Annotated in this window: 51 protein-coding genes, 2 tRNA genes and 1 pseudogene (1 of these 54 running past the window's edge); 24 read left to right on the top strand and 30 right to left on the bottom strand. The window is 42.0% G+C overall.

Annotated elements, in window-relative coordinates; translation table 11 throughout:
• From V7K40_RS00270 to V7K40_RS00260, 3 genes are all read left to right on the top strand, one after another.
• Positions 1-916 carry the 3' portion of a tetratricopeptide repeat protein gene (locus V7K40_RS00270; RefSeq protein ID WP_334955863.1) on the top strand. It extends 68 nt beyond the left edge of the window, so only the last 916 of its 984 coding nucleotides appear in the window; the start codon falls outside the window, past its left edge; it ends in the stop codon at positions 914-916.
• Between the two features lie 165 nt (positions 917-1,081).
• Positions 1,082-1,306, top strand: a complete 225-nt coding sequence (locus V7K40_RS00265; RefSeq protein WP_334923538.1) for a hypothetical protein — start codon at positions 1,082-1,084, stop codon at positions 1,304-1,306.
• Positions 1,307-1,542: 236 nt separating this feature from the next.
• Entirely contained in the window at positions 1,543-2,490 is a 948-nt protein-coding gene (locus V7K40_RS00260; protein ID WP_334955834.1) for an aldo/keto reductase, read from the top strand.
• A gap of 10 nt (positions 2,491-2,500) precedes the next feature.
• Here V7K40_RS00260 and V7K40_RS00255 read toward each other — a convergent pair whose 3' ends face one another.
• The 3 genes from V7K40_RS00255 to rimO form a co-directional block, all read right to left on the bottom strand.
• A complete protein-coding gene (locus V7K40_RS00255; RefSeq protein WP_334955833.1) occupies positions 2,501-3,079 on the bottom strand; it encodes a Uma2 family endonuclease in 579 nt (192 codons plus the stop codon).
• A 222-nt stretch (positions 3,080-3,301) separates the two neighbouring features.
• The gene (locus tag V7K40_RS00250; protein WP_334955832.1) at positions 3,302-4,837 is read right to left on the bottom strand and encodes a DEAD/DEAH box helicase; all 1,536 of its coding nucleotides are present in this window, start codon (positions 4,835-4,837) and stop codon (positions 3,302-3,304) included.
• A 161-nt stretch (positions 4,838-4,998) separates the two neighbouring features.
• Positions 4,999-6,318, bottom strand: coding sequence for a 30S ribosomal protein S12 methylthiotransferase RimO (gene rimO, locus V7K40_RS00245; protein ID WP_334955831.1), 1,320 nt, complete (start codon positions 6,316-6,318; stop codon positions 4,999-5,001).
• Between the two features lie 672 nt (positions 6,319-6,990).
• On the opposite strand from rimO, the gene V7K40_RS00240 reads away from it, so the two are divergent.
• The 3 genes from V7K40_RS00240 (at position 6,991) to V7K40_RS00230 (ending at position 11,615) form a co-directional block, all read left to right on the top strand.
• Positions 6,991-7,839, top strand: a complete 849-nt coding sequence (locus tag V7K40_RS00240) for a BtpA/SgcQ family protein (RefSeq protein WP_334955830.1) — start codon at positions 6,991-6,993, stop codon at positions 7,837-7,839.
• A gap of 149 nt (positions 7,840-7,988) precedes the next feature.
• Positions 7,989-8,978 carry a vitamin K epoxide reductase family protein gene (locus V7K40_RS00235; RefSeq protein ID WP_334955829.1) on the top strand — a complete coding sequence of 330 codons (990 nt, stop codon included), beginning with the start codon at positions 7,989-7,991 and terminating at the stop codon, positions 8,976-8,978.
• A gap of 441 nt (positions 8,979-9,419) precedes the next feature.
• Positions 9,420-11,615: a CHASE2 domain-containing protein gene (locus tag V7K40_RS00230; protein ID WP_334955828.1), complete on the top strand. Its 2,196-nt coding sequence runs from the start codon at positions 9,420-9,422 to the stop codon at positions 11,613-11,615.
• Between the two features lie 1,110 nt (positions 11,616-12,725).
• Here the strand turns inward: V7K40_RS00230 and nadB are convergent.
• The 4 genes from nadB to V7K40_RS00210 all read right to left on the bottom strand — a co-directional run bounded on the left by nadB (position 12,726) and on the right by V7K40_RS00210 (position 16,245).
• A complete protein-coding gene (gene nadB / locus V7K40_RS00225; RefSeq protein ID WP_334955827.1) occupies positions 12,726-14,402 on the bottom strand; it encodes an L-aspartate oxidase in 1,677 nt (558 codons plus the stop codon).
• Positions 14,403-14,541: 139 nt separating this feature from the next.
• The gene (gene psbU, locus V7K40_RS00220; RefSeq protein ID WP_334955826.1) at positions 14,542-14,970 is read right to left on the bottom strand and encodes a photosystem II complex extrinsic protein PsbU; all 429 of its coding nucleotides are present in this window, start codon (positions 14,968-14,970) and stop codon (positions 14,542-14,544) included.
• Positions 14,971-15,107: 137 nt separating this feature from the next.
• Positions 15,108-15,299: a hypothetical protein gene (locus V7K40_RS00215; RefSeq protein ID WP_334955825.1), complete on the bottom strand. Its 192-nt coding sequence runs from the start codon at positions 15,297-15,299 to the stop codon at positions 15,108-15,110.
• Positions 15,300-15,465: 166 nt separating this feature from the next.
• Positions 15,466-16,245, bottom strand: a complete 780-nt coding sequence (locus V7K40_RS00210) for a DUF3120 domain-containing protein (RefSeq protein ID WP_334955824.1) — start codon at positions 16,243-16,245, stop codon at positions 15,466-15,468.
• 183 nt (positions 16,246-16,428) lie between these two features.
• On the opposite strand from V7K40_RS00210, the gene V7K40_RS00205 reads away from it, so the two are divergent.
• From V7K40_RS00205 to V7K40_RS00185, 5 genes are all read left to right on the top strand, one after another.
• Positions 16,429-17,346: an undecaprenyl-diphosphate phosphatase gene (locus tag V7K40_RS00205; protein WP_334955823.1), complete on the top strand. Its 918-nt coding sequence runs from the start codon at positions 16,429-16,431 to the stop codon at positions 17,344-17,346.
• A gap of 162 nt (positions 17,347-17,508) precedes the next feature.
• The gene (locus V7K40_RS00200) at positions 17,509-18,849 is read left to right on the top strand and encodes a TIGR03279 family radical SAM protein (RefSeq protein WP_334955822.1); all 1,341 of its coding nucleotides are present in this window, start codon (positions 17,509-17,511) and stop codon (positions 18,847-18,849) included.
• A gap of 97 nt (positions 18,850-18,946) precedes the next feature.
• Entirely contained in the window at positions 18,947-21,781 is a 2,835-nt protein-coding gene (locus V7K40_RS00195; RefSeq protein WP_334955821.1) for a family 10 glycosylhydrolase, read from the top strand.
• 193 nt (positions 21,782-21,974) lie between these two features.
• Positions 21,975-23,318 (top strand): sorbosone dehydrogenase family protein, encoded by a 1,344-nt coding sequence (locus V7K40_RS00190; protein ID WP_334955862.1) that lies wholly within the window; start codon positions 21,975-21,977, stop codon positions 23,316-23,318.
• A 170-nt stretch (positions 23,319-23,488) separates the two neighbouring features.
• A complete protein-coding gene (locus tag V7K40_RS00185) occupies positions 23,489-23,896 on the top strand; it encodes a phosphomannose isomerase type II C-terminal cupin domain (protein WP_334955820.1) in 408 nt (135 codons plus the stop codon).
• 116 nt (positions 23,897-24,012) lie between these two features.
• On the opposite strand, the gene V7K40_RS00180 is transcribed toward V7K40_RS00185, so the two are convergent.
• The 9 genes from V7K40_RS00180 to V7K40_RS00140 form a co-directional block, all read right to left on the bottom strand.
• On the bottom strand, positions 24,013-24,771 hold the full coding sequence (locus V7K40_RS00180) for a HEAT repeat domain-containing protein (protein WP_334725331.1): 759 nt from the start codon (positions 24,769-24,771) through the stop codon (positions 24,013-24,015).
• A 174-nt stretch (positions 24,772-24,945) separates the two neighbouring features.
• Positions 24,946-25,500 (bottom strand): GNAT family N-acetyltransferase, encoded by a 555-nt coding sequence (locus V7K40_RS00175; protein ID WP_334955819.1) that lies wholly within the window; start codon positions 25,498-25,500, stop codon positions 24,946-24,948.
• A 121-nt stretch (positions 25,501-25,621) separates the two neighbouring features.
• The gene (locus V7K40_RS00170) at positions 25,622-25,813 is read right to left on the bottom strand and encodes a hypothetical protein (protein ID WP_334955818.1); all 192 of its coding nucleotides are present in this window, start codon (positions 25,811-25,813) and stop codon (positions 25,622-25,624) included.
• Between the two features lie 105 nt (positions 25,814-25,918).
• The gene (locus V7K40_RS00165; RefSeq protein ID WP_334955817.1) at positions 25,919-26,326 is read right to left on the bottom strand and encodes an ABC transporter permease; all 408 of its coding nucleotides are present in this window, start codon (positions 26,324-26,326) and stop codon (positions 25,919-25,921) included.
• Positions 26,311-27,612: an AmpG family muropeptide MFS transporter gene (locus V7K40_RS00160; RefSeq protein ID WP_334955816.1), complete on the bottom strand. Its 1,302-nt coding sequence runs from the start codon at positions 27,610-27,612 to the stop codon at positions 26,311-26,313. The genes V7K40_RS00165 and V7K40_RS00160 overlap by 16 nt, the downstream gene beginning before the upstream one ends.
• A 143-nt stretch (positions 27,613-27,755) precedes the next feature.
• The gene (locus V7K40_RS00155; RefSeq protein ID WP_334955815.1) at positions 27,756-29,213 is read right to left on the bottom strand and encodes a DNA phosphorothioation-associated putative methyltransferase; all 1,458 of its coding nucleotides are present in this window, start codon (positions 29,211-29,213) and stop codon (positions 27,756-27,758) included.
• 51 nt (positions 29,214-29,264) lie between these two features.
• A complete protein-coding gene (gene dndE, locus V7K40_RS00150) occupies positions 29,265-29,651 on the bottom strand; it encodes a DNA sulfur modification protein DndE (protein WP_334955814.1) in 387 nt (128 codons plus the stop codon).
• Between the two features lie 63 nt (positions 29,652-29,714).
• On the bottom strand, positions 29,715-31,700 hold the full coding sequence (dndD, locus tag V7K40_RS00145; protein WP_334955813.1) for a DNA sulfur modification protein DndD: 1,986 nt from the start codon (positions 31,698-31,700) through the stop codon (positions 29,715-29,717).
• Between the two features lie 112 nt (positions 31,701-31,812).
• Positions 31,813-32,067 carry a hypothetical protein gene (locus tag V7K40_RS00140; protein WP_334955812.1) on the bottom strand — a complete coding sequence of 85 codons (255 nt, stop codon included), beginning with the start codon at positions 32,065-32,067 and terminating at the stop codon, positions 31,813-31,815.
• Positions 32,068-32,189: 122 nt separating this feature from the next.
• On the opposite strand from V7K40_RS00140, the gene V7K40_RS00135 reads away from it, so the two are divergent.
• Entirely contained in the window at positions 32,190-32,435 is a 246-nt protein-coding gene (locus tag V7K40_RS00135; RefSeq protein ID WP_334955811.1) for a helix-turn-helix transcriptional regulator, read from the top strand.
• Here V7K40_RS00135 and dndC read toward each other — a convergent pair.
• A complete protein-coding gene (gene dndC / locus V7K40_RS00130; RefSeq protein ID WP_334955810.1) occupies positions 32,432-34,087 on the bottom strand; it encodes a DNA phosphorothioation system sulfurtransferase DndC in 1,656 nt (551 codons plus the stop codon). The genes V7K40_RS00135 and dndC overlap by 4 nt on opposite strands.
• A gap of 241 nt (positions 34,088-34,328) precedes the next feature.
• Here dndC and V7K40_RS00125 point away from each other — a divergent pair, with 241 nt between their 5' ends.
• Together V7K40_RS00125 and V7K40_RS00120 are read left to right on the top strand one after the other, a co-directional pair.
• The gene (locus tag V7K40_RS00125; RefSeq protein WP_334955809.1) at positions 34,329-35,927 is read left to right on the top strand and encodes a DGQHR domain-containing protein; all 1,599 of its coding nucleotides are present in this window, start codon (positions 34,329-34,331) and stop codon (positions 35,925-35,927) included.
• A gap of 122 nt (positions 35,928-36,049) precedes the next feature.
• On the top strand, positions 36,050-37,255 hold the full coding sequence (locus V7K40_RS00120) for an AIPR family protein (RefSeq protein WP_334955808.1): 1,206 nt from the start codon (positions 36,050-36,052) through the stop codon (positions 37,253-37,255).
• 210 nt (positions 37,256-37,465) lie between these two features.
• Here V7K40_RS00120 and V7K40_RS00115 read toward each other — a convergent pair whose 3' ends face one another.
• From V7K40_RS00115 to V7K40_RS00075, 9 genes and pseudogenes are all read right to left on the bottom strand, one after another.
• A complete protein-coding gene (locus tag V7K40_RS00115) occupies positions 37,466-38,446 on the bottom strand; it encodes an HNH endonuclease (RefSeq protein WP_334955807.1) in 981 nt (326 codons plus the stop codon).
• Positions 38,447-38,519: 73 nt separating this feature from the next.
• Positions 38,520-38,990 (bottom strand): annotated as a pseudogene (locus V7K40_RS00110) (DNA phosphorothioation-associated protein 4).
• Between the two features lie 252 nt (positions 38,991-39,242).
• On the bottom strand, positions 39,243-39,812 hold the full coding sequence (locus V7K40_RS00105; protein WP_334955806.1) for a Uma2 family endonuclease: 570 nt from the start codon (positions 39,810-39,812) through the stop codon (positions 39,243-39,245).
• Positions 39,813-39,823: 11 nt separating this feature from the next.
• A complete protein-coding gene (locus V7K40_RS00100) occupies positions 39,824-41,896 on the bottom strand; it encodes an AAA family ATPase (RefSeq protein ID WP_334955805.1) in 2,073 nt (690 codons plus the stop codon).
• Positions 41,893-42,066: a hypothetical protein gene (locus tag V7K40_RS00095; protein ID WP_180277607.1), complete on the bottom strand. Its 174-nt coding sequence runs from the start codon at positions 42,064-42,066 to the stop codon at positions 41,893-41,895. The genes V7K40_RS00100 and V7K40_RS00095 overlap by 4 nt, the downstream gene beginning before the upstream one ends.
• 306 nt (positions 42,067-42,372) lie before the next feature.
• Complete coding sequence (locus V7K40_RS00090; protein ID WP_334955804.1) at positions 42,373-43,890, bottom strand: DNA phosphorothioation system restriction enzyme; 1,518 nt, start codon at positions 43,888-43,890, stop codon at positions 42,373-42,375.
• A 100-nt stretch (positions 43,891-43,990) separates the two neighbouring features.
• The gene (lexA, locus tag V7K40_RS00085; RefSeq protein ID WP_334955803.1) at positions 43,991-44,596 is read right to left on the bottom strand and encodes a transcriptional repressor LexA; all 606 of its coding nucleotides are present in this window, start codon (positions 44,594-44,596) and stop codon (positions 43,991-43,993) included.
• A gap of 223 nt (positions 44,597-44,819) precedes the next feature.
• Entirely contained in the window at positions 44,820-45,740 is a 921-nt protein-coding gene (gene argF / locus V7K40_RS00080; RefSeq protein ID WP_334955861.1) for an ornithine carbamoyltransferase, read from the bottom strand.
• A gap of 169 nt (positions 45,741-45,909) precedes the next feature.
• Positions 45,910-46,107 carry a hypothetical protein gene (locus tag V7K40_RS00075; protein ID WP_334955802.1) on the bottom strand — a complete coding sequence of 66 codons (198 nt, stop codon included), beginning with the start codon at positions 46,105-46,107 and terminating at the stop codon, positions 45,910-45,912.
• 256 nt (positions 46,108-46,363) lie between these two features.
• On the opposite strand from V7K40_RS00075, the gene V7K40_RS00070 reads away from it, so the two are divergent.
• Positions 46,364-46,435 (top strand) — tRNA-Thr (locus V7K40_RS00070).
• A gap of 206 nt (positions 46,436-46,641) precedes the next feature.
• Here the strand turns inward: V7K40_RS00070 and V7K40_RS00065 are convergent.
• Entirely contained in the window at positions 46,642-46,857 is a 216-nt protein-coding gene (locus V7K40_RS00065; RefSeq protein ID WP_334955801.1) for a hypothetical protein, read from the bottom strand.
• Between the two features lie 65 nt (positions 46,858-46,922).
• The gene (gene pyrE / locus V7K40_RS00060) at positions 46,923-47,546 is read right to left on the bottom strand and encodes an orotate phosphoribosyltransferase (RefSeq protein WP_334955800.1); all 624 of its coding nucleotides are present in this window, start codon (positions 47,544-47,546) and stop codon (positions 46,923-46,925) included.
• Between the two features lie 106 nt (positions 47,547-47,652).
• On the opposite strand from pyrE, the gene V7K40_RS00055 reads away from it, so the two are divergent.
• Entirely contained in the window at positions 47,653-48,087 is a 435-nt protein-coding gene (locus V7K40_RS00055; protein WP_334955799.1) for a hypothetical protein, read from the top strand.
• Between the two features lie 245 nt (positions 48,088-48,332).
• Here the strand turns inward: V7K40_RS00055 and V7K40_RS00050 are convergent.
• Positions 48,333-48,405: transfer RNA gene (locus V7K40_RS00050), tRNA-Ile, on the bottom strand.
• A 293-nt stretch (positions 48,406-48,698) separates the two neighbouring features.
• Between V7K40_RS00050 and V7K40_RS00045 the strand changes: the two genes are divergently transcribed.
• Both V7K40_RS00045 and V7K40_RS00040 read left to right on the top strand, forming a co-directional pair.
• The gene (locus tag V7K40_RS00045; RefSeq protein WP_298919563.1) at positions 48,699-49,400 is read left to right on the top strand and encodes a hypothetical protein; all 702 of its coding nucleotides are present in this window, start codon (positions 48,699-48,701) and stop codon (positions 49,398-49,400) included.
• A 171-nt stretch (positions 49,401-49,571) separates the two neighbouring features.
• Complete coding sequence (locus V7K40_RS00040; protein ID WP_334955798.1) at positions 49,572-50,966, top strand: hemolysin family protein; 1,395 nt, start codon at positions 49,572-49,574, stop codon at positions 50,964-50,966.
• Positions 50,967-50,997: 31 nt separating this feature from the next.
• On the opposite strand, the gene queC is transcribed toward V7K40_RS00040, so the two are convergent.
• Entirely contained in the window at positions 50,998-51,675 is a 678-nt protein-coding gene (gene queC, locus V7K40_RS00035; protein WP_334955797.1) for a 7-cyano-7-deazaguanine synthase QueC, read from the bottom strand.
• 339 nt (positions 51,676-52,014) lie between these two features.
• On the opposite strand from queC, the gene V7K40_RS00030 reads away from it, so the two are divergent.
• The 6 genes from V7K40_RS00030 to V7K40_RS00005 all read left to right on the top strand — a co-directional run bounded on the left by V7K40_RS00030 (position 52,015) and on the right by V7K40_RS00005 (position 57,589).
• Positions 52,015-53,097: a Gfo/Idh/MocA family oxidoreductase gene (locus V7K40_RS00030; protein ID WP_334722757.1), complete on the top strand. Its 1,083-nt coding sequence runs from the start codon at positions 52,015-52,017 to the stop codon at positions 53,095-53,097.
• A gap of 304 nt (positions 53,098-53,401) precedes the next feature.
• Complete coding sequence (locus tag V7K40_RS00025) at positions 53,402-54,025, top strand: DedA family protein (RefSeq protein ID WP_334955796.1); 624 nt, start codon at positions 53,402-53,404, stop codon at positions 54,023-54,025.
• 239 nt (positions 54,026-54,264) lie between these two features.
• Positions 54,265-55,437: a ParM/StbA family protein gene (locus tag V7K40_RS00020; RefSeq protein WP_334955795.1), complete on the top strand. Its 1,173-nt coding sequence runs from the start codon at positions 54,265-54,267 to the stop codon at positions 55,435-55,437.
• Between the two features lie 5 nt (positions 55,438-55,442).
• A complete protein-coding gene (locus tag V7K40_RS00015; protein WP_334734160.1) occupies positions 55,443-55,919 on the top strand; it encodes a plasmid segregation centromere-binding protein ParR in 477 nt (158 codons plus the stop codon).
• A 592-nt stretch (positions 55,920-56,511) separates the two neighbouring features.
• Positions 56,512-57,273 carry a hypothetical protein gene (locus V7K40_RS00010; RefSeq protein WP_334955794.1) on the top strand — a complete coding sequence of 254 codons (762 nt, stop codon included), beginning with the start codon at positions 56,512-56,514 and terminating at the stop codon, positions 57,271-57,273.
• 1 nt (position 57,274) lies between these two features.
• Positions 57,275-57,589, top strand: coding sequence for an EH signature domain-containing protein (locus V7K40_RS00005; RefSeq protein WP_334955793.1), 315 nt, complete (start codon positions 57,275-57,277; stop codon positions 57,587-57,589).
• The last annotated feature ends 82 nt before the right edge of the window (positions 57,590-57,671 follow it).

The following is a 57,671-nucleotide window of genomic DNA, read 5'->3' as shown; positions in this document are numbered from 1 at the left end:
TACTAATTACGTTCAAAAAGGGTTGATATGTCATCGAAATCGGGATTTTTTGGGAGCAATTGAGAACTTTACCCAAGCACTGAAGCTTAACCCCAATAATGACCAGTTACACTACCAAAGAGGGCTAGCCAAGACTAAAGGAGAATTTCAGAAAGGGGCGATTGAAGATTTTACTCAAGCTATTAACCTAAACCCTCAATATATAGATGCTTACTACCAGAGGGGTCATGTTCACTACAGTTTGGGAGATAATCTAAAAGCAATTGAGGATTACAGCGAAATAATATTCCTTAATCCCAATGAAGCCTTAGCTTACTTCTACCGTGGTTTTGTCCGTAGCAATCTGGGAGAGATGCAGGAAGCCATTGGTAATTACAGCCAAGCATTGAAAATTAAGCCTGACCTTGCTGAAGCTTATTTTCACCGAGGGGTTGCCTTTTATCGCTTAAAAGACTTACATAGAGCAATTGAGGATTACAATTACACTTTACGGATATATCCCGACTTTGCTGAAGCTTACAGTCGGCGGGGGCTTGCACACTATTGCTTGGGAAATTACCAAGTAGCACTTAAAGATTATTCTCAAGCCGTCCAAATTAATTGTGAAGATACTCTAACATACTACTACCGTGGACTTGTGCATGAGAACTTAAATGACTATATGAAAGCACTTAAGGACTATAACCAAGTTTTGGAAATCAATCCTGCCTTTACCGAAGCTTACTATAACCGGGGTAGTGTTCATTACAATTTGGGAAACTATCAACAAGCACTTGAAGATTTAAATCAATTACTGCATATTAATCCTAACAATTCTCAAGCTTATAACAAACGAAGTAGCATTCGTGCTGCCCTGAAAGATTACCAAGGTGCAATGGAAGACTTAAAAAACGCTTCAGAATTCCACTATATGTAATAGCAAACGCAAAATAACTTTATCGGATGTAATCAAGCCACATAAAAATATCAATATAAAAATGTGGTTTTAACTACGCTATTCCATTGAATTAGTAAGATAAACTTGCCCTATGTATGTCATCAAACTACTTACCTTCATCTAGTTACAAAAAAGGCATAAGCAATGAGTAAAGAAGCAGTAAAAGTAATATTATGGGAAGAAAATCAAAAAGATTTTCTAAAAAAGTTCTATGATCTCCAATTTACTCCCAGAGTAGGAGAGGAAGTTTACCTAAAAAAGGAAAGATGGAAAGTAACCAGGGTTGAGCATGATGTAGAAATTAGTGAGATTAATGTCTACATGGAATTAATCAAAAAAGCCAAGCAGGATAAATCATCTAATTCATAAATACAAGTAAATACACTCAACTATAGCAATCTTATTTGATTTGTGAGAATTGCAGCCCGCAGATCCCTAACTTCGTAAAAGTTGTCGGGGATCTTGTTTCAGTGCGTTTGATTCAGGATTTAAATCTTTATGCAAGCTGCAACCTCGCAACAAGGGTTGCGGCGAAGTGCTGACGATCGCGCTGTAACGATACACTAGAAAAGTAAAGAAATGTAAATAAATTAAATTTTGCAACCGTGGAAAATATCACATTGGGGCAAAATGGCCCAGTTGTTACACCTTTGTGCATAGGCACTTGGGCTTGGGGTGATAAACTCTTTTGGAATTATGGCAACGCCTATGGCCCAGAACAGTTACAAGAAGCCTTTACAGCAGCTTTAGAGGCTGGTGTTACCTTCTTTGATACTGCCGAAGTCTACGGAATGGGACTATCAGAGAAATTTTTGGGACAATTTTTGCAACAGACACAACAACCTGTACAAATCGCCACAAAATTTGGCCCCCTACCGTGGCGATTTACAGCCCAATCCGTCTCTGATGCCTTAACTCAAAGCCTCAAACGCTTACAATTAGAGCGAATTGCCCTGTACCAAGTGCATTGGCCTTTTGCCTTCTTTTTAAGCCAAGAAACTTTGATGAATGCCCTAGCGGATGAAGTGAAGCGGGGCAGAATTGCCGCAGTTGGTGTGAGTAATTACTCAGCAGAGCAAATGCGAGACGCGCATCAAATATTGGCAGCCCGTGGAGTGCCTTTGGCTGTGAACCAAGTACGCTATTCTTTACTCAGTCGCCAAATTGAAAGCAAAGGTATTATGGCAACTGCGCGTGATTTGGGTGTGACTATCTTGGCTTATAGTCCTCTAGCACAAGGATTACTTACAGGTAAGTACACTATTAATAGTACTGAAACCCCCACTGGTCCGAGGAAAATAGACCCGCGATTTAAGAAAGAAGGTCTGCAAAAAATTGCCCCAGTCATATCTTTGCTACGCAACTTCGGGGAAAAATACGATCGCACCCCTGCCCAAGTTGCTCTCAACTGGTTAATTGCTCAGGGGAACGTTATTCCTATTGCTGGAGTGAAGACAGCCGAACAGGTGCGTCAGAATGCTGGTGCTTTGGGCTGGAGATTGAGCGACGATGAAATTAAAGAGTTAGAACTAGTTAGTCGTCCTTGGCTGTAATATTTTTGAACTACTCAAACACAGGAGGCCAAATTTCTGACACTACTAGCTCCCAACCTGGTAATAAGTCTGGTAGTGTCAGTTTGTCGTTGTCCTGCAAAACTATTGGTTCTTGGTTGAGTCGATAAACGGTGAGCGTCAATTTGTCAGGATCAATGAGGATACCAACCGTAGCTCCAAGTTGTAAGAATAGCTGAATCTTTTCTACCAGTGGTTTGATGCGGTCTGACTTAGATTTTATCTCTACCATTAAGTCAGGTACCAGTTCCACAAAGTCGCGCTTACTTGTTTTCAGTCTATCAGCCCGAACAAAAGATACATCGGGAGCGCGGAGATTTCGTTTTTCGTTATCAGCTTCTTTTCCGTTTTCAGTTTCTAAGTTAGGCAAAATGAAACCAGCACTTGAACCAGTCACCCGTCCTAGACGCTGTGGGCGCACCCAGTTGCCGAGTAATCTAGCTAACTCAGCACCTATCTCTTCTGATTCATAATCTGATGGGCCCATAACCAGTATATTTCCGTCTACTAGCTCCATCTGCCATTCTGGATGCTCTGCTTGTAGTTGCTCTAAGTCTGGGATAGTGAACATAAGACCACGAAGAATGCATCTTTAATTTATCTTCCTAGAAACTGGTAGAAAAAGTTATCCAAAAAGCCAAAAAGTCAAGAGCCAAAGTCAAAATCTTGACCGGAGGCGGAGCGTCTCCGGCTCCGCTCTTAACTCTCAACTCTCCCATTTTAAATTTGGATTTCGGATTGAAGAAAAAATCTAAAATCTAAAATCCAAAATTGATTAACTTGTAACTGTTGACTAAGAAGCTGATTCTCTAGCTGTAGGTGAACCTAGCTTTTTACTCGTAGGGGATGCAGAAGATTCACGACCACTTGTCCGCAGTTTGGGCTTGGGAGAAGCCTGTCTTTCTTCTTCTCCAGTGCTGCTGTCTGATTTCCATGCAGAACGGGGGCGATCGCTGGTAGATTCACGACGCTTACTGAGTCTGGGTTTGGGAGCGGAAGATTCCTCTTGGGGAATTTCTACGTCTGAACTCAACCAAGCGGGACGAGTTTGATCATAAGCGATTTGCAGTGCAGCTGCGGCGATCGCTTGAGCATCGTATTCTTCAATCAGTTCGCTGACAATCGGCAAGAATGAAGCCAAACGCTCACCCATCAAAGCTTCCCGCACCTGTTCTTGCAATTTCAGGATGTGTCGCGCTTCAATCTGTGCCCGTGTGGGAATCGTCAGAACTTGCCAATTTTGGCGGTTATGACGTTCAAATGTTTGCTGCTTGCGCCGCTCAAATGGCTGAACTAAAGAAATTGCTGTTCCTTCTTTACCAGCACGACCAGTACGACCAATGCGATGGACGTAGGTTTCTACGCTATCGGGTAAGTCGTAGTTGATTACGTGAGAGAGTTGATCGACATCTAACCCTCGAGCGGCAATATCAGTTGCTACCACCCAGCGGACTTGACGGTTACGGAATCGGCTCAATAACCGTTCCCGTGCTTGTTGGGACAAGTCACCGTGGTATTCATCTACACTGTGGCCAGCGCCTTGTAACTGACTGGTGAGTTCTGCGGCTGTGCGTCTGGTGCGAACAAAGATTAAAGCTGTTTCTGGATCTTCCATTTCCAGAATCGGCTGTAAAGCTTTGGCTTTTGTCCAGTGACGGGGGATCAGATAAGCTACCTGATTAATCTTGTTGGGAGCGGCTTTTGGCTGCTCAACGGTGACAGTTGCAGGTGATCGCAAGAACTTGTTCACCAACATCCGAATCGATGGTGGCATTGTTGCCGAGAATAAAGCTGTTTGGCGATCTACGGGCGCTTGCGAGAGGATTTTTATCACATCGTCGATAAAGCCCATACTCAACATTTCATCCGCTTCATCCAATACAAACCACTTCACTTGATCGAGCTTTAAACAGCCGCGATCAAGCAAATCGATCACCCGTCCTGGAGTGCCCACTACCATGTGAACGCCACGTCTGAGTTGTAACATTTGGCGGTCAATTGATTGACCACCGTAGATTGCTAACACTCGCAATCCTTCGTCGCCGATGAACTGAGCGATCGCATCGTGAACTTGCATTGCTAATTCACGAGTTGGCGTTAGAACGATGGCTTGCACGGCTTTTTGATTAACATCTAGCCGCTCTAAAATAGGCAGTGAAAATGCTGCTGTTTTGCCTGTTCCAGTTTGAGATTGACCTACCACATCACGACCAGCTAGCAATTGGGGAATTGCTTGCACTTGAATGTTAGTTGGTTCGGTAAAACCGATTTTTTCTAGTTGTTCGACACGTTCTTGGGAAATGCCTAATTCTTGAAATGAAAGAGTCATTAATTCTCCTAAATTTTTTGTAAGGATTTTTGGATTAGTCATTTAGTCATTAGTTATTAGTCATTAGTCAGCCAGCAAAATCTTAGGGGAAACCCCCATGAGGAAATACCTCACTAGAAGGGCGAACCGTAAGGGTCATTTAACAAAAAACAAATGACAATTTAGTTATTGACTACTTGACCATAGAGGTCGTATGTATCAGCGTGGTGAATCGCTATTGGCACGATGGTTCCTAACTTTGCCTGACCTTTGACATACACCAGACCATCAACCTCTGGGGAAAATCTACCTGAACGACCGATTAATTCACCACTTTCAGGATTTTCTTGCTCAATCAGGACATCAACAATTTTGCCTACTTCCTGTTGATTTTTCTTTTGAGAAATCGGTTGTTGGAGTTCCATAAGTTGGTATCGGCGCTCGTCCATCACCAATTGGGGCAACTGATTTGGTAGCTTGTAAGCTGGGGTTCCTTCCTCAGAGGAAAAGGTGAAGACACCAACATGGTCGAATTCATGCCGCTGGACGAACTCTAATAGATGCTCAAAATTCTCGCTTGTTTCTCCTGGGAAACCAACAATAAATGTTGTCCGCAGTACGGCTGTTGGTAGCGCCGTTTTGATGCGATTTATAATCCCATCATTTACCCGTCCTTGCCAAGGACGGTTCATGGCGCGGAGAATATCTGGATGAGAATGCTGCAAGGGCAAATCCAGGTAAGGTAAGACGTTGGGTGTTTCTTGGATCGCCGCTATCACATCTGGGGTCAGTCCCGTGGGATAAGCGTAATGCATTCTGATCCACGGTATATCTACTTTACCCAAAGCGCGAAGTAATTCGGCTAACTTTGGCTTACCGTAAATATCCAAACCGTAATTAGTGGTGATTTGGGAAATTAAAATAATTTCCTTTACTCCTTGACTAACTAACTGCTCCGCTTCGGCGACTATAGATTCAATAGTACGCGATCGCTGGTTTCCTCGAAGATGAGGAATTATACAAAATGCACAACGATAATCACATCCTTCTGCAATCCGCAGGTAAGCTACGCCCTCGGTTGTCGTGCGATAGCGCGGTGTAGTTTCGTCGGCAATGTAGGTTGGTTCGATACTAACCTGTTTCACCCGCTCGCCAAGTTCAACACGCTCAATTACATTTACAATTTTGTGATAATCGCCTGTGCCCACCACCGCTACTGCTTCGGGCAACTCCTCCAAAAGTTGTTCTTGGAAGTGTTGCGCCATACAGCCAGTGATTACAATTTTTTTATTTGCCTCTGCCAGTTCTACCAAAGTTCTGACAGATTCAAGTCTCGCTGCTTCAATAAAACTACAGGTATTAACAATAACGTAATCTGCTAACTCTTCATTTGTATCTACACCGTAGCCTGCTTCTACGAGCATTCCCAGCATGTGTTCTGTATCAATTCGATTTTTCTCGCAGCCCAAGTGAGAAATGGCAATTGTTGGCTTGTCACCCATATTTTGAAAAAATCTTCATTTTTTTCTTCTTGTAGTCAAACATTCCAGTGCTAACTTCGCTTTTTTGCTATCAGCATCTTCATGAAAACAGTTCAGGGGCAAATTCCCACTGTCAGTAACTGTCTGTGGACTCATAACCCTATCAATAAATAAAAATAGAGGTCATGTTATGATATTCCTATCAATCTGTTCCCCAGGGTAAATTGAAGTGTCTTTGGGTACATTTGACACTCTTAATCTTTTTTAACAATTCGCCTATTGGTATTTTACATTACCGCAGCGTGTGCGTTGTTAACCTACCCATCGGGAAGCCGCCCAAAGGGCTTGTTGTGAGAAGTCGCTACCCTCAGGGAAATCGACGAAAGCGACTACGCCTATAAAGCAGTAATGCTACCCTGGCGATTGGCAAGTCCTACGACAGTGCGCGGACAAGACGCCTAAACCACGGAAAGCTGCCTCGCGTCTAGTGAGTGGCAAACTCCTCTTGTAGCCAAGTTTTATCTTAACATATCTTATGGGAGGTTTGACGCCAATTTCCATCTGAGGAAGGAGGCAGGAAACCGACTATCATAAAACACATTTGACTAGTTAATGAGAAGTCAAGAGTCAAGGGTCATATAGTCAATAGTCAAAAAATTGTGGACTCTGGACTTTGCGAGGCGGATTAAAGACGTGGACTTATATCAACTATTTAAAACTCGCTCACCGATTATTGGGGTGGTTCACCTACTACCACTGCCGACCTCACCTCGTTGGGGAGGTAGCCTAAAAACGGTGATTGACCGCGCTGAACAAGAAGCCGCAGCCCTGGCAAGCGGAGGGGTTGACGGACTGATCGTGGAGAATTTTTTTGATGCGCCGTTTACCAAAAACCAAGTTGATCCAGTGGTTGTAAGTGCCATGACCATTGTGGTGCAGCGGATACAAAATTTGGTGCCTTTGCCTATAGGCTTAAATGTTTTGCGAAACGACGCCAAAAGTGCAATGGCGATCGCTAGCTGTGTACAAGCGCAATTTATCCGTGTCAACGTTCTCACAGGGGTGATGGCAACCGACCAGGGATTAATTGAGGGAGAAGCCTATCAACTACTCCGCTATCGACGGGAGTTAGGCTCTGATGTTAAAATCCTGGCCGATGTGTTGGTGAAGCACGCCCGTCCTTTGAGTTCTCCAAATCTCACAGTCGCCGTGAAAGACACCATTGAAAGGGGTTTAGCAGACGGGGTGATTTTGTCAGGCTGGGCTACTGGTAGCCCTCCTAACTTAGAAGATTTGGAACTAGCTTGTGATGCAGCATCTGGCACGCCAGTGTTCATCGGTAGTGGGGCCAATTGGGAAAATATTGATACATTGATGCAGTCAGCAGATGGTGTAATAGTTTCCAGTTCCCTGAAACGTCACGGACGCATAGAGCAACCAATAGACCCAATTCGCGTCAGCCAATTTGTGGAAGCCGCACGTCACAATTGGAACTCCAAAGGTGAAAGCAAATCAGCAGAACAAGTGAAGTTACATTCTTAGGGAGTGGCGAAAGAGAGTTAGGAGTTAGGAGTTATGAGTTATAAGTTTTAAATTAATTGTTCCTAACTCCTTATTCTTAACTTTTCACTCCTCACTCTTAACTTTTTAACTCCTAACTTTTACCAATCCTCAATCCCCAATAGCAGTTTATGATTCGCCGCCGTTCTACTCCTTGGATTCATAGATGGTCGCGGCCATTGATTGCCGCGATCGCTGGATGTGGTGCCCTGACAACAGGTTATCTCACCATAGAAAAGTTAACAGGAAACAGTGCAGCTTGTGTGGCACAGGCTGGTGTCAAAGGCTGTAATGATGTGCTTTCCAGTGCTTGGGCAACAGTTTTTGGTCAGCCATTAGCCTTGTTTGGGTTTTTGGCATACACCAGTATGGTAGTACTGGCTTTGGCTCCCTTGGCAGTTAACCGAGAGCAAAATAAACAGCCGCGCTCAAATTTAGAAAACTTGACCTGGTTGCTGCTGCTGGCTGGAGCGATCGCTATGTCTGTCTTTAGTGGCTACTTAATGTACCTACTGGCATTTCAAATCAAAGCCACTTGTCCTTACTGTATCGGTTCAGCTTTGTTTTCTCTTAGTCTTTTGGTACTGACAATTATCGGTCGGACTTGGGAGGATATTGGGCAAATCTTCTTTACCGCCATTATTGTGGGGATGGTAACGCTGATTGGGACTTTAGGCGTCTATGCTGGCGTGAATCCAGTAGCTGATAACCCAGTTGAATCAACTTCTGGACAACCCGTAAAAATTTCCTTTGATCCCAACAAGAAGGAACCTAAACCTGGAGTTGGTTGGGAAATTACTACTACTTCTGGTGAGGCAGAAATTCAGCTGGCGCGTCACTTGACAAACATTGGTGCTAAAGAATATGTTGCTTGGTGGTGTCCCCATTGCCACGAACAAAAGCTCATCTTTGGCCAAGAAGCTTACAAGGAAATTGCTAAGGTTGAGTGTGCTTCTGCTAATAATCCAAACGTGATAGCGGACGAGTGTAAAGCTGCAAAAATTGAAGGCTTTCCCACTTGGATCATCAATGGTACAAAGTATAGCGCAGTCCAAAACTTAGAGGAACTGGCGAAAGTTTCTGGTTACACAGGCCCCCGTAACTTCAAGTATTTTAAGTAATTGCCTTGAGGAAGCCTGCACTGACCTAGCGGTATCGTGTAGTTCGCACCCCATAGTCAACTGGATGAATACAGCAAAGTTTGTTTCCAGTTGGCTTTTTTATTTTTGGTAATAGACAAGAGGTGTTGTCCAATAAGCTTTTTCCCAATTTCCCAGCGGCTTTTATCCGTAAACACCTTAGCTCGACTTTATCCAAAATGAGCACCTAAGTTTTCTTTATCCGGCAAAAACCTTAGCTTTTTAGCACAAACTTTTTCCATGTCACTAATTATCGTTGAACTTCATAAAGTAAAACTACTGTCACACAAAAGTTTCACCTTCAGCGTTGATGTTTTCAAAAAATGGATAAAGTCGAGCTTAGAGGATGTTTGAAAAGTATTGTTATTAACATTAGCGCCTCTATCCGTCAATTAGTTCTTGACAGACTACTAGGTAATGGGAATGAATCAGCAGCTAGGCAAGCATTGTGTGAAGTTAATCTTTGGACTGAAACAATCGCTTCGTCGAGGACACAGGGAGTTAATTACTGCCGCCAGCGTTGCAGTCTGCGTCCTGCTTTTGCACTCCATCGGATTATTGCAATCTTTGGAGTTAGCAGTTTTGGATCAATTTTTTCGCTTACGTCCATATGAATCGCCAGAAGATCGTATTACTATCGTAGTGATTGATGAGGCTTATTTAAACGAAGTAGGTTGGCCGATTCCAGATACAAATATTGCCCAGCTGTTGCAAAAATTAAACGTTCACAAACCCCGTGCTATTGGCTTAGATATCTACCGAAATTTGCCAGTAAAGCCTGTTAATCAAGAACTGCCTAATGCTTATAAGTCAATGCCCAACTTGATTGGTATTGAACAACTAGCAAATGACAAAAACGTTAGTGTTTTACCTCCATTGGGATTAAATCAGAATCAAGTGGGCTTTAACAACGTGCTGTTTGACTCTGATGTTAAAGTCCGTCGCAGTTTGTTGTATTGGCACGTTGATAATCAGGTACACGAAAGTTTTGCCCTGAAGTTGGCTTTATTGTATTTAAAGTCAGAAAATATTACTCCCAGCAAAGCAAAAAGCAACCCTGAGTATTTGCAATTGGGTAAGGCAGTATTTACTCGTTTTCAGGCTAATGATGGTGGTTATGTGGGAGCTAATGCTGGAGGCTACCAAATTTTGACCAATTTTCCCAAACCCAAATGTCAAAGTTCATGTGGAGAATTTTATAGTTTTCGCCAGGTATCGATGAAAGATGTACTGGCAGATAAAGTCGAAGAAAACTTAATTAAAGATCGGATTATACTCATTGGCTCCATTGCACCCAGTCTTCAGGATTTTGTATTTATTCCCTACTCCAGCAGTCTGATGGGTACAGCAAAGTCTGTACCTGGTATTCAACTGCAAGCTTATTTTATTAGTGAGTTAATCTCCGCTGCTCTGCAAGGACGACCTTTACTCAAAGTCTGGCCTGACTTTGTGGAAAACTTATGGATTTTTATCTGGTCTTATCTGGGAGCCGTGACGACATGGCGGATACGACATGCAACTAGGAGCCTGCTCTGTATCCTGGTTTCTTGTTTTGTATTAACCCTGAGTGCGTACCTTGCTTTCTTGTATGGTTGGTGGATACCGATTATTCCCTCACTGTTTAGCTTTGGAAGTTCAGCTATTTGGATGACCAGTAATATTGCCCACATGCAGGGAGAGTGGAAACGTTCCAAAGAATTTTTGTATCATGTAATCAACACAATTTCTGATCCAATTTTTGTGAAAAATGAACAACATCAGTGGATTGTTTTAAATGAGGCGTATTGTCGATTTATCGGTTATCCGAATAAGTTCTTAAATGAAAAGTCAGACTATGACTTTTTCCCTAAACATGAAGCCGATGTCTTTCGAGAACAGGATGATCTTGTTTTCCAGACTCAGCAACCCCAGGAGCATGAAGAAGAATTTACAAATGCAGATGGTCAGACTCATCAAATTGCCACTAAGCGATCGCTTCATAAAGATGCAGCTGGCAATTTATTTTTAGTTGGGGTCATCCGAGATATTACTCAGCGCAAGCTCATGGAGGAACATCTCAAGCGTACTGCTGATGAACTATCCCGCTCTAACGATGAATTAAAACTCAAAGAAGACCATTTGCGTTATTTAGCATATCACGATCCCCTCACTGGTCTATCCAATCGCAAATTTTTTACCGAACAACTTTACGAGTCATTACATGGGGCGCAACACGATAACTTGTTGCTGGGAGTGCTGTTTATTGATTTAGATGGCTTTAAGCAAGTCAATGATACTCTAGGGCACGAGACAGGCGATCGCTTGCTAATGACTATCGCTGGACGACTTAGCAACTCTTTACGCGCTAGTGATACAGTTTCTCGTTTGGGTGGCGATGAATTTACTGTAATTTTACGGGCAATTCCTAATGTCCAAATAGCTGCTAAAGTCGCTGAAAAAATTTTAAGCAGTATTATCAAGCCAATTGTGGTAGACGGCGATGCAATCCGAATCTCTGCCAGTATTGGCATTAGTGTCTACCCATACAACAGTCAAGACAGTGAAACTTTGATAAAACAAGCAGATGCAGCAATGTATCGTGCCAAGCGCCTGGGTAAAAATCGCTACGAGTTTGCTTAATTAGTCAAGAGTCAAGCCTCCAGACTTTTCTTACTTTAGTCAATATTTTTACCCTAAAATTAGGAATGTGGACTTAAAACACGTTCAAGGCTCTGTCTTGAAAAGGATTGTGTATATGCCTAAAGGTGGCTTTTAGGCAATATGGAGACCTAGCATGGCTTTTTTACCTAAAGACTAAACATAAGAATATAGGCAGCAAAGGAATTAGGGTAATTAGGAAACTAACTTAATTTTAAAAGTATTTTTAATTTCAAAAAATCTACTTATATTTACTCACTTTATTACGGTATTTTATACTTCAAACGTTTTTAAAATTCTTGTAATCTGGGAATTTAGTTATTTTATCTTTACTATAATTAAATTCAAACTCTACGAAGAAATAAGTATTTTTTGAGATTTTGATGAGCTACGTTTTTTGAAAAACATAGTGTTTATACTGATGAAGATGAAGATACTATTAATAAAATAGTGATTTAGGCTAAATTCTCATAGAATTCATCAACATATCTAACTTTAGACTGATGTAAAAACAGCATATTTAAGAATACCAATTAAGTATCAAAACTATTTAATACCAGCAGATTAATCTTTAACTACAAGTAGATACCACCATGACTTGTACAGTAACCGTAAGAATTTAATGAAGTTGAAATCTTTTTACGAAAAAGTAAGTAGATATACGAAAGACCATAAAAAATACGTTTTGAAATTAAAAATTAGTAATTTTACTGAAATTTATGAAACCTAACTTCCGAATTACAAAGTTTATCATATTGTGCATAAGTGCTTATATCCTACTACCTAAAATTGCCACTTACACATGTATTTTCAGCAGTGCAAGTGCTAATACTTTGCCCGCTACTAGCAGCAACGCTTTAATCGCTCCCAAGGTCAATTCTCAAAATTTAAAAGACATATATATCCCACCAAATTATGGTGGTCCCGACAGTCAGCATGGTAGCGGCACCCGCTGATAGCAATAGCGCTAGCGAGTTATCGAGCATGGGGGGACTAGTAGTAACGATGTAGGAGCATCACTTGCCCCTGGCGCAGCGACCACAGGATAAAGAATTAAAAGCCTTTACTAAAAGCCTGTTATGAAAACTACAATCAAGACAATAGTGGAGATTTCCACCAATGATGTGTTTGTACAAGTGTGTGAACTTGCCAATTTGGGTCTGGTTGAGGATAATCTAAACGGTAGTGTCCACCTCGGCTTTCGGTTCTAAAAACAGCACTTTTGAGAATTAAATCAGCCACATCTAATAAATTGCGGGTTTCTGCCCAAAGTCCTAATTGCCGTTCAACATCTGGTAAGTCAAAACTAGCTGGTTCTGCGGGACGTAAAGCAAGCAAGAATTGACTTAAATGCAAAGCCGTGAAATCTTGCTGCCAAGATTCAATAGTGGCGATCGCAGTTTCCAACCGTGATTGCTCCCGACAAATACCAGCACTTTCCCACACTAGACGTGGTAACTTTTCCCTGAGCGCTTCTAGCTGTGCTTGCTGGATGTGCCACTCACTAGCATCAGCACTAAATTTCCGTAATGGCAGCACTGGTGTTTCTGACGGCAGCCCAATATTTTCCAACTCAATTTGGCCCATCTGGGCCCCAAACACAATACATTCCAGTAGAGAATTACTGGCAAGGCGATTTGCCCCATGCACCCCGGTACTAGCGGTTTCACCCACCGCGTACAAACTCTTAATATTCGTGCGATTCATCAGATCCGCAACAATCCCACCCATCCAGTAATGGGCAGCAGGGGCCACAGGAATTGGTTCATGGAAAACATCAACGCCCCAGTGCTGACAAACTTTGATGATGTTGGGAAAGCGGTGACGAATCTTGTCGGCGGGGATAGGGCGCATATCCAACCACACATGGGCAGTCGCCAGATCAACGGCGGTACGTTGTAAATGGCTGAAAATTGCTCTACTGACTACATCTCTGGGTGCGAGTTCACCCGCCGGGTGATAGTCAAAGGCAAAACGCCGCCCTTCGTTATCGACAAGGTGTGCCCCCTCGCCGCGTACAGCTTCGCTAATCAGAAAGCGATCGGCACCAGGTTTAGTCAGAGCAGTGGGGTGAAATTGCACAAATTCCAAATCGCGGAGGATCGCCCCAGCCCGAGCTGCGATCGCTACCCCATCACCCGTACTCACAGCCGGGTTAGTGGTTTGGGCAAATACCTGACCGCCGCCGCCAGTTGCCAATACCACAGCACCAGCTCTTACCCATCTGATTTCACCTTGATAAAACAGGCTTATTCCTTGACAGCGACCACTTTCGGGTTCGATCCACAAACTTAAAGCCAAAGCTTGCTGAATGACTTGAATATTCTGGCGACGTAATACTTGGGCGGTGAGGGTAGTGGTAACTTCCCTCCCTGTGGTGTCAGCGGCGTGCAGAACGCGGTTGCGAGAATGGGCAGCTTCTAAAGTTAAAGCCAAGGCTTGACCATGACGATCAAAAGCAACCCCCAAGTTAACTAAAGATTGAATACAGTTAGGGGCAAATTGGGCGAGAAATTCTACAGCGGTGCGATCGCATAAACCCGCACCTGCCCGGATCGTATCTTCAATGTGCAGCGTGGGAGAATCTTCCGGGGAAACGGCTGCGGCAATGCCACCTTGCGCCCAATCACTGGCGGACAAAGCAACAGTTTCTTTGGTAATCAAACCGACTCGCAAGGACTCTGGTAGACACAGCGCTGTGTATAGTCCAGCCGCACCAGCACCGACTACTACAACATCAAATTGGCTAGGAATATCTATCTGAGGCAAGGTAATGAGGGAGTTAGAAGTGAGGAGTGAGGAGTGAGGAGTTTAGAATTTTTAACTCCTAACTCCTAACTGGTAATCGTATCCCACTCCCTAGAATCAGAAGTGGGCTGCTATTTGCTAGATTAACTGCAACGTGCAGTTATCTGTAGATGCCGTTGTTAAAGCGATCATCTCCCTCGTTGAAGGCAGGCTCTAGGTCTGTCACGGTGAATTTATCGAAGTTGGCTTGCAGGGTTTCTTTTTGGCGGTCGCTCAATCCTGGAAGATCCAATACATCCTCTACTTTTTGGTAGGGAGCATTCATGATGATTTTCTTAGCCAAGGTGGGATAAAGTCCTGGATACTGTTGAAAAGCTCGGACGTTGGTATTATTTAAATCAATTTTTTTACCAAATTCCGTTCCTAGTTTAGCGTCTGCCCGATTCTGCCGCTGAATTGCCAGAATTGGGACTTGAGGAAAAGCAAAACTGTTGAAACTAGAAGCTTGGGCTATCTGAGTTGTTCCCAACCATCCCCAGCAACTAAGTAACAAACTAAACACTGTTAATAAACGCACCAATCCTTTCACGATTTTCTACCTCTTTCCATCAAACAGAAATAAAAGTTTTAAGCTAACAGGCGTCAGCGGTCATTAGTCATTAGTCAGAGTGCTAAAGACAATTGGACTTTAGACAAAACCTGATAGCTTAATCAACACAGCAGTCATCAGAAACTAATATACAGCGGATTAATATCCACAATATTTGCCGTTACTGGGTTTGACTGTACTTTGCCAAAAATTTTCATAGTGGTAAGAGTGCCTGCATAGCTGCAATAGCGTTCCATCCATGATCCTGTAGCATTCCCAGCTAGACGAAATCTTTTCGGGGTGGCTGATTCTACCTCCCAAGCAGACATGAAACCGGGCGATGTCTAATACCGAAAACCCTAGCAAGAAGACTTGATGCTGATCGATTGTTATGTAATATTTCTTAACTAATCAATCATCTACAGCATCATTCTTGATGTGCCGTAGACTGGGCTGGAAAAAGTTTCGGTTTTGATATTACCCAATTTTGAATATTTAGGCTGCGATCGCAGCTAACAAAAATAGGCTGTCTACCAAAATTGTGCTTAAAACTGCGCCACTAAAGGCATACCAGTGTCTTTGATTTTGACCTAAAGGTAAAATCCCAACTGTTAAGAGCACTAAGGCGAAAATTATCGCCCAAGTTTGTCCCCAAGGTGCTTGTACTTGCATTAGGGCGTTTTGTAAGATTTGTGGTGCGCCATCTGCATCTACTCTCATGATTTGCCGCCAATAGGGCATCAAGTCTGCTAGATAAAAATATACATCTGTTAAAACTGTACCGAGTAAAGAACCTAAATAAAACCAGCTACCCACCTTACCCCAATTCTTCGCCAGACACCAGCAAGCAAGCGGTAAGCCTATAGATTCTACTGGCAGATGCCATAAGGGTTCCCAACGTAACCAGCCCCAGTAAATCGCTCCTGCTAACCAACTCCAGCTAAATCCTAAGAGCAAATCTCCCCAGACATAAGTTGCAGTCCGTGACATTAAGGTAAAACTTAGGCACACCCAAAATGCTGTCAGCGCTAAACTTAGACTTGGTAGCGATCGCACTATTGGCGCTTCTACAAATACTGGTACTGTTACCAAAAACACTGCCGCCGCAAACACTAACCAAGTTTGTCGGGCAGAAATAGATAAGGGGAGCGAGGGAGAAAAGGAGAGTGTAGATTCCAATTGCCTGATCCCCTTCTGCCCAAGATCAGCCAAATCCAACTCGGTATCAATAGAAGGGGTAGAAGCACTGTAGGAGGACAGTGTATTATTTATCAAAGTTTTTAATATTTGTTACTAAACTTTATCTTACTTAAGATATCACATCTAAAAATCCCCATAGGGTGGATTTTGATTGGATCAAAATTTTCTCAAGGTTGGATGTCACCCGGAAAAACTGAGTACAACAACGTAAAGTTGGATAATTCGTAAAAGTACGCATCCATTTTAGGAGTCTAGTTGATGGTGACAATCTTAGAAGTGGGCGGGATGAATTTACTCTTCTCGCAACTGTTACAGGTAGGAGGGTCGGCAACTGAAGTGAACTTGATACAGCAACTGCTTGAGGCATTTATTCTAGGGATTGTACAAGGCATCACAGAATTTCTGCCCATTAGCAGTACTGCTCATCTACAAGTGTTCACCAAGGCGTTCCACTGGGAAGAATTGGGGTCGAAAGCTTTTCTAGCGACAATTCAATTTGGCAGTGTGATTGCCGTCTTAATCTATTTTCGATTAATTATTGCTCAAGTTTTAAGTGGAGGCTGGGCGGCTTTTCAAGAAAAAGACTGGCAGCGAGAAGAATGGAGATTATTGGTAGGAATAGCAATAGGAACCTTGCCTGCTCTAGTCGGGGGATTTCTGCTGAAGAAGGCACTAAATAATGAAAATTCCGGGATTAACAGCATGACTACCATAGCTGTGGCTTCTATTGTGATGGCACTCTTATTAGGTGCATCGGAAAAATTAGGCAGTCGCAAGCGAGATTTTAAAGACATAACCATTCTAGATGGACTGCTAATCGGATTAGGTCAGATGCTGGCTTTAGTACCGGGTGCGTCTCGTTCTGGCTCAACTTTAACAACCGCCTTATTTCTGGGGCTGGAGAGGCAGACAGCAGCAAGATTTTCTTTTCTCTTAGGAATTCCCACCCTGACTATTGCCACCTTATATGAATTTTTTAAAGAAGCACTAGGCAAAATTGACTTGCTAGTGGTAGCAGTAGGGACATTATCAGCGTTTGCATTTTCTTATTTATCGATCGCCTGGTTGTTGCGATATCTTCAAACTAAGAACACATGGATATTTGTCTGGTATCGTTTGGCATTTGGATCGGTAATCCTCAGTGCGATCGCGGCTGGATTGTTGAAAAATAGTTAATAGTCATTGGTCATTTGTCATTTCTCCAAAGCAGACGATGAATGCCCAATGCCCCATGACGCCACTTGCTTTTCCTAAAGGAGACGCTGCTAGCAAGATCCCCTACGGGGTACAAGCCGGGAAACCCGGACAACGCAGTGGCTCCCCCATGCCCCATGCCCTATGACTACAATTCATCCTGCCCGAATTACCAAAGTTCTTCCAGATTCAATAGCCGCAGAGATTGGCTTTGAAGCTGGGGATGCGATCGTTGCAATCAATGGTACACGTCCCCGCGATTTAATCGATTATCAGTTTTTGTGTGCTGATGAAGTTTTGGAATTAGAAGTTTTAGATGCTACAGGTAAAACTCATAGCCTGGAAATCGAAAAAGATTACGACCAAGACTTGGGGCTAGAATTTGAAACTGCCCTATTTGATGGCTTAATTCAGTGCAATAATCGCTGTCCATTTTGCTTTATCGACCAACAGCCACCAGGTAAGCGCACCAGCTTGTACTTGAAAGACGATGATTACCGTCTGAGCTTTTTGTACGGCTCTTATCTTACCTTAACCAATTTGCCAGAAAGAGAATGGCAGCGGATTGAGCAAATGCGCTTGTCTCCGTTGTATGTTTCTGTTCATGCGACGGAGGCCCAAGTCAGAATTCGACTGCTAAAAAATCCGCGTGCGGGACAAATCTTGCAACAACTCAAGTGGTTTCAAAAAAGGCGACTACAAATTCATGCTCAAGTAGTTGTTTGTCCTGGTATAAATGATGGCAAACATCTGGAACAAACTCTCAAAGATTTAACGTCCTTTCATACTGGTGAAGTGCCTGCGGTGGCATCGGTGGCAGTTGTGCCAGTTGGGTTGACACGGTTTCGGCCTTCAGAAGACGAACTCACACCCGTAACTAAGGAAAAAGCAAAAGAAGTGATTTCCCAAGTGCAATCGCTCTCGCGACAATTTCGTCAACAATTCGCCTCCAGCGTTGTTTGGTTAGCCGATGAGTGGTTTTTGATTGCAGGTGAAGAATTACCCAGCGAATCTGAATATGAAGAATATCCCCAAATTGATAACGGAGTTGGTTCGATTCAATTATTTCTCAAGCAATTTGCCACCGTTGCAGCAGAATTACTCCCGCCAAAAGTATATCCTCAAAGAAAATTTACTTGGGTAGTGGGCAACGCCGTAGAAAAAGCATTTCAACCCATTTTGAAACGCTTAAATTTTGTTGAAGGTTTAGAAGTCAATATGCGTGCTTTATGTAGTGATTATTGGGGACAAACTATCAGTGTAACCGGATTACTAACTGGTCATGATTTGCTTTTAAATTTAGAAGGACAAGATTTAGGTGATGGGATTTTGCTACCGAATATCATGTTAAAAAATGGTGAATTAGTATTTTTAGATGATATGAATATTGAAGAATTAGCTGGGAGACTAAATACAAAAATTTTTCCAGTAGCAGGAGTTGAAGATTTAATCAAAACATGTATTTTCAATTATGTTCAGCTTTAGTTATCAAAGTTCAGTTGTTTTTCTGAGGTAATTTCTTGTTATGCTGGATGATAAATAAGAAGTAATGTCTAATAACTAATCCATTCAGGAGTCACTAGTGAAGAATCGGGAAAAGTATCAGAAAAAGGCAGATTTACAAATAAAAAAAGCCGGATTCTTCATATTAATTTTTAATTTTTTAATCTTAAATAGTTTTAGTATTTTGCCAGTAACGGCGGCGACTGAAGAACCTATATTGAGCGTAGTCCATAGCCAAGAAAATGCAAATCAATGGACAGGAATAACTGACCGCTTACAGGCAATAGGAGTGAAATATTGTGTAATTCCCCTAACTGATGTCAAAAGTGTGGCAGATTGGGGCGATCGCCGGGTATTATTTTTGCCAAATGTTGAGACATTAACACCAACCCAAGCGATCGCTCTCGAAGAATGGATGAGTAAAGGTGGGCGCTTGATTGCTAGTGGCCCCGTAGGTAGTCTATCAGCGCCCGGAGTGCGGCAGTTATTGCGATCGCTTTTGGGAGGTTATTGGGGATTCAGCCTCAGTGACACAGAACAGATCAAACCCACAAAAACCAATATCCCTGAATGGGCAAATCAAACTCAACTCTTTGGCAAAGTCCGCGGCGGCGTTGTGATTCCTAATGATATGGGCACTGAATCTGCTGCTGTTTGGAATTCCAAAGATAATCCTGCCGCAGTAGTGACAACTGAGCGTTCCACCCTTTTGGGCTGGCGCTGGGGAACAGATGCAGCCTCAGCAGCCGACTTAGATAATGCCTGGTTAAAAGCTGCTCTCAATCACTATTTGACAGCGCTAGCACCATCAAATCGCATGAAAAAAATAGCAGGAGGTTCCCAAAACTGTTCTACAACGGTGGCGGCTGCGCCAAGGGAGCAAAGGGGCAGCACTTCTCTGCGAGACGCTGCGCGAACGGCTACGCTCAGTGACCGGGGGGCAGGGGCGCAGGGGGGCAGTTCATCTCCGTCATCTCCTACTCCTTTTAAAACTGCCACTGCTCCCATCCCTAGAGCGCTGACTACAGTCAAACCCCCAACTGAGGCTATTGACCAGTTAGAACAAGCGGTGCGTCTAGATGTTGCACCTAACTCCAATGAGCCGATTGACAACAATGAAGCGATCGCTCTCCAGCAAGAGCTAGAAAATCTAATTGGTCGGGTGGAAAGCGCTAATTTAGCGGTGTCAGCTGATGCAGCTGATGAAGGTGTTGCGATATCTGACGACAAGCAGTCCTCTAGGCATCTGGATACCTATACCCCCCAATCTGTCAAGCAGCAGCCGACACAATTAGCCTCAACTAAATTGGGGGGACTAGGCATAAGTAAAGACCAAGCCTTGGTACAGGTAAGGGTAATTGCCAAAAACTTACCCCAATTGATTGCCCAAAAAAACTACGCTCTAGCTCGTCAGCAGTGGCTGGTAGCGAAAACGATTTTGTGGCAGCAGTTTCCCGTTAATCAAAGGCTGGCTCAACCAGAAATCAGAGCAGTTTGGTTAGATCGGGGGACGATTGTCCGTGCTGGTAGCAAGGCGGGACTAGCCCAGATTTTTGATCGCCTAGCCCAAGCTGGGATTAATACCGTTTTCTTTGAAACTGTTAATGCTGGCTATACCATTTATCCCAGCCAAGTGGCAAAAGAGCAAAACCCATTAACTCGTGGATGGGACCCACTAGCAGATGCGGTGAAATTAGCCCATGAGCGAGACATAGAATTACACGCTTGGGTTTGGACTTTTGCTGCTGGTAACCAACGGCACAATCAGATTATCAACGTTAATCTTGATTATCCAGGGCCAGTACTGGCGGCTCATCCCGATTGGGCAAACTACGATAATCTTGGCAACATGATTCCCGTTGGTCAGACTAAGCCATTCTTTGACCCAGCCAACTCCGAAGTGCGGCAGTACTTACTCAAGCTGTACGAGGAAATCGTTACTCGCTATGACGTGGATGGTCTACAGCTAGATTACATTCGCTACCCCTTTCAAGACCCATCAGCAGGTCGAACCTACGGCTATGGCAAAGCTGCAAGAGCGCAGTTTCAGCAACTTACTGGTGTAGATCCGATAAATATTTCCCCCAGCCAACCAGACTTGTGGCAAAAGTGGACGACATTTCGCACCGAGCAAGTTGATAGCTTTGTTGCCCAAGTTTCACAGCAGTTGCGACAAAAACGACCGAATTTAATTTTGTCGGTTGCAGTATTTCCTCTGCCAGAACTAGAGCGGATTCAGAAAATTCAACAAAACTGGGAAATTTGGGCAAGGCGGGGAGATGTAGATTTAATCGTTCCGATGACTTATGCTCTGGATACTTCGCGCTTCCAACGACTAGCCCAACCCTGGATCGCCTCTAAACAATTGGGAGCTACATTGTTAGTGCCGGGAATTCGCTTACTTTCTTTGCCAACAGTTGGAGCATTTGATCAACTCCAGTTGGTAAGGGACTTGCCAGTTAGTGGTTACGCACTTTTTGCCGCAGAGAATTTTAACAACGAGCTACAAAAACTTTTTATTAGCACCCAAGGTAAGGTTCAATCCACAGCAAGTGAACCGATTCCTCATCGCCAGCCTTTTCAAACTGCCGCCATCCGTTACACCGCGCTGCAACGGGAATGGAAATTTGTTTTCCAAAATCACCAACTACAAAGGACTGCTCAGACAATATCAGATTTTAACAACCAGGCAGAAGTTTTACGCAGTGCTTTAAATCAGCTTGCCGTTTCCCCTTCTGCTAGTAAGTTAATAGTGGCGAGAGCCTCTCTAACTCGGTTCCAGTCTGAATTTCGGGTATTGATGAGCCAAGAGCTTAAGTCAAACTCCTATCAAGTCAAAGTCTGGGAAAATCGGCTTGTAACTATAGAAAGGCTATTGCGCTATGGGGAACGGCGGGTGCAGTTGCATCCTTAGTGAAGAAGCAAGTTTAGGACTTACGCAATAACTCTCCGAAACTCTTATTCCTTCGTGTCCTTTGCGTCCTTTGCGGTTCGTTTTTTCATAATTTTGCGTAAGTCTTGGAACTAAGAAAAATCGGACTTTAGAATGGCGACAATTATTAAGTATCAAGTCTAGAATAGGAAAATTGTGTATAGTGTCTGCAATCATGAAAGTCTCTGGGCGTTTCTTGCTGCCAGTTTTTTTACTGACCTTTGCAGTAGCCTGTAACCAAACTCGCGCCTCCTTAGACAATCCCACGCCGCAAGCATCTGTACCTTCTGCCCAACAGACACAGAATCCTACACAGCCAAAAAATCTTGTCCGAACTGAAGCACTTTCACCCACACCCATCCGGATCAATCTGAAGAATCTACCAGCACCCTTCGCAACAGAAAGTGCCTCCAAGCGACCTGAGGTTGTGCCCATTCCGCAAAATCCGGTGCTGCGCGTGCCACCAGGCTTTACAGTTAACGTCTTTGCTGAAGGTCTAGATGCCCCACGCTGGCTAGCTTTAACCCCCAGTGGTGATGTCCTAGTGACTGAAACCGAGCAAAATCGGATTCGTCTGTTGCGTGATAGCAATGGTGACGGCGTAGCCGATGTTCGAGAAACCTTTGCTAGTAGGGACAACGGACTCAATAGATCCTTTGGGATGGCTTTTGCAGGTAATTCCTTTTTTCTAGGGAACACAGACGCTGTGGTGCGTTTTCCCTATACTCAAGGTCAAAACAAGATTACAGGTAAGGGGAAAAAAATTGCTGACTTGCCTGCTAAAGGTTATAACAACCATTGGACGCGCAATGTGGTTGTCTCACCCGATGGCAAGAAATTATATGTTTCAGTTGGTTCAGGAACCAATGTGGATGAAGAACCCCTACCACGGGCTTCGATACAGGTGATGAATTTAGATGGTTCCCAGCAGCAGACTTTCGCTTCCGGCTTGCGTAATCCTGTGGGATTGGACTTTCACCCGATAACTAAGCAACTTTACGCCACTGTTAACGAACGGGATGGAATCGGTGATGACTTGGTTCCAGACTATCTGACACGCGTTCAACAGGGGAAATTTTACGGCTGGCCCTATGCCTATTTGACGCCAAACAACCTTGACCCTCGTCAAAAAACGGATGGTAAAAGTAAACGCCCCGATTTAGCAGCCCGTACCCAAACGCCAGATGTGCTGTTCCAGGCGCACTCAGCAGCGTTGGGTTTGCAGTTTTATGATGGTCAAACGTTTCCAAAAAAATACCGCAACGGTGCTTTTGCTGCTTTTCGTGGTTCTTGGAACCGTGATCGCGGCACCGGTTATAAAATTGTATTTGTTCCCTTCGATGCTAAAGGGCGATCGCAAGGCTACTATGAAGATTTTCTCACAGGATTTTTGCTAAATCCTTCTGTACCAACCACTTGGGGACGACCTGTAGGTTTACTCGTGTTGCCAGATGGCAGTCTACTACTAACAGAAGAAGTTAATAATCGGATTTATAGAATTCAGTATACGGGGAGTTAAACAATTCAAAATTTACGCATTCAAAAATTCAGGAGTAAAATCTCTTATCTGGGGGCAACTTAGAACAGTTGTTATCAATAGAGATGCTGTGACCATTTCCTTCGCAGGTTTATTGCCTTTACGCTAGATTACTTAAAAATACTCATAATCATCTGGTTGAGAAATTAATTATGGCTCAGAATGAAAATAATACTCAGTCAAATATCAACGAATTATCTCCCCATTCAGGTACACGATACTGGGGTGAGGTGGAGGTGATCGAGGAGGGAGAAACCTATAGAATTAGTCGTGTTGAAATTAAGCCTAGGCACGGCATTAAACCACAAATTCATTATCACCGCAATGAACATTGGGTTGTAGTCTCTGGTGTAGCCAAGGTGACTTGTGGCGATGCGGAAATATTACTGAATCGAAATGAGTCAACTTATGTCCCTGCTGCAACACTACATAAAGTAGAAAATCCTGGACATATTCCGCTAGTTATTCTGGAAATTCAAAATGGTGAGTATTTGGGTGAAGATGATACTGAGCGTCCTTATGACTTAAATTTGGTCAAACCTGTAGCTGAAGGTCAGTAATAATTTTAGATTTTAGACTTTGGCTACGCTCAGTCGAACGATTTTGGATTAAAGAATTGAAATTTAATCCAAAATTGTCAATTCCATTATCCAAAATTGAATTGCCCAATGCCCAATCAAAACCACCCTTCTTGTTCCAGGGTTTCAATCAGCTGCAAGCCACGGGGATCACCCACTCCTAACAGTGAGGCTTTCGCGTCTTCCCGGACTCCCAAATCTTGGTCTTCAGCAAAGGCTTGAATTAGGGCATCGATCGCTGTGGCATAAACTACATTAGAAGGGAGTTCGCGGCACAGTTGACCAATTGCCCAAGCACTGTTGCTCCGCACTGCTGCCACCGGGTCTTGGACTAAGGCTTCAATTAATGGTGGCATTGCCCCTATAACTGCTTCATAACCTACTTCTGCCATCTGTGCTAAGGCGCTAGCAGCCCACAAACGCACTGCGGAAATGTCAGTTCTTAAGGCGTCTGCTAGGGGCGCTAAAGAACGGCGATCGCGACAGTTTCCTAAAGCCCAAACAACGCCTTTACGCACATAGCCATTCCAATCATTGTTTAGTTGAGCAATTAACGGACTCACTGCTTCTGAACTAGGATTGCGTCCAAGTCCATAAGCTGCACTCACCCGCACTAAGGGACAGGTATCAGTTAACAGGCGAATCAAATGGGGGATAGCCCGCGCATCTTCAATATCAGAAAAAGCACGCGCCGCTAACATTCGTTGCTGGGGCTGGGGATTTGTCAGCAGGGCTAGTATCACTTCTGGATCAGGCTTCGCCACAACTGATTCGGTAGTCAGCGGCTCTATTTTATCTAAGGGGCTTTCTAGTTCCTGCTCGATATCAAGTAGGCTTAGATCGTCTTCGTCATACATAATTTCATTTGAATCCCTTTTTGGGATTAACACATAACGCGATGTGCCAAGAAGTTAAAGCCTTATATATATTAGTTGCGTTATTATCCACTTTCCATTCTCCCTCGTTAAGCTTTATCCAAACGAGAACCGTTATAATTCAGACGCTAAAGTATATTATTGCTATCCTCTAGTTTATTTTTCTGCATTCAGGAATTTTACCATCCACAGGGATTGGGTTTGATAACCTAACTGATTGTAAAGATTTAATGCGGGTTTGTTTGATTGAAACACTTGCAATCCAATCTGGCGATCGCCTCTTTGAATAGCCCAATTTTCCACATATCGCATTAAGGCTGTACCAATACCTCGCCGCCGATGTTCTGGCACAACGTAGAGGATAAAGATATGAGCATGACGATTACCCTGCACTTGATCTATGGCATTGCCTACCCAAAGGCAGGCTATAGGGGAAGTAGAAGTTGGGGGGGCTGGGGAGGCCGGTGGGGAAGAATCATTGTTCAGTAACTCTTCTCTCCCCCTGCTCCCCCTGATTCCCCCGCTCTCTTTTTCGACCCACCACAAGGGCGTATCACTAGAAAAGTATTGCTTAACTGTTTGTTCCAGGTGAGAAAAATCCTCATTAGGAAAAAGATCCTGGTAAGTTCGCTGCATGAATTTAAGCAGCAGCGCCCGATCCAAAGCGGAGCCACGGCGAATAATATACCCCGGTAGTAATTGCTCAGACACTGCTGATGTTTATTGTATTTAGGGACTGACAAAAAATAAATTATCCAAAATTATTTGTACATTTGTAGGGGATCTTGGCCAAGATCCCCTACGATAAGATGTTTTTTTTACTGGAAGTCCCTTAGTTAGCTGAGTTATATGCTGCTGGTGGCAAATTAGCAGGAGTCGGTTGAGAACTTATCCCCACTTCTTCAATTGGTGCAGGTGCTGCCATATCAGAGGGTAAAAAGATCCGGGCGCTGACTGCCACTAAGGCAAAGAAAAATACTAATACTGCAAGCAAGGGGGCGATGTACTGACGAAATATAGCCATATTTAGATTGCAAACAAGCTCGGAACTTTTATGAGAACCTAGCTGAATATTTGTGAAGTATTCTTGATTTATTTTAGCGATTTTCCGGGCATGGAAAATAACAGATTATTGGCTATCGCGCTCCAAGTCATCAAGAACTCTTTCGCAGTACCAATTCTCCGGCATCCCAGGATAAGTCTCTTTTGCCTGTTCAATTAACCTTTCAGCAGCGACGGTATCACCGGATAACTTAGCAATTAGCCTGTTTTTGAGATAGCTATCAGATACACCCTCCTCTACCTGGTTTGGTATCCTTTCATTTATAGTTGATGGCCGGGACTGCTCTCTCCGCAACTGCCAAAATAAAACGTAATAAAGTGTACCAAAAATTAAAATTAGGCTGAGTGTTCCGAAAAAAGTTAGGAGGTTAAATGCTAGAAATCCCAGAACTAACTGCGAGAGAACATAGCCAAGTAATAAACCAGTGAGTAAGAGAATAAATGTGCCGACAGCAATAACTACTTGATTCCCCATATATCCTCTTCTTCGTTCTCCAATCCTGGTCTGGATAATACTACCACTGGCTTTGGATTCCAAGGGGCAAAGAATGGCAATAATAGTAATCCCGGTAAAGCAGCTATTGCTGTCAGTAAAAAGAATGTAGACCAGCCGGTGGCTTGTGCCCATGTACCTGCTGGAGCCGTGAGAATATCTCTACTAAAAGCCTGCAAACTCGAAAGTAAGGCGTACTGTGTAGCTGAAAAGCTTTGGTTACAAAGACTCATCAAAAATGCTACAAAAGCAGCAGTTTCTAGACCAGCACAAAATTGTTCTATATTAACGGCAGCTAACATTAGATAGAAGTTTTTACCTACTACTGCCAACGCAAAGAAAGCCAAGTTGCCTACAGCTTGCAGGATGGCGAATATCCAGAGCGAGCGATTAACACCAATTTTGGTCATTATTGCTCCTGCTGCCAAGGTGCCAACAATAGTGGCGAAAATTCCCAATGCACCAGGAAATGCTATGTCGGTTTGAGTGAAATGTAAGCCTTTATCTAACAAAAATGGGGTGGATACATTCTTTAGTAAAGAATCCCCCAACTTGTAGATCACAATAAATATTAGGATTAAAAGCCCTTGGAACCAGCCCTGACGCTGGAAAAATTCAATGAAGGGTAATTGGACAGCGGCGGATAAAGTCTGAGGCGGGCGATCGCGTAGGACTGGTTCTGGTGCAAAAATAGAACTTACCACGCCTACGAGCATCAACAGCGACATCAACAAGTAAACAGCTTGCCAAGGCATTCTGTCTGCCAAAAATAAGGTAACGTAACCGGTTACTAAAACGGCAATACGATAACCCAATAAGTAAATAGATGCTCCCGCACCTCTTTCTTGCACTTCCACTACATCAGTGCGGTAAGCATCAACTAAAATGTCTTGACTGGCGCTAAAAAAAGCAACGGCTATTGCAGCAATTATTAAAGGTTGTAGCCCTTGGGATGGTTTAAATACAGCCATTGCAGCTATACTTAACAGTAATGCTACTTGTATAATTACTAACCAACCGCGCCGTCGTCCCAAAAAAGGCGGTACAAATCTATCTAGTAAAGGCGACCAGAGAAATTTTAAAGAATAGGGGAGCTTTACTAAACTAAAAGCAGCGATCGCTGCCAAGCTAATTCCTTCTTTGGTTAACCATGCTTGTAATGTCTGACTGGTTAAATACAACGGCAACCCTGATGAAAAGCCAAGAAATAACAAAGCTCCCATCTTTGGGCTGCCAAAAATTCGTAGCAGCGATTTATTTACTTCCACAATCTTGAAGATTCCTTTTTATCTAATTGAATTGCAGTTATCTTGCCATAGCTGCTGTGTAATTTCGTGTAAGCACACAAATCTGCTAAGATTTTCTTTATTTAAGATACATATCAGCAATGTTGTAACAGTATGATTATTCCTTAATTTTCCTTAATTGAATAAACCTGATGCCCCCTGATTTTTACTCCCTGTGCAGCAAGGCATTTTTCCCAACCTTCTCGCGTACCGATATCGCTTTTGTGATTGAGCAATCCTAATTGCTGTTCTTGTTGGGTGAGTTGAGCAAATTCTTCGTAACCAGGGTAGTTGCTGGTAACAAATGTTTCCTTACGGTGCAAAATCGGCGGATTTGCTCTAGTTGCATAGTCTCGGTGAGTGACAACTAGGGTTTTTAAGTCAATAGTTATACTAGCTTTTAATGCTGGATGGGGGTCAGTGTCGAAATCAGGGTAACACAGATAGGATATTTGCGGCTGATCAGTGTGATATTTTATCAATGTGGCTCCATCTACACGCCCAATGGTACGGCTAGCGCAACCTTCACAAATTCGCAGCACGGGGTCAAGTGCTGCTAGTGCCGAAACATGGACGTAAAGGGCACCGCGCGTGTGTTTACCAATTTTGCTTTTTTCGCACGCAGTTTGAATCACCCCAGATTTGCCTAAGCTGAAAAGTTTTTGGTCGGCTACTTGACAAGCTTCTTCATAGCTACTAAAAAAGGCTTTGATATCGTGACGCATTTGGGCTGCTAGCTTCTGCCATGCGGGGCGTTGATCAAAGTGGGTGAGGGCAAGATAAACTTGGATATCCAAAGAACGGCGGTAAGCGATCGCATCCCATTCTGCTTCATCGGTAGCTTGTAAAACTACACCGAAGGCGCGGCGAAAGTTACCAAATTCGCTGAGTAATTCCTGTTCATTTTCCAATTCGCCTTTGGCTGGTAATCTACCGCGCTTGGTAAAAAAAGCCATTAGAGGTTGCAGTTGTTCTTGATAGTCTTCAAACCGCTTAGTGGGGATGCGGACTCGCGGTGTAGAAGTGGTAGAAAAGAAGCGGATAGCTTTGTAACTTTCTTTTTCGGCTTCATCTCGAAAAACAAAGTAGACACCTAAAGCGATCGGTACTGCATCTACATTTAGAACTTCATCAATATAAGTTTTAAGTTCTTCTTGTTCGTAATATTTCTGAAAAGTATTGCGGCGTGTCACAATGCCATCATTGTAAGCAAGCTGGGTTTTACTGGGAGCGTTAATCAGTATTTGAGCAGCGACAATTAAAACTTTCCCCGTGAGTTCCCAAGCTTGGCGAAGGCTTTGACGACGTTCCTCTGGGTCTTCGATGACATTGAGGACGTAACCCAAGTTAACCACATCAGCGGGGGTGAGTGGTACATCCGGATGGTAGTAAGGGTCCCAGCCTGTACTGGTGTAGCCTAAGTTTTTTACTCGCCAGACATCACCACCGTAGCCGCAACCGTAGTCAAAAAAAGTGGTGTCTTGATTCAGGATTGCCCATTCTATTGCCAATCGCACGGGGCGAGATATGTCAGTGCGAGCGATTGCAGCTCTATGACGCTCGATTTCTAGCGCTTCAGGCATAATATTAGTTGTCAGTTAACAGTGAACAGTTAACAGTCAACTAATATCCTTTCAATTTTTAATGGCCAGTTCGATTAAATCTTCAATTTTCTTGATATTTGGATCGCCTGCTAAGTAGCCAATGCCCCGATGCAAATGCAGACGGAATTGAGTGACAAGGGTTTCTTTATCGGTGGGATAACCGTCATTGTGACAGCGTTGCTTGAGGGCGAGGAGGAGTATATCGGACATTTCGCCACCAAAGACGCGCCAAGTCATTTCGACGTTGCTATCTTGGGGAATTGGGACGGGGGAGGGTGCGGTTGATTCTGCAAGGGAACGGCAAAACGCCCAACGACATAGGATATTCCATTGGTCGATTTTGGTGCTGCGTCTGAGTTTGGTAAGTTGGTCTTTGGCTGTTTGGGAGAGGCGAATACGTTCTATTGGTGATTCCATAGTTTTTATAAATAGTGATAGGCTTAAAAAAATTGCGGTTGCTCAATTTTTTAACAATATCTACTACCAAAAATATCCTGGTTGTATGGTAGTTTGGCGGGTGGCGGAGTCATATTTGAGAAGATATTCACGGGCGATCGCTTCGTTTTCTCGTAGTGTTTCTACTTCTTTCTTTCCAATCTCGGTATCGGTAGATAGCAGGATTACTTGGTGGCTGGCGGATGGAAAGTAACGTTCAACTAAGTTACTGCGGTGGGAAGAGTCTAGTCTACCTAATGGCGTATCGATTGCTACTGGTAGTCGGTGTCCAGAGACTTTTGCTAGTCCCCAGAGAAAGGCGATCGCAAGTAGTTGTTTTTCGCCAGCCGAGAGGCGATGTTTAGGGACAGGTTTACCATTTAAATCGTAAAGCGAAAGGCTGAAAGTCTTGGTATCAATGGTAATGCGATGTACTAAATCTGATTTGTGGAGGAGATAAAGGAAGCAATTTTTAACTTCTTCCTCTAATTTATTGAGTTTTCGCAGAGTTAATTTTTCACGAAAAATCTTGAGTGTGTCTTGAACTTTTGCTGCTGATGTAATAATATGTTCATTATTTTTATGTTTAATGTTTTCTACTGTATATTCACTTAATTCTTTTTTGGACTTGGCAATAATAGTTTCTAATTCAGCTAAACGGCGGCGGATTGTTTCGTAATTTGCTTTAGCTTCAACAACTTGATTTTGTGCCGCTTCTAGTGCTTGACGCAGCTTTGTATAATCTTCTGGTGCTGCTGCTGTCTGCACTTGCCTTTCTAGAGTATGAATTTCTTCTTCTTTATTTTTAAGAATAGCTAATTTATCTTTTGCAGAAATTTTTGAATTTTGTAAATGATATATGAGATTATCTAGCTGACTTAAAGTTTCATCATCAGCTAATAGCCAAGGTGCTTCTATCTGGATAGTCTTTGCATATAAACTATCTACATCTTGGACTAGAAAAGATTGAATTTTTTCAACTTGTGTCGAGGAAATTTCCACTTGATTTAGCCAACTGAGTAAGCGCTGATCTCGCTCAATTAACAAATCTTTAGAGATTTGTACTTGTTGATGGCGAAATTCTTTTTCTCCCTGTGCTTGCACCTGAGTAAGCAAATTGGGAATTAATACTAGGGGGAAAACATCAGCCGCTAATTCACACATCGACTGACGTACTTGTTCAATTTCCGCAGTTTTTGTATCCTGTTGTAGTTCTAGTTGATTGCGTTCTGCTGCAATCTTCCCACCTTCAGAAATAAATTTATCAAAGGCTTCTTGCTGCTTTTGTTCTAATTCTTCTACCTGATTTTTGAGAGTTTCTAATTTTTCTCCTGTTGTTTGATAATCTTCTTGCTGTTGGGTTAACCTACTTTCAATTTCCTCTAAGTTTGCTAAATCCTTACTATTACCAAATTCTTTAAGTTTCCGGTTAACTAAAATATCTAAATCAATAGCTAAACGGTCTGCTAACTCTAGCCCTAAAAGTCCGCGAATTGCATCTATTACAACTGGTGGTGGTGTTTCCTGCTCTGCAAGTTCTTTAACCTGTTCACCATCAAAGAGAAATAAATTAGAAATACCTAATGGTAAAAGATTTTCAATATATTCATCCCAGATATTCACCAAAGACTCAACAGGCCAAGTATCATCATCGCCTAAAATTCCTAAAGAATCTTTACCATCTTTAGGATTTTTTTCCCAAGTTCTAACAATCCGATATTTTACTGGTTTATCATCTTCGATGTGTTCAAAAACTAATTCAATCCGGGTTTTATCAGTAGGGTTAGCTTTACTATTAACACATTGGTTCAAAAAATCATTATAACTTAAATTACTACGGGTAGAACATTGAGCGCGATGACCATAAAGCGTAAGGCGTATAGCATCCATTAGTGTAGTTTTTCCCCCACCATTCATCCCACCTAATAAAATAATTGGGCGCGAATTTTCATCTTTTCTTGGATCAAGATTGATTACTTGTCTTCCAGAGTAAGGGCCAAAGTTTTGTAGTACAAGTTCAAGAAATATCATTGATATTTAAGAATAAAATATATGGCGAATGGAATTCACCCAGTATTGTCCCGTTATTTTTGTAGGGTGTGCATTGCCCACCCTACCATATTTTTTACTAATCGAATTACAGTCACGTTGTCAGAATGTACCTAGTTAAGATACTCATGACTTCTCCAGGGTTGGGACTAGGTAATAAAGGACTCCATTCATTAACTTGAGCAAAACCCAGCTTGTAAAGGGTCAAAATTGTGTTGTTAACACCTGTTTTAGAACCATAAATTACTAGTTTTACAAACTCTCTCCCTGGTGTTGTTTCTTGAGATTCGTTGGCAAAAACAAGCGGCAAGATGGTTGGAAAGGTATCTGCCAAAAAGCTTTTAGTCATTGAGATTTACCTGATTGTTGGTGAGATAGTTATGTTACCTAATGGTAACATAACTATCTTACACTCTTAGTTACCAATAGGTAACATTTACTTGGTTATGTGCCTTTGACACAATCAAAGGCATGGGAAAAGCAGGAAAAGCGCTGAAACAGGTGTTGGAAATCTACGGTATTAGTCAAAACAAGTTAGCAGTAACGATGGGAACAGGACGGCCAAATGTTCACCGATGGGTAAACGAGATTAGAGATCCTGTTGCTGAGACAGTGCTAGAAATTCGGGATGCACTCAAGAAAATTAATCCAGCCGCAGCAGAAGAGTTTATCAGGCTGTACTTGGGAGATGCTGATAAAGATGAACAGCAAACTTAAAGCTTCGTCTCTCTATTTTTAAATTTTATATTTGCCCAAGTCTTAGTCTCATCAGGAGATTGTGTAGCATTAGTTACGTCAGCTTGTTGTGTCGTTACGTCAGCTTGTGCATTCGTGACGACAAAATCTGCTAAAGTTAGCTGCTTGACCTTTTCAATATCACCTTGTTCAACTGCTGTTTTCAAATCCCGTTTCAAATGAGCATTTTTCACCGCTTCATCTTTAGAACGCGAACTAGTAATAAAGCATTTTTCTAATGTGTCGTAGATTCCCACACGACGTGACATTTTACGAAATTGACGTTCTGTATCCAAAAGCTTCGCCATCAGTTCTAGGTGCATCGCGTCATCTGCACAGATTTCTTCTAACACTGCCCATTCATCGCTACCTAATAAGCTAAGGTCAGCGCCAGGACGGGGGTCTTGAAATTCTTCACCAGTCACTTCTTGATAAATCCGGGGTAAACTATCATCAAATTCGTGTTTATCTTCTAGCCAAATGCGGCGAATTTCGCTCATTTCTTCTAGAGTAATTAAGGTGATGTCGGACATGTTTTCTGGCGCTGTACGACGGGTTTTTGTTTGCGCTTCTAATAATCGCCTTAGCCAATGTTCTCGCCAAAATTTGGTATAAGGGCCAGGTATTGGTTCAACGGATATTTCCCCGTTTTTATTGCGTTCAAATAGTTGGACATCTCCCCAAATTCTTCTAAAATCTCTTTTGTCCCAGTCATCTTTAATATCTAATTCGTTACGGATATTTAATAATGGCTGCATCCATTCTTTCTCTTCATCATTTTGGATCATTGCCTCCATCGATTTATCCTTACTAACGATTGTGCAAACCCAGCAGCCAAATCGAGAATCACCACAGCTAGGAGTAGAAGTATCAACAACTAGTGGACATTCATTATCGGCTGTTGCACCTCGATACATAGTGAATAAGTCTTTGTTACTATATCCCCAAGAATTTTGCCACTGATTTAAGTAAATCCAAACTTCATCAGTACGCCAATCTTCGATAGGAAGATAAATCAATGAGTTAGGTCGGTTGGGATTAGTATTTATATGATCACGTACCCGCCATTCTCTATGTTTAGCCATCGTAGCAGCACGTTTAGAACTTTCAGCCTTGCGTGTACCTAAGACAAGAATTACTTCACCACTAGACCTAATAACTGCACGGATAAAGCTGTCAGATGGTTGAATTTTCAGGCGTTCAGTACACCATCTAAATCTGTTTCGCGGTGCTGGGTAGCCTTTTCCAATTAAGTTTACCCAAAAGGTATCCTTAATTGCAGGATAAAGCAAATGGGGTTCAATTGGCATTTCTTGCTCTTTAGCAGCAACTTTCATCTGTTCTAAAGAGTTACGTACCCAAACAGAGACCACAGGGTTTTCTACCAGCGTATCAGTTGTAATAACATGGATGGTTTTAGTTCTCTTTTCCTTGGGGAGTGCTGCGATCGCATTCCAGATAAGCTGTAAGGTTGCGGTACTATCTTTTCCGCCCGAATAGCCTACCACCCAAGGTATCTCATCTAAACAATACAATTCTTGAATTTCAGTGTTGAGAGCTTGGATGTAATCCACTAACTCTGCTACAGTACGTGCTTGCTGAACTTTATTTTCTGGTTGTTGTGCTGTAGTCATTTCTCCTTCTCTCTGAAAACACTGGCGTAATATCTGGGCGAATAGAATTCGCGCGCTACTTGCCTCTCCTGTCGAAGATGCTGCGCGAACAAGTCGGGGAACCGCAAGGGCGCAGTGGCTTGGCTACACAGACAAAACCCACGCAGGTGGGTTAAATAAAAGTTTTTAAAAACTTTACTATTAATATCCAATTTTTTGGATAATTAAACGACATAATCCTATTCTGTTTTTAAAATTTAACATGAAAGATAGTACATCTGACCCAACTGCTGACATCGCTAAAGATTACCTGGAACGGGAAAACAAGGAAAAACAGGTACTAGCTTTACTCCTGGAGAAGTTTTTAGGGAGAAAAGATCAGATTCTCGTTCAAAAAACCGAGATGGGTGGTATTGAGGCTTATATTAGCTCTGTTACTCTGGAATGGTTTGCAGGTCGGGTTCACTTCGCCTCTGGCTTACCTCTGTTTCAAAAAAAGTATAATCCTGAGACTGATAATGTCGAGATTGACGCGGATAGTATTGATGAAATTCAGCAGCGTCCCCTTGATTGGTCACGTCAAGCACCGCTAGTGCAGTATTTAGCGGCTCGACAAAATCACAAGTTTCCGCCGGTACTGGTGGTGATTAATCAACTGTGGGTAGATAATCCCAAAGCTGCTGAGTGGGATAGCGAAGGACGCGCCACCAAGTCTACGACTGATTTCATCCCTCTAGATAAAGACGGTAAGGTAGGTCTGCTAAATATTTCTGAAGATGATGTAACCATTTATGCACTAGATGGTCAACATCGACTCATGGGGGTTCAGGGGTTGATGGAGTTAATCAAAACTCGTAAACTTCAGCGTTATAAAAAAGATAAAGGTGTTGATGACAGCTTTATTACAGTAAATGATTTGATAGAAAAGTACCAAATAGACCTTGCTTACTTGCAAAATTTACCCAAGGAAAAAATTGGTATTGAATTCATCTGTGCGGTAGCGGCTGGGGAAACTCGCACCCAGGCGAGGCGGAGGGTGAGATCGATTTTTGTTCATGTGAACCTGATGGCTGCACCGTTGACTAAAGGGCAGCTAACACAGTTGAATGAGGATGATGGTTTTGCAATCGTTGCTAGAAAAATTGCAGTTACACATCCACTATTAGAACAAAAACAAGAACGCAATCCCCGTGTTAATTGGAATAGTGCAACAGTAGCTTCCAATTCTACAGTTTTGACGACTTTGCAAGCTCTACAAGACATGTCTGAGCGTTATTTGGCTCAAAAGTTCCCTCACTGGAAACCCTTGGAGAAAGGTCTAATTCCCATGCGTCCAGAGGATGAAGAACTTGAGCAGGGAATTGAGGAATTTAGCAAGCTATTTGATTCTTTGGCTAGTCTTTCCAGTTATAAAATTTTAGAACACGAGGATACACCAGCTTTACGGCGCTTCAGCTTTGAGAAGGATGGAGGTGAAGGAAATATGCTTTTCCGTCCAGTTGCTCAAGTTGCATTAGCGCAAGCTTTGGGAATTTTGGTATTTAAAAAAGGTTTTTCCCTAGCAGATATTTTTAAGAAACTGCGGAAGTTTGACCAGCAAGGCGGTTTTAGTGGTATGGAATATCCCCAATCTCTCTGGTATGGGATTTTGTATGACCCAAATAAAAAGCGGGTGCAAGTTGCTGGACGAGATTTGGCGGCGAAGTTATTGGTTTATATTCTGGGTGGAATTCAAGAACAGATGGAACGTGCTGAACTACGTAAGGCTTTGGCAGATGCTAGAACCGTGGAAGATAAAACTATAGGTTTTGATGGCAAGTTTGTTGAACCTAAGCAAGTAGGACTTCCATCTCTCCTGTAAGGATGTATATAAAGTGACGTTTCTATAGTTGCATTTAGCCAAAGTATAAGTGTATAATTTTGTGAGTGTCCAGTTGGGCATAAAACATAAGCAAGGCGTTCCGTAGAGCGCAGGAAAAATAAATGGCTACAAAAATAACAGCTCCTTTCTTTGCTACTGCTGCTTGTAAAGCATATAAAGAGGATAAAGAGTCCAGTAGAGTAATTTGGAATCTGACAGTCCCTTTATGCGAAGTGCCTCAAGGTTTGCCTTTAGATCCCAATGCCAGACTAGCCAACGAAAACCGGCGGACTGTTAAGAGTATGTTGACTACTCTGGCGCAAAAGCCAGAAGAGTTTATTTTCTACAACAATGGAATTTTAATTGTTGCAGACTCAATACAGGTTAGAGGTCATGGTGCCGGTGGAGGGTTTGATGTTGAGCTTTTACTTGTTAGTCCTGAGGAAGGACAGGAAGACAATTTCATCGGTAATGGTATTGTAAATGGTGGGCACACTTACACTGCTATCACAAAAGCCCGCAGTCATTACGATAAATTAAAATCAAAAGGATCTAAACCAAAACTTAACCAACAAACTGGTAAGGCTGACTACTCAGAGTTGGAAAATGCTAGTGTGCAAATCTTTGTGCTGGTCAACATCAGCCAAGAAGAAATATCAAATATCAGTAGGTATCGTAATACTAGTGAGAGTGTTGAGGAGTTTAGTCTTAAAAACCTAGCTAAAGATTGGGACATCATCGAAGAATACCTTCCTGCTGGATGTAAACCTTATGTTGCTTTCAGAGAGGGCGAAAATAAGCAATTCGATGTGACTGATTTGGTTCGTCGCCTTGCTTGCATTAATAATAAGTTGTATCCCTGGCGAGGTTCAGACGGTTCACCTAAAAATCCTAGTGCAACTTGCTCTGCATACGGAACTCTCATTAAGAATTGGAAAAAAGAAGACTTTAATGAGATTGTGCCTTTACTTAAAGATGTACTCTATATTGAGGAGTGTCTTCGTGATGAGTATGATCGGCAAAAAGGGCTGAGTAAGTTAAACGGCGTTGAAAAAAAGACTTATCAGTTCATCACAGGTAAGCAATTTAATCACACCCTTCCCATTACTTTCGTATTTCCTATTCTTGCAGCCTTCCGTGTATTTATCAAAGATGGAAAGTGGGAGAGTCCTGTCGAAAAGCTATGGGATGAGATGGGAAACACTCTCCTGAATAACTTGCTAACCGCCTACAGAAATGAGGGGAGGGGAAATCCAGCTGCCTTTGGGCGTTCTGCTTCAACATGGTCTAACCTTCTTTTAGTTCCGATGTTGAAGTTAACTGAATAGTTAAACTTACCTAAGCATTAATAACTATACCTATATTGGGAGCAGGGTGAACGCACGAGATTTCTGAAACCCTTGCTGGATAAGGATATTGACGAAAAAATCGGCTCAATTAAAAAACGCCGAAACCCTTGCTATTAAAGGATTCTTATACTTTAGATGCGTTTGCCCTGATATTGGGAGTTAAACTCTTATATAGGTATAGTTTGAATTTCATCTTGATTGAAATATATTTTGGTGATGCCATTGCAGCGCTTCCAGTTCTGGAAAGTGTTGCTCTGTATTTGGTAGAAGTATTGTTTCACCATGAAAATATTTCATAGGTTTAGCATGGGGAGATGCTTCTTCCAAATCATTGCTAACTATGATTTTGTATTCCTCATCTACAGCAAACCAACCGCGATCAAATGCCCAATGATGGTTTTTACACAGTGCTATTCCATTATGAATTCTACTGTCATAGAATTGTGAGAATGGCTTTATATGTGCGCCATCAACAATGTTTTGACTTACAGATTTAGTTACTTTTATGCCACAAAAAGCGCATTTATAATCATAAATATTTACAATTGCTTTTCTAAAAAAAGCATTTCTAATTACTGCTTTTCTTAAGTTCCATATAGGATTAGTATCTAAATTACTAAACTCAATAGTTTTTTCTATTTTTAAGGGGACATGTTGAAAATTTTGGTTAATGTTTAAAAAATTTTCTATCGAATTATCTTCAGATGGGAGCCAAGCTGAAACAAGTGCATCAATTAATATTTGCTTAGAAATTTCATTCAAGATGAAATTAAATAGTTTATCATCCAAATATGCATAGTCAACATCTTCCTTGAGTTTAGGAATTGTTTGCGGACGACCGCCATCATATCCAGAACTATACTTGAGATGCCAAAATTTACCATTATCATTTTTTAGATGAAAAAAAGGAAGTGCAAAATCACTTCCCTTAAAAGTACTAGAAGTAAGTACTTCCCAATACTTCTTAAAGGTATCAATCAATTTATCTGATATGGTGATACGATTATCTATAATTAAATCTTGTGTAATTAGATCAATTATAGATAAAAGTAATATGGGTTTATTAAGAGCATCACCCTTTTTATGACTTTTATATACCTTAATATTAGAGAAACATTCACAATAATAAACTAAATTTCTCTGATTTGCTGGCTGTTGTACTTTACTCATTGTTTAATTTTTATATAAATCACAACTATTTTCTCAGTCTGTTTGTAATTAGTAAGCGTGGATTGATAGTGATTTATGAAAGAAATTTGCTTAAATCAAAATCTTCTTCAGAGTTATCTTGAAACCTTTCAGAACTGAGTATCAATAAAATTCTTTCAGAATAATCTACTGCGCCCCGGATTTCTGATTGTAAGATTTCAAGTCCACCATTGGCATATTCTTCAAAGATATAATTACGTTTTTCGTTATTGTTTCCTTCTTTGAGAGATCAAACTTTTATATCTTGAATTTCAGCAATTGCTATTAAATTTATTACCGTATTATATCCCCTAACTATAAACTGTTCTTGGGGTATTGGCGATGGTTCCCTTTTAGAAATCTCTCCCAAAGCCACACGTTTTTTATGCTTTGCGCCCAAAGCTGCTGCAAACACAATCACATCAGCAAAAGTATTAAAAGGCCCTGTTCCACCATCTGAAGATGTTAAATCTTTCACCAACTCAGCCTTATCTTTAGCAACCCTGATTCTGCCAGTTTCAGCCATAATATTAATATCTACATTGTTGCCATCTTAACCGACAGCCAAAAGCGATGCCTACGATGGTCACTGAGCTTTACCGTTCGCGCAGCGTCTCGCAGAGAAGTGCTAGCTACGCCTACGCACTTGCCAAGGTATTATTTTATGATAGTATGCAGGCGATCACTATATCTTTTAATTAGTTAGGGATAATCTCAATTTCACCATCTTCTCTTCCCTCTGCGTCCTCTGCGCCTTGGCGGTTCGTTTCTTGAAAACTTATATTGAAAACTGAACATCCTCATAAACCAAAGAAATAGGAAAGTGAAAATCAACACTAGTTAAATGAACTTCATCCCCTTCTTCATAAGGATGTAACTCCCAGATTCCTCTCTCATTTAACCGAAAACAATCTAAACTGACTTTTTCAGCGTCAATGAGGACGTATTCTTGCAGAGTCTCGATACGGCGATACTGTGTAAACTTTCCACCTCTATCGTAAGCTTCTGTACTAGGAGAGAGAACTTCGACAATTAGACAAGGATACTGAATAAATTTAATAGCTTGTCTGTCCCGTTCATCACAACTCACCACAACATCTGGATAGTGAAACGGCCCATTTTCAGATACACCTACTTTTGCATCCGCCATAAAAGCGCGACATGAACCCCCTCGTAAGTGGCTTTTTAATGCCGAAGCCAAATTGAGAGCAATAGTAGTATGGGGAATAGTACCCCCAGTCATGGCAAAAACTTCACCATTGATATATTCGTATTTAATATCTTGGTGTTCTTCCCATTCCAAGTATTCCTGGGGAGTCATATACTTTCCGTCTGGACTCGCAACCATAACTTCATCCTTTAAACATTACGTTCAACCGCGATAATTTCAGTATATTCATACTCGTTCGGACTTTGTTTCACCAAAGGATATCTTTCCCCAGCCAACTCAATATAATCTTGTTCGCAATCCTGCTTAGATGAATAATACGTAAGCACATATTCTCTACCGATTCTGTCTGTCATTTCTGCTTCTACTTCACCCCGCCACTGAGTCTTAGTAACTAAAACTATCAACTGATTCGCTAATTGCGGAATTGTCTTCGCAATATGTCGCCGCGAACTTTCATCCAAACTACCAAAAGGTGAATCCATGACAATTGGGAAAGTGCTACTATCGGGAATCATCATCATTTTCCGCTTCTCACTCCATTCCCTTACTTTGTCAATGATGCTGGCAATAAAAGATAAACTAAGAATTTGGTTCTCCCCAGTGGATGCTGCAACTGGTGCTTCTATACCTGTAGTATTTTCTACTAATGTCAGTTCATATTTATCGCTAATTCTAGGAATGTATGGAGTTACAGAAATCTCTGTGAATATTTCTTGGACTCGCTTTTCTAGTTGCAGACGAAATTGTTGTTCTTGACGATTTCGGACTTCTGTTAAACGTTCAATTGCATCTTGAGTAGCGTTAATCCGTCGCTGTGCTAAAGTTTGCTTGTCTTCATTCAGCTTTTGTTTAGCAATTTGTTTATTTAAACCTTCAATTTCAGTTGTGAGTTGAGCAATTTCCTGCTGATTTGCACCCTGTTCTCGATTCAATTCATCAATTTTACTTTCAATTTCATCTAACCGTTTTTGCAAACTGCTAATTTCTTCATTAGCATCTTTTCGCAACCGTTCTTGAATATTGTCTAAATCGCCTTCAATTTGGGATATGCTTTGTCTTAATTGATTAATCCTAGTTTGTTCTCTATCAACTTCTTCCCAAAATCCTATCGCTTGCTTATCAATTTCATCTACTTGTGCGCTCATGCGAATTGCAGTTTCTTCCACTGCTGAGGAACCTGCTCTATTTAACCAGGTAGTCACATGAGTATGAGAATGATTACCCTCGTGTAATTCTGCGCCACAAATACAGCGCTGAGAATTGAGTAAATCATTCACAAATTCCCGCGATATTCCTGATGTTAACTCGCCTCGCTGCTTCAAATCATTGATAATTCCTCGGAACTGTGCTGTAGTCTCCGACAGTAAAACGCTATAACCCCGCGCGGAAATAACTTTTTTCAGCGCTTCTTTAGTTTTTTTATATTCTTCTTGATTCGCCACTTTCTGAGATTCTAAATTCTGCCATCTTTCTTGCAATTCCTTAGCAGCACTCAGTTCTCGCAAACGATTACTTGTTTCTTTTTTAAAAGTTTGTTGATATTCTAACTCTTCTTTAATTTCCGTTTGCCGTTTGATAATGCGTTCACGCTCTCGTTCTATCTTTTCTTGCTGTCGTAACAGTTGTTTAGTTTCAGAATCACCAATAGCTTTTAACTCATTTTCTAGAGTTTTTTTAGCATCTCCTAAATGTCTAATGGAACGGTTGATTACCTCCACACCCAAGAAAATTTTTGTAGCTTCGGCAATTTCAGCTTTTTTGTCAGAACGAACGATTTCTTCAATTCGTTCGCCGTCAAAGAAAAAATATTGATGTAAAGTAGCTGGTAAAATTTGATTGATTATATCGTCTGGTTGCTGATTTGGTATATTCCATTTACCATCGTCCCCACCAACCCACATGGTTAATTGAGTTTTGCCTGCATCAAAGTCACTTTCGTTTTTGTAACCCCGACAGGCGCGTTTAACTCGATAGCGTTTACCTTCATGTTCCCAGCCAATTTCTACCCAACATTCTACAGCTTGACCTTTCTGAGTTTCTGCGATCGCACGCTTATTTACTAACTGCTCTGTCGATGCAAACGCTGCACTAAATTTATCATACAGTACCCACGTAAAGGCATTCAGCAAGCTAGTTTTACCAGAGCCATTATTGCCATGAATAATTGTCGTGTTTTGAGCATCTCCACCAGCCAGGATCATCTCTGGTGTCATACCATAAAAGGAGCGAAAGTTGCATAGCTTCATTGAAGTCAGCTTCATCGCACCTCTTCCTTAATAATGTCCAAAATATTATCATTTATATGGCTGTTAATCTTCTTATCCAGCCTGCCTTTTTCCAGCTTCCATACCCGCTCAATAATTTGCCGTACTTCCGGTGGAGCGCTGGTTATTGGCTCCTGTACATCGTCGATATTCGCCTCTTGTGACATATTGAGTTTTGAAATATACTTTTTCTATATTTTAACTTTCTCTAGTGCTGGAATCGCCTCAGTAAAGCCACTGTTTGCGTTATCTTTGAAATCCTAATTTTCTTTAAAAAACACTTTATTATTTAATTGTTTTCTGTTATTATCAATGTTAATAATTTTTATAATAATGGGATGTAAATAACTTTAAAATTTTTACTTACATCCGATTATAATCAAATTCATAATTTTATTATTTCATACTTAATGCTTCTTTTTTCAAAACTCGAAAAATTTTACAAAAGAAGACAACTATTCTCTGGTTGATCATCAAATATCTAATAACCCATATCGCTTCTGTAAATCAAGTAACTTCATTCTTGCTTCACCAGCATTATCAGCCAAATCAGCAAATTCTACAAACCGACGTAATTCCTTTTTCAACAGATTGCGCTCAACTTCTATCGTTTCTCTATCTAAATCTGGTGGTAAAACAATCATGTCAAATATTGTCGCGCGTTCTTTAGCCGGATGAGGACGTAAAACTCGCCCCCGTCGCTGGATAAACTGGCGGGGATTACCAGAACTTGATAAAATCACCGCAGTTTTAATTGCCGGAATATCAACACCTTCATCTAAACAACGAATTGCGACTAAACCCTGCAACTCGCCACTTTCAAATTGATGGCGCAATGTTTCCCTTTCTTGTAAAGTTGTTTGAGCCGTATAAGTACTTACCTTGTACCCTAAATCCACTCCCAAAATTTTAGCCACAGCTTTAACTTGACGTAGGGATGAACGTTGTCCCGCATCTTGTGAACCATCGCTACAATAAAAAAGAGTGTGAGTAGTTTCGCGGCGAGTTGCCATTAATTCATGTAAGGCGGTTAATTTATTTTCTGCTGCACCAATTAATCTTGCTCTTTGCATCAACAACGGCTTTAAATCTTCATTGTCTTCAAATCCCGATTCGCCATTTTCTCGATCCCGATAAAGCAGCGATCGCCCAATTCTTTTAGTTAACTTTAGATAAGCAATGCTTTCTGCTTCAGTTAATTCCACTAGCACCGGATAATACAGATAATGTACCAAAGCACCTTGAGCGATCGCATCCCTCAAAGTAAACTCTGGCTGGAGAACTGGGCCAAAATAATCAAATATAGATTGCGTACCAAAATCATCAAAATACCTCTCCGGTGTGGCAGATAAAGCCAGTCTCAACCCAACGCGACGCGGTAAACTTTCTTCTAACTTGGGTGCGCCTAAATTATGCGCCTCATCCCCAATAATTAAAGTTTTGGCGGGAAAATATTTGAGTTGAGACCCAAATCCATCTCCAATTAATGTGGAGTTCGTAGTAATCACAGTCACAAACCGTTGAGAACCAGAACGCAGATTATAAATTTGCGTGGAAAGTTGACTTTGCCAAGTGCGTAAATTCTCAAAAGCTAAAATGGGTTGCAAATTAAATTTTTCACATTCTCGCGCCCATTGGGTGACGAGATGGCGATAGGGACATACCACCAACAACACTTGTAAATTAATCTGCTGATATAATTCACAAGCGATCGCTAGTGCAGTAATCGTTTTACCACTACCAGTAGCCATTTTCAACGTCCCTCTGCCATTGTTGGTAAACCAGCTAGCGATCGCTTGTCGCTGATATTCCCGCAATTGCAGAGATGGAGGCATTTTTGGGCATCCTGGTAATGGTTGCGAAGTGTGATAACTGCCCTTACTTTCCCTTGCAAATGGTAATTTTAATCGAAATGCGCCACGGGGAGTATCCCCGTGGTCACTTTCGCGGAAAGTGGGCAGTTGCTGCACTGGATTTTGCGTCAGGTACATATGTTAAGCACAAACGTGGTGATGAACCTAAGTAATAAGTTAGGAGTTAGGAGTTGGGAGTTAGTAATTTAAAACTCATAACTGATCACTTTCTTATTACTCAGTTGTAACCGCGCCAAACACCAATGAGAGAACCTTGCACCTGCACTTGTATAGCACTGACTTCAATGGGATTGTACTTAGGATTTGCTGGTTTGAGGGTAACGTGATCGCCTTGGCGATAAAAACGTTTTAAAGTGGTACCGAATCCATCAACTCTGGCGGCGACGATGGTGCCATTTTTCAAATGATTTGGTTCTGCTACTGGACGCAGGAATACCACATCGCCATCAGCAATTAAATCTTCAATCATGCTATCGCCAGCTACCCGCAAAGCGTAGGTTTGGGGAGGTAATGATAAATTAGAAAAGTCTAGATGATCTATAGCATCAGTAAATGGTTCTATTAAACCACCAGCAGCGATCGTCCCCAAAATTGGTACACCTTGCTTTACAGGACGCAAAATCCGAATCGTTCGCGCTTGGCCTTCAGTCCATTCTATATATCCTTTAGTACGTAAATGTTCCAAGCGACTTTGAATTGGTGCTGGTGACTTCAAGTTCATCCCTTGCATCATTTGCCGAATTGAAGGCGAATGCTGGTGCGATCGGATGTATTCTGCCAACCATTCGTAAAGTTCTTGTTGAGCTTCCGTTAGACGTTCCATAAATTTGCGGGAAGTAATTATAAATGTCTCTAGAACATTAGTACTACAAAAAACTCCCCATAACAAGAGAAAAGTAAAAATATGAAAGGCAAAAGAAACAATATTCTCTTTTCTTTTACCCATTTATTTTGGATTTTTTACCAAGATAGTAGTCAGGAGCCAATCGCACACTAGCTATTCTGACTCCTAACTCCTGTACAGACGCGATTAATCGCGTCTTTTTTCATTCTGCCCCTAAGATACTGGCAAGTAAAGCTTTTTGGGCGTGGAGGCGATTTTCTGCCTGTTCCCAAACTCGTGATTGGGAACCTTCAATAACAGATCCGGTAATTTCTTCACCACGATGGGCTGGTAAGCAGTGTAAAACAATTGCTTCTGAATCAGCAAGGCTCAATAGCTGCTCTGAAATTTGGTAAGGCTGGAAAATAGGCAGACGATCGCCTGCTTCTGCTTCTTGCCCCATACTCGCCCAAACATCAGTATAAAGTACAGCAGCTCCCTTAGCGGCTAATTCTGGATCATGAGTGAGGAGGACTTCAGTTTTGTGATTAGCGATCGCTCTTGCTTGTTCTACAATCCTAGAATCTGGCTCATATCCGCTAGGGGTGGCAATTCTAACATTCATCCCCACCAAAGCACAGCCCAACATCAGAGAATTAGCCACATTATTTCCATCACCCACGTAAGTTAAAGTTAACCCGGCAAGGGTGCCAAAGCCTTCTTGAATCGTCAATAAATCCGCTAATACCTGACAAGGATGTTCTGCATCGGTAAGCGCATTAATTACCGGAATCTTGGCATAGTGAGCAAAAGTTTCCAATTCCTGCTGTGCAAAAGTGCGAATTGCCAAAATATCCAAATATCGATCTAACACCCGCGCCGTATCCTGCAAAGGTTCCCCACGACTAACTTGAGTGACATTGGGGTTGAGATCGATTACCTGTCCACCCAGTTGGTACATCGCCACAGTAAAACTTACCCGCGTGCGAGTTGAGGCTTTGGAGAACAACAACCCCAAAACTTTATTACACTGCAACTTCAGCTGTTGTGATTTAAGTTGAGTTGCCAATTGCAGAAGTTCTTGAAGTTCTGTAGGACTGATGTCCGCCAGACTTAATAAATCTCGTCCGATCAACGCTGCCATGCTTCCGATGTGTAAAGAACAATTATATATTTCTGTTGCTTTACCAGCCGGATCAAAAAAATACAGTTTTAAAACTGTACCAGATATTTTTGCGTCCAGCCCAGAATTTGAGTTAGCTTTTGCTAATATCAATTCTCCGTGAGCTTGCACTTAATGATTACTCCTTCTGTTAAGGCGGCGTACAAGGCGTACAAGGCGTGAACCAGCGCTCTAGTGCGGGTTTCCCGCCGTAGGCGACTGGTGTTAGCGCCACAAAGAGCGAGTCTTCTCCCAAGGGGAGACGATGCCGCGCAACGAGCGTCACCCGTTCGCCCAAGGCGTTCCCGCAGGGTAGGGCGGTTCGTTTAATAATTAAGTGCATCTTCATAGCGAATTGGTATAAGAATATTAATTTATCAACTTTATCAGTGATTCTGATCACTGATTTTTTTCTGTTTGATTACAATTGCTACGCAGCTTAAACCATCTAGGGGGCACAAAAGCAGTGATATTCCCAAAATCTCTGGTCTTTTAGCCTAATTTAGGAAGAAAGAGATATTTTTTAGGAATTATAGCTAGACAAATAAGTTGATTATGGTACAATTAGAAATTGTGGTTGCTATTTGAGAGCGATCGCTAAACCCGCCAGCATAGCACAGTGGTAGTGCATCCGACTTGTAATCGGAAGGTCGCGAGTTCAAATCCCGCTGCTGGCCTGAACAAATGTCGAGTCATTATTTATCGTTTGTGACGATAAATAATGATTTTTTCATTTATGTATAAACGATGTTTTTTGTCAAGTTTAATTTAAATGCGCTTACCCTCCTCTAAGAGTAAGAGGTTGTGATCACATCCTTAAACGAAGCTAAAAGAAATTATTTCCGTGTGATTAGACAAAAATTACCAAAGTTACAATCACAACTTAACTAAGTAAGCCAATAAGTATCCTATTAAAGCTTGACTGAGGCAAGCGATCGCAGCCAGGATATAGGGAAATATTTTTTACCGGAGAAGAAGTATTTTGTTGAGTGAGGAATATACCGAAAACGGTAAACTTAATGAAGTAGAAACCATCGCTACACTGATTAATCCAGCACTCCACAAAAAGCTTGGTATTAGCCGACACCGATTGTTTCATATTAAGGACTTTTACTAATTTGTAATTCTTAATTACGAATTACAAATTAGTAGAAGTCCTATTGTTCATGAATTCGCAAGTTGTTGGTAGCGTTCCTGAATTTCCTGAATCGAAAACAAAGTTTCAAACTTCAACCCAGCTGACTGGTACAACTCACCTCCTCCCTGTTGTCGATCTACCAGTGAAATTACTTGATTTACAATATAACCTGCATCTTTAAGACGCTCAACCGCTTTCAGAGCAGATTGCCCAGTTGTTACCACATCTTCCAAGACTACTACTTTTGCACCTTCTGGTAAACTGGGGCCTTCTATATAAGCTCTTGTCCCATAACCCTTGGCTTCCTTGCGAATAATCAACGCTGGTATCGGTCGGTTTTCATAAACAGAAACTACACTCACTGCTGTCACAATTGGGTCAGCCCCCAATGTTAAACCACCTACAGCCTGTGTATCTACAGGTAACAAAGGAAACAGCAAGCGTCCGACCGCCAAAGCGCCTTGAGGATGGAGTGTTACCTGTGTCTTGTTGACGTAATAAGAACTACGTAGCCCAGAAGAGAGGAGAAAATCACCCTCTTGATAAGCAAGTTGGCAAAATAAATCTAGTAGCTTGTGACGCAATGTGGTCAAATCAGCAGTGGTTGCCCAAATATTTGAGTGGGTAAGAGTTTCAGTAGGATACGTCATTACAAAACATTAAAAGTTGTGCTACACCAAAGGTTGAACTCATCAGAGTTCTGAACTTAAGCATAAATTAAGATTCGCCCAAAACAAAAATTGAGGAGTCAGAAACGTGCCTATAAAATTAAAAACCTTTAGTGGTTTATTGGTGCTGCTTGCTGCTTGTATTGCTTTTCCCTCTGTTGCATCTGCCCAAACCGCAACACCCAATTATCAAACTACCAATGATGTATTTGAAAGAGCTTTTTTTCGTCACGATCGCAATTTCTACGAAAATGGCAGCCTCAAGCGTCAGCTAGACTCATTTTTAGGATCTGGTTCTAGTTTCGGTGGTTCCTTCCCAGAAAATGAAATTGCCCACGATGCTGAGTTGGTTAACACTTTATATCATGATGTCCTAACTCAGCAAGTTGGCAACGATCCTTATATTCGTACTCTTGATTTACCGAATCCTTATGACACGTCGCTGATGATGTCTCCTCGTTTGAATAGCAACAAACTCAAACTAGGAACTGAATTCCGGTTTGAAACTTTACCATCTCGGTAACAGTGCTGAGTGCTGAGAGGAGAGTTAAAAATTAAAAGTGAGGTTAGCCTAAAGTTTTAAGGATGGGAAAAAGTGAGGAGTTAATTAAAACTCATAACTCATAACTCATGACTCAGCACTCATTAAATCCTGACTGGAGGAGTTGAACCAGGATGTCAATGCTCAAGATAATGTAGTATTATTGATCTCCCAATGATCATTGAGTATCTGATAATACAACATATTATTGCTTTTTATTGATTCAGTGCGCCCTGCTGGAATCGAACCAGCCTGAAGGCGAATTATGAGTTCGCTGCCTCCCCAATCGGCCAAAGGCGCGTGTTTCCTTGGGTTTCGGCTTCCTGTGAGTCAATTACTTCAACTCTTAGGTCAACCTTATTTGCTAATTAGAGTGAGGAAAATTCCTCATACATTGAGTTTAGTCAATTGTATAATTATAGCACAAAATTACCACCTGTGAATACTCAACAATAGTTTACCAGATTTTTATACTACATAATTTGATCATCAAATAGTGCAAACTAATATTGATTAAGTTCCTTTAAGGATTGAGGTCAAAAGCTTCACTATCCTTAAATAGACCAGCATTCTTTTGTGATAGCTTGTCAGCGATGAAGATAAATTCTACTGTACTTCTTACTTTGATTTTGTTAATCCTGATGATGGGAGCAGGTTCTGTAAGCGCTTTTTTGGGGTTTGAACTGGGGAGTTCAGCACTTAAAGGCGTTACCACACCAGATGGGCGTCCCACAACCAAATTTGCCAGCAATAAGACAAATAGCTCCCAACAGGGAGGGCTAGTGCTATTAAAAGAGGAAGAAATCCTGAAAATTGTCAAGGCGCGAATTGACGGTAAAACCAAGGCTGCTAAATCGGAAAAGCTAGAGGAAGATGATGAAGAAACCAATAGCAGCAAGCAGAAGCCAGAGGAAAAACCCCCACAAGTAGTTGAAGAAAAACCCCAGCCAGGTTTTCCAGTTACTGCCCAGAGCGAAGGTGTAACTATGGCTGTGCAATCTGTCCGCTACTCTGGTGGTGATTTGCTATTGAAAGTGAAAATGCAGAACAAAGGTAAGGATTCTGTGCGCTTCCTGTATAGTTTTTTAGATGTTACCGATGATAAAGGACGAACCCTGAGTGCTAGTACAGAGGGTTTACCAACAGAATTGCCTGCAAATGGACCAACATTTTCCGGTACAGTGAGTATTCCTACAGCTTTACTTGATGATGTCAAGAAGATATCACTCGCTCTGACTGATTATCCCGCTCAAAAATTGAAGCTAGAAGCATCGAATATTCCTGTAGAAAGGTAGGAGAGACAATTTCAGATTTGAGATTTGAGATTTGAGATTGGGCACATGGTACTAGACAATTTGCCTAATCCCTAATCCCCAAAACTTAATCCAAAATCCGTCTTGGAAAGTTTTGATCGCCCGAAATCGGCGCTCAGACTTTCCGCAAAATCCAAAATCCAAAATCCAAAAATGGAGGGCGTGAGTTTTACACGAGCTTTGGCAGTGAGTGGTTTTCCTAATTTAATTTGGACAGACGTGGCGCTGCGGTTATTGTCAGTGCTACTACTGATTGCCATAAATGCCTTTTTTGTGACGGCGGAATTTTCGATGGTAAGTGTGCGGCGATCGCGTATTCACCAGCTAGTTAAGGCTGGGGATATTCCAGCGATCGCTGTCGAGATGCTACAACGTAGTATTGACCGACTACTATCTACCACCCAGTTAGGTATTACCCTTTCTAGTTTGGCACTGGGATGGATTGGCGAAAGTACGATTGTCGTGCTAGTGAATGCATGGTTAAAATCCTGGCCTTTACCAAGTAACATCACTACCTTGCTGGCGCATTCTCTATCAATTCCCATTGCCTTTTTCTTGATTGCCTATTTGCAAATTGTGATCGGAGAACTATGTCCCAAATCCTTAGCCATGCTGTACTCAGAACAGCTAGCTAGGTTTTTAGGACCTTCGGTAAAAGCGATCGTGCGTTTTTTTGGCCCCTTCATCTGGATTCTTAATCAATCAACTCGTTGCTTTTTGCGGATTTTTGGCATCCAATACACAGGTCAAGGCTGGAGACCCCCTGTAACTCCGGAAGAATTGCAACTGATTATCTCTACAGAATGGGGGTCTACTGGTTTACAGCGTGCGGAGCGAGAACTGCTCAATAATGTCTTTGAGTTTGGAGATGTAATGGCCCAAGATGTGATGATCCCCCGCACCAGTATCATCGCGCTACCAAAAGATGCTACCTTCCAGACATTACTCAGAGAAATGGCTTCTACTGGTTACTCTCGCTATCCGGTGATTGGTGAATCTTTGGACAATGTTCGCGGCATTATTTATTTTAAAGACTTGGCACAACCTTTGGCTGTAGGAAAGCTCAGTTTAGAGACACAGATCCAACCTTGGATGCGTCCCGCCCGGTTTGTTCCAGAACACACGCCCTTGAGTGAACTTTTGCCACTGATGCAGCAAGAGAAACCAGCTATGGTCATGGTAGTGAATGAATTTGGCTCTACTGTGGGACTAGTGACAATCAAAGATGTCATTGCCGAAATCATTGGCGACGCCAGCGAACCTGAAAGCAGCGACGACTTACTGATTCAGATGTTAGATGAGCAGAAATTTTTAGTGCAGGCACAAATCAACCTCGAAGACCTCAACGAGGTTTTGCATCTCAATTTGCCCTTGACAAGAGAATACCAAACACTAGGGGGCTTTTTGCTGTATCAGTTACAAAAAATTCCTGCCAAAGGCGAAACCTTTTGTTATCAAAATCTCGAATTCACCGTGGTGTCAATTGTTGGTCCACGCCTTCATCAAATTCAACTGCAACGGTTAGAAGAGTTAGGAGTTGAGAGTTAGGAGTTATGAATTAAAACTCTTCACTCCTAACTCAAGAAGCATACACCAGTGGATCAACGAGTCCCAATTCGGCAAAAGCTGCTAGCCGCAAGCGACAAGAATCACACACACCACAGGCGACATCTCCGCCGGCATAGCAAGACCAAGTTAGTTCCCAAGGAACTCCCAATTGGTTCCCCAATTGGATGATTTCGGTTTTTTTCAAGTTGACTAGGGGTGCAACAATATTAATTGGTCGTCCTTCACGCCCTTGTTTGGTTCCCAGGCGAAAAACTTCTTGCATTGCTTGGATATAGTCGGGGCGACAGTCAGGATATCCTGAGTAATCTAAGGCGTTGACGCCGATATAGACACGTTGTGCTGCGATCGCTTCAGCGTAACCAAGAGCAAAGCTTAAGAATATGGTATTACGAGCCGGAACATAAGTGACAGGAATATTTTGAGACATTTCATCCAGGGAACGTTCCTGGGGTAAATCAATGGCGTCGTCCGTAAGTGCTGAACCGCCCCATTGTCGTAAGTCAAAATTAACCACCTGATGTTTCACGATCCCAGCTTTTTGAGCAACAAAAAAGGCTGACTGTAACTCTCGTCGGTGTCGCTGCTGGTAATCAAAGGAAATGGCATGACATTCACAGCCATCAGCCTTAGCTTTGTACAAAATTGTGGAAGAGTCCAATCCCCCAGATAACAAAATTACAGCTTTCATCTCGGTTGCAAATTTTGGATTTCAAATCGCCAAATTACACCTTAACAAAATGCCAAAAAGCAATGTCAAGGAGAATTTAGACTTCGGTCTGATTGAATTTTTTAAAGTTAATAAAAAGACATATATTTTTTGTCGAAAGTGCAAAATACAAAGTAAACCCGAACTATCTATACAAAAGATATCTGGATTACGGGAACCGATCACAAACTTTGAAATTCTTCATAAACATAGGCTCTATGTTACCATCTGGATGGTTTTAGACGGATCGTAACTGGCTTTCGAGTATAAACGCCAACGGCCGTAGCGTCTCTATATTTGGTGGTTGAGGAGATAATAATAGTGCAAGATAGCATGTCAGTGGCAGAACCGAATCCATATACACAGCGCAACCAGCCACGACCGATCCGCATAGGCGTGATTGGAGTGGGTAACATGGGACAACACCATGCTCGCGTGCTGAGTTCAATGAAAGATGTTGAACTAGTCGGAGTGGCAGATATTAACGTTGAGCGAGGGTTAGAAACTGCCAGTAACTACAAGGTGCGTTTTTTTGAAGATTACTGTGACCTGCTACCCCTCGTGGAAGCAGTTTGTGTAGCTGTTCCCACCCGTCTGCACTATGCCGTGGGCATCAACTGTCTGTTAGCGGGAATTCATGTTTTGATTGAAAAACCGATCGCAGCCAGTATTTCTGAGGCAGAGTCTTTAGTAAATGCCGCAGCTGAGTCTGGGTGTATCCTGCAAGTAGGTCATATTGAGCGTTTTAACCCAGCTTTTAAAGAATTGAGCCAAGTGCTGAAAACTGAGGCATTGCTGGCGCTAGAAGCCCACAGGATGAGTCCTTACTCAGATCGGGCAAACGATGTTTCGGTTGTGCTGGATTTAATGATCCATGACATCGACCTACTTTTGGAATTAGCTGCTTCCCCAGTAACGAAATTGACTGCTAGCGGTACTCGTGCCCTAGACTCTGGTTATTTAGATTACGTAACTGCCACCTTGGGGTTTGCCAATGGTATTGTTGCTACTCTGACTGCTAGTAAAGTCACTCACCGAAAAATTCGCCGGATTGTCGCCCATTGCAAAAATTCATTTACTGAGGCAGATTTTCTCAAGAATGAAATTTTGATTCACCGACAAACTAGTGCCAATTCTCTCACCGACCACCGACAAGTACTTTATAGGCAAGATGGTGTAATTGAAAAAGTCTACACCAGCAATATTCAACCCTTAAGTGCAGAATTAGAACATTTTGTCAACTGTGTACATGGTGGCAATCAACCCTCAGTAGGTGGTGAACAAGCTCTCAAAGCCCTGAGACTGGCAAGTTTGATTGAGCAGATGGCGCTGGAAGATCGAGTTTGGAATCCATTAGACTGGCAATCGGAACCAAGAGTACAATCGTTGACCCCGACAGCCTAGAACAAGAAGAGGGGCAGAGGGGGATGAGGGGGACAAGGTAAAATTTTCTCCCTTGTCTTTTTTTTTCTGCCTCATCTCCACTACACCCCCAACCTGAGAAGAAAACCCTAAAGTATGTTTTTTAACTTGCTATCAAATCTTTAGATCCTCCCTAGTCCTTTTAAAAAACTGACAAAGGGGGATCTAAAAAATTAGAAAACAAAACCTAGTGGTTCGTTTCATTAATTTTGTGAGGTTCCTTGTGAGCGATTTCTCGCTCAATTTTAAAGGCTAGAGCAGTGCAGCAATTTCAGGAATTGACTCAATGCTTGAATGGATAACTAATACTATCAACTATTTTGGCTATTGGGGAATTGCCCTACTAATGTTTCTAGAGAACCTTTTTCCCCCCATTCCTTCAGAATTGATCATGCCACTGGCTGGATTTACAGCAAGTCCATATCAACCAGAAGGGGCAAAGCTGAATATCATTGGTGTATTTTTTGCAGGACTTTTGGGTTCTGTATTGGGCGCACTTATTTGGTATTATCCGGGTAAGCTTTTTGGCGAAACCCGTTTGAAAGCTTGGGCTGATCAGTATGGTAAATGGCTAGCTACATCTAGTAAAGATATCACCAAGGCCAAAGAGTGGTTTGACCGACAAGGTAGAAAAGCAGTATTAATTGGTCGTCTTGTACCGGGAATCCGCACCTTGATTTCTGTTCCCGCAGGTATCAGCAATATGCCCCTGCTACCATTTTTGTTTTACACAACCTTAGGTAGCGCTGCTTGGGTGGGTTTGCTAACATACTCAGGATACGCGTTGGGTAGTCAGTATGAACTTGTGGATAAGTACCTTGCTCCTGTATCCAAAATCGTACTTGGGGGTTTTGTTTTGGCATTTGTTTTCTGGATATTCAAGCGCCAGCTAAGACGTACTAGAAGATGAAACACGGACGCTTTTGGTTTGAAAGCAGTGAAAGCAGGGGTTACATCTGGCCAAAATTCGCCTACACTATGCCAAATAATACTAGATGTGCGTTGGCAGAGCTTATCGGAGGTATCGCCGGAATTAATTTTTGGCATATTTCTAGCTACACTTGACGCAACCTAGAATTTATGGTTGCTCGCATTTTTGTAAGATGAGCATGACAACTTTTTACAGTTAAGTTTGAACTAGGAGCTTTCATGACAGACCAACCTTCCGCCGCTAACCCTATGAATAGTGCTGCTATACCCATGAATAGGCAGCCGTTAGCATCGACGACTCCCATAAATGCTGTTAATAATCCTTCCATTACCAATCCCAACAAGGCAGGCGGTGGTTCTGGGAAAACCATTCTCAGTGTTGATTTAGGCAGAACTTCCACCAAGACTTGTGTGAGTCGCGAACCAAACAATGTGGTGTTCGTACCTGCCAACGTGAAGCAGATGTCAATAGAACAAGTACGCGGCGGTGTTTTTGAAGCTAGGGCTACTGACCCCTTAATGGATTTGTGGCTGGAGTATCAAGGAAATGGATATGCTGTTGGTCAACTGGCAGCAGATTTTGGGGCGAATTTAGGAGTGGGACAATCTAAGGTAGAAGCTGCACTGGTAAAAGTGTTAGCAAGTGCTGGCTACTTCAAACTCAGAGATGATATTTCAGTCGTATTGGGTCTACCTTTTCTTTCCTTAGAGCAATTTGAAAAGGAAAAAGCACAGTTGATTAGCCAAGTAGGTGGTCCTCATGTGTTGAATTTCCGAGGCGAATCTGTGTCGCTGAACGTCAGTAAGGTATGGGTAATGCCAGAGGGCTACGGCAGCCTACTGTGGTCTGAAGCTCAACCGAAGAAAAGTCCAGGCAGTCCCGATTTTACAAAAATATCGGTAGCGATTGTTGATATTGGACATCAAACCGTCGATCTTTTGATGGTAGATAACTTCCGTTTTGCCAGAGGTGCTTCTAAGAGCGAAGACTTCGGTATGAATAAGTTTTATGAATTGGTGTCCGCCGAAATCGAGGGAGCAGATAGTCAATCTCTAGCGCTGATTTCCACTGTTAACAAACCCAGAGGTGAACGCTATTACCGTCCTAAAGGTGCTAGCAAGCCCACCAACCTAGACGATTTTCTTCCCAACCTCACAGAGATGTTTTCACGCGAAATCTGTAGCCGTGTGCTAGCCTGGTTGCCAGAACGCGTCACCGATGTGATTCTCACTGGCGGGGGTGGTGAGTTCTTCTGGGACGACGTTCAACGTCTACTCAAGGAAGCAAAGATTAATGCTCATTTAGCAGCACCTTCCCGACAGGCGAATGCTTTGGGGCAGTATATTTATGGAGAGGCACAATTATCCTCCAATCGCGCTGCTAGGGCATAAAGCTGATGTTCCAATGGTCAAAAAAGGTAGTTAAATCCGTCACGTTCAACCCAGAGCTTGCTGATGAAAGCTTGTTAGCGCAAGTAGAAAGTTATTTGGAAAAACAACCAGACAAGACTTTCAGTGACCTCTGTAAAGAAGCCTTGTGGCAATCTTTATGTGTACCGGCTGTACAACCTGCTCCACAAACAGCAGCAACAACACCGATTGAACAACAAATCGGTGAACTGCAACGTCAAGTGGCTGGACTTGAGGAACGTTTTTTTGCCAAGGGATCTAATCGTTTGGAGGCGATGGAACATCATCTTCTGCAACTTTCTCAACAAGTTGCACAATTGGCGCTCATAGTCAATGATCGATCATTCATTCAGTCTCCAACTCAGTTAGAAGTAGTAAATAATACTTCTTATACTGTTGCTACCCCTCCTCAAGAGGTTGACCCCGTAATCAGTCGCCTTAGTCAGTTTCTCGATGATTTTTAAGGAACAATCGGCTTTGTGAGCAGTTTTTGCTCCTCTCAACAATCCTTAATAGTATTAACTATTAAGGATTATTAATATTTCTATATAAATAATAAAAATATTGAGATTTGTGTATGTTGGCATTGGTAATGAAACTCCAGTGCCTAATCTCCCAAGAGTTACGCACTCAGATACCCGAATCCCGTTTTTAAAGATTGCTTGGGGAAATTTAAATTTCAGGTTTCGTGCGTAAGTCTTAATTTGTCAATGCTCAGAAAGCGGTTTTTCATCATAAATTTATTTTATTACCATAGCTTTAGTAAAAAAGTTAAATAAGTTTTCATATTTGGGAACAATAAACTCACTAAAGCGCAGGTAAGTAGGATAAAAGCATTGACTGATGAAACTACGGAACTGTTGTATCCCTCTGTTGAAAAGTTAGTTCAAGAGATTGTGGCCGTTAATCACGCTTGGAAAGTAGCTTGTGAATTGTTTGGACAAGATTCGCACTTATCTATTTCTTCGCGGGATTTAAAAACTTGTAGGAACCTTTTATGGTATACAGCAGGGACTTCAAGGAATCAATTTATCTACAGAAAATACCCAAGAATTGATGACTGCCAGTAAAGAGCTACTAGTGGGAATGAAAACAGCTTTCTCCACTTCCATGATTGGGCTTGGTTCTGGTAGCTTGTTTACTCTAGTTTTGTTTGGGTGTGATTCGCTACGGCAGAAACGGCGTGATAGTTTGCGTCGGAAATTGAAGGCGATCACAACTTTAAAAACAGCAGAAAACGCCAATAGTGAAGTAGCTGAAGCACTTAGTCTTGTAGCAAAAAATTTGACTGGGCTAAAGCAGCTAAATGCAGAAGGCATTGGTGAAGCTGTAGGTAAGAGTATTGCAGAACAGTTTGCAGGTTTAAATCAGTTATCAGCCCAAGCTATTGGTAAAGCCGTAGGCCAGCAGATGTTCCCAGCCTTGGAAGCAATATTCAAAGAACAGAAAAAACTTCGAGAAGTCCAAGAAAATCAGGGACAGAAAGTTTTAGAAGAACTCATCAAGGATCTACGAATTCAGGTACTTGAACCGATTGCAGATAGACTCGATAGAAGTGCAGAGTTAACACAGCAAGCTTCCACCGCAGTGCTAACACTGCATAGAGAATTGGGTGGTATCTCTCAAAATTTGGCAAGTTCCATCTTAACAATTGAGAACTTTCAAAAAGAAACTTTGGTAGAACTTAAAGGATTTGCTAAGAATTTGGGAGACACTCTCAATCAATTACAGACAGATACAAGAGGTGTTTTACAAGAAACAGGACAGGAAATTAATCGAGCCGTAGTTCACAGTATGGCTGTTAATTTGTTTGGATGAAATGTCAAATAGTCAGCAAATAAAAGCTGTTAATCATTTACTCACTAATGTTTCCAATAATATAGCAACCAATCATTATTTACTGGTTGATTGGTTGCGAAAGAACTATAGAAATGGTGAAAATTGGTATAAACTTTCAGATCCAGCAAGACAAAGACTTCGAGAGTGGATTGGAGGTATCAATTATACTGATTTCCAAAAGTTAGTAAATCTCATATTGAACAAGCTCGATTTGCAAGACTTCGAGTCAAATCGGCTATGTAGACGCAGAGATTTTTGGGCTGATTATAGTAACCGCTTTGAAACTGGACTTTAGACTAAGAAGCACAAAATAACTCAGAGAAGCTGAGTTGAGAACAGCCAAAGCAAAAAAGTAGAAAAATCACAAATTAAGCGAT

The sequence above is a fragment of the Nostoc sp. genome (assembly GCF_036917195.1).
GTDB lineage: Bacteria > Cyanobacteriota > Cyanobacteriia > Cyanobacteriales > Nostocaceae > Nostoc.
Note: the sequence above shows the minus strand (reverse complement) of the source record. Positions and strands in the feature narration are given on the sequence as shown.

Excerpts from the sequence above, each read along its gene's own strand:
- V7K40_RS00265 (WP_334923538.1), top strand. The coding sequence starts at position 1,082 with ATGAGTAAAGAAGCAGTAAAAGTAATATTATGGGAAGAAAATCAAAAA.
- V7K40_RS00255 (WP_334955833.1), bottom strand. The coding sequence starts at position 3,079 with ATGTTCACTATCCCAGACTTAGAGCAACTACAAGCAGAGCATCCAGAA.
- V7K40_RS00250 (WP_334955832.1), bottom strand. The coding sequence starts at position 4,837 with ATGACTCTTTCATTTCAAGAATTAGGCATTTCCCAAGAACGTGTCGAA.
- rimO (WP_334955831.1), bottom strand. The coding sequence starts at position 6,318 with ATGGGTGACAAGCCAACAATTGCCATTTCTCACTTGGGCTGCGAGAAA.
- V7K40_RS00235 (WP_334955829.1), top strand. The coding sequence starts at position 7,989 with ATGATTCGCCGCCGTTCTACTCCTTGGATTCATAGATGGTCGCGGCCA.
- V7K40_RS00230 (WP_334955828.1), top strand. The coding sequence starts at position 9,420 with ATGAATCAGCAGCTAGGCAAGCATTGTGTGAAGTTAATCTTTGGACTG.
- V7K40_RS00215 (WP_334955825.1), bottom strand. The coding sequence starts at position 15,299 with ATGTCTGCTTGGGAGGTAGAATCAGCCACCCCGAAAAGATTTCGTCTA.
- V7K40_RS00205 (WP_334955823.1), top strand. The coding sequence starts at position 16,429 with ATGGTGACAATCTTAGAAGTGGGCGGGATGAATTTACTCTTCTCGCAA.
- V7K40_RS00200 (WP_334955822.1), top strand. The coding sequence starts at position 17,509 with ATGACTACAATTCATCCTGCCCGAATTACCAAAGTTCTTCCAGATTCA.
- V7K40_RS00190 (WP_334955862.1), top strand. The coding sequence starts at position 21,975 with ATGAAAGTCTCTGGGCGTTTCTTGCTGCCAGTTTTTTTACTGACCTTT.
- V7K40_RS00185 (WP_334955820.1), top strand. The coding sequence starts at position 23,489 with ATGGCTCAGAATGAAAATAATACTCAGTCAAATATCAACGAATTATCT.
- V7K40_RS00180 (WP_334725331.1), bottom strand. The coding sequence starts at position 24,771 with ATGTATGACGAAGACGATCTAAGCCTACTTGATATCGAGCAGGAACTA.
- V7K40_RS00170 (WP_334955818.1), bottom strand. The coding sequence starts at position 25,813 with ATGGCTATATTTCGTCAGTACATCGCCCCCTTGCTTGCAGTATTAGTA.
- V7K40_RS00165 (WP_334955817.1), bottom strand. The coding sequence starts at position 26,326 with ATGGGGAATCAAGTAGTTATTGCTGTCGGCACATTTATTCTCTTACTC.
- V7K40_RS00155 (WP_334955815.1), bottom strand. The coding sequence starts at position 29,213 with ATGCCTGAAGCGCTAGAAATCGAGCGTCATAGAGCTGCAATCGCTCGC.
- dndE (WP_334955814.1), bottom strand. The coding sequence starts at position 29,651 with ATGGAATCACCAATAGAACGTATTCGCCTCTCCCAAACAGCCAAAGAC.
- dndD (WP_334955813.1), bottom strand. The coding sequence starts at position 31,700 with ATGATATTTCTTGAACTTGTACTACAAAACTTTGGCCCTTACTCTGGA.
- V7K40_RS00140 (WP_334955812.1), bottom strand. The coding sequence starts at position 32,067 with ATGACTAAAAGCTTTTTGGCAGATACCTTTCCAACCATCTTGCCGCTT.
- V7K40_RS00135 (WP_334955811.1), top strand. The coding sequence starts at position 32,190 with ATGGGAAAAGCAGGAAAAGCGCTGAAACAGGTGTTGGAAATCTACGGT.
- dndC (WP_334955810.1), bottom strand. The coding sequence starts at position 34,087 with ATGACTACAGCACAACAACCAGAAAATAAAGTTCAGCAAGCACGTACT.
- V7K40_RS00125 (WP_334955809.1), top strand. The coding sequence starts at position 34,329 with ATGAAAGATAGTACATCTGACCCAACTGCTGACATCGCTAAAGATTAC.
- V7K40_RS00120 (WP_334955808.1), top strand. The coding sequence starts at position 36,050 with ATGGCTACAAAAATAACAGCTCCTTTCTTTGCTACTGCTGCTTGTAAA.
- V7K40_RS00115 (WP_334955807.1), bottom strand. The coding sequence starts at position 38,446 with ATGAGTAAAGTACAACAGCCAGCAAATCAGAGAAATTTAGTTTATTAT.
- V7K40_RS00105 (WP_334955806.1), bottom strand. The coding sequence starts at position 39,812 with ATGGTTGCGAGTCCAGACGGAAAGTATATGACTCCCCAGGAATACTTG.
- V7K40_RS00100 (WP_334955805.1), bottom strand. The coding sequence starts at position 41,896 with ATGAAGCTGACTTCAATGAAGCTATGCAACTTTCGCTCCTTTTATGGT.
- V7K40_RS00095 (WP_180277607.1), bottom strand. The coding sequence starts at position 42,066 with ATGTCACAAGAGGCGAATATCGACGATGTACAGGAGCCAATAACCAGC.
- V7K40_RS00090 (WP_334955804.1), bottom strand. The coding sequence starts at position 43,890 with ATGTACCTGACGCAAAATCCAGTGCAGCAACTGCCCACTTTCCGCGAA.
- lexA (WP_334955803.1), bottom strand. The coding sequence starts at position 44,596 with ATGGAACGTCTAACGGAAGCTCAACAAGAACTTTACGAATGGTTGGCA.
- argF (WP_334955861.1), bottom strand. The coding sequence starts at position 45,740 with ATGGCAGCGTTGATCGGACGAGATTTATTAAGTCTGGCGGACATCAGT.
- V7K40_RS00075 (WP_334955802.1), bottom strand. The coding sequence starts at position 46,107 with ATGAAGATGCACTTAATTATTAAACGAACCGCCCTACCCTGCGGGAAC.
- V7K40_RS00065 (WP_334955801.1), bottom strand. The coding sequence starts at position 46,857 with ATGAAACAATCGGTGTCGGCTAATACCAAGCTTTTTGTGGAGTGCTGG.
- pyrE (WP_334955800.1), bottom strand. The coding sequence starts at position 47,546 with ATGACGTATCCTACTGAAACTCTTACCCACTCAAATATTTGGGCAACC.
- V7K40_RS00045 (WP_298919563.1), top strand. The coding sequence starts at position 48,699 with ATGAAGATAAATTCTACTGTACTTCTTACTTTGATTTTGTTAATCCTG.
- V7K40_RS00040 (WP_334955798.1), top strand. The coding sequence starts at position 49,572 with ATGGAGGGCGTGAGTTTTACACGAGCTTTGGCAGTGAGTGGTTTTCCT.
- queC (WP_334955797.1), bottom strand. The coding sequence starts at position 51,675 with ATGAAAGCTGTAATTTTGTTATCTGGGGGATTGGACTCTTCCACAATT.
- V7K40_RS00025 (WP_334955796.1), top strand. The coding sequence starts at position 53,402 with ATGCTTGAATGGATAACTAATACTATCAACTATTTTGGCTATTGGGGA.
- V7K40_RS00020 (WP_334955795.1), top strand. The coding sequence starts at position 54,265 with ATGACAGACCAACCTTCCGCCGCTAACCCTATGAATAGTGCTGCTATA.
- V7K40_RS00015 (WP_334734160.1), top strand. The coding sequence starts at position 55,443 with ATGTTCCAATGGTCAAAAAAGGTAGTTAAATCCGTCACGTTCAACCCA.
- V7K40_RS00010 (WP_334955794.1), top strand. The coding sequence starts at position 56,512 with ATGACTGCCAGTAAAGAGCTACTAGTGGGAATGAAAACAGCTTTCTCC.
- V7K40_RS00005 (WP_334955793.1), top strand. The coding sequence starts at position 57,275 with ATGTCAAATAGTCAGCAAATAAAAGCTGTTAATCATTTACTCACTAAT.